This window comes from Mucilaginibacter sp. P1_A3, from assembly GCF_056406855.1.
The window spans coordinates 115,344-173,014 of sequence record NZ_JBFTZJ010000015.1 but is presented as its reverse complement, the minus strand read 5'-3'; the positions used below and the strand labels follow the sequence as shown (position 1 = coordinate 173,014).

Below are 57,671 nucleotides of genomic sequence, written 5' to 3'. Positions count from 1 at the left end.
AAAATGGAGTTCCTGTCATACTTCCGCAAGGAGATGCACTATGGTCTTCTGCCTACGGGATCGCGATAAAAACAACGACATTTACATAATAGGAAATGCAACATCGCATTCCGGAGAAAAGAACGGGGCCAAATATTGGAAAAATGAAGTAATTAATTCTCTCGCAGACACCCTTCAAGGCTCAGGGCCCTTGGGGCTCGCTTTTCATGCGGATGATATTTTTATAGCGGGATACAAACAAATATCCACGGACGTATTTGCCCCAACATATTGGCAAAATGGTGTAGCCAAGACACTAAATTACCCTCTTCCGTACGGAAGCGCTTCAATGGCGACAGGCCTCGCATTTAAAGGGGATGACTTATATGTAATTGGAAATGCTTTGAGTGGAACCGCTGCTTATTGGAAAAATGGCACACCTACACAACTTAAGGGAAATGGAGATAAGGGAGCTTTCGCGCTTGGTATAACCATTAAATAACCTATTATTTGTTAAAGTCTTCCTGCTGTCTTATCTATCTTCTAACCTCTTAACCCAATTCTACGCCCTCGTATCATTCCCGTTATAGATGCTCAGATAACTTTCATAGCGCGATAGTTCAATCTCACCTTCTTCCAACGCCTCCAGCACAGCGCAGCCGGGCTCGTTAATATGCCGGCAGTTATTAAAGCGGCATTGATTCATGCGGGAGCGCATCTCAGGGAAAAAGTGGCTTAGTTCCTGTTTTTCTATGTCGATAACACCCAGTTCGCGAATGCCGGGAGTATCTATAATGAATCCGCCTTGTGGCAGTTCAAACATTTCGGCAAAGGTAGTGGTGTGCATTCCCTTATCGCTCCACTCAGATACCATATTGGTACGCAGGTCGAGACTGGGCAGCAAGGCGTTGATCAGGCTTGATTTTCCTACACCCGAGTGGCCGGAGAACAAGGTCACTTTATCCTTTAACAACTCCTGTACCTGATCAATATTGGTGCCTTCTATGGCCGATACCTCAAAGCATGGGTAACCAATTTTTTCATATACAGCTTTATAGTCGGCCAGTATTTCCAGTCCTTCATCACTAAACAGGTCGAGTTTGTTGAAAATCAATCTTGCAGGAATGTCATAGGCTTCGGCTGTTACCAAAAAGCGATCAATAAACCCTAAAGAAGTACGTGGCGAGGCCAGGGTTACTACCAGCAAAGCCTGATCAAGATTGGCGGCAATGATCTGCGCCTGCTTGCTCAGGTTAATGGCCTTGCGGATAATGTAGTTTTTACGCTGATGCAGTTTGGTGATCACGCCGCTTTGCTGCTCGGGCTCCATTTCAAACTCCACTACATCGCCTACAGCTACTGGGTTGGTGGTGGTGATGCCGTGCATCCTGAACTTTCCTTTTATCCGGCAATCAATCCTTTCCCCGTCGGGTGTTTGCACCTGGTACCAGCTTCCGGTCGATTTTATAAGTAATCCCTGCATATCAGCCTCAAAAGTAACAAATACATCGCTTTAATTTGTCATTGCTTTATTTAGCGCCGCAATGCTTGCCTGTACAGCGCTATTCATCGCTGCAAGATATTTTCTGATCATACCGCGATTGATGTTCATAGAAGTAATTAAACCAATATGCTTTTGCTTATACAGTTTGATCAGGTAATCTGGATCATTTTGGTAACCTATAGCATTAACAACACCATTTTTGGGCCTGAAATGAATATTGAACATTTTGTATGTGTAGCCATTATTTCTGCAATTTATTTGCACAGAAACAACCGCGTAAAACGGAATGCTTATTAACCCCGGCGTAACATTGTACAATAAAATGCCCTGGGCCACAACACTGCCTTTAATATTTTTGCCCTGTATGGTATCGGGCTGGTGATCTGCATAATAGCTGTTGAACCATTTTTTGGCCATACTATCTAACATGATACTATCGCGACCCTGTACAATAATACTATCAGTATAAACCAGCTTGTTGTTAATTGTAGGCAGCTTGTAAATCAGGCTGTCATTTCCCTGTTGAGCAAAGCCCGGTGCAGTTATCAGCAATAGCAATATAACCAGTAAAAGTTTATTCATCATTTTGGGTAATTATAGTTAAAATCATATAGATCAGTACTTGTTTTTTATAAAAAGCAAAATAATGCTTGCTAATTAGAAAACATCTATTAACTTTGTCGACATTAAATATGACAATTAACAACACCATTATTACATCTATTATTACCATCGGCAAAATTACCGGGGGAAGATAATCGTATGGTGTAAAACATAAAAGAAACCAAATGAAAGCCTTCCTCCGCAAAGAGGAAGGCTTTTTTATTAAATATTGATTACTAAACCCAACAATGAAAGTTTTAAAATTCGGTGGCACATCTGTAGGATCAGCGGCAAGCATCCAAACCCTTTTAAACATATTAAAGGATGAAGTTAAAAATGAAGACAAACCGGTAGTTGTATTATCGGCAATGGGCGGGGTAACCAACCTGCTGGCTTCAATGGCCGAAGATGCCGCCAATGGTAAAGAATTTACCGCGTCGCTTGCCGAGCTGGAAAGACGCCACTTTGAAGTGGTGAAAACCCTGCTTGATGTACAAAATCAAAACCCGGCCTTTACCCGCTTAAAAATACATTTTAACCAGTTAGAGGAATTATTGCAGGGCATATTAACCCTAAGGGAGCTTACCCCCAAAACCCGCGACCAGGTGTTAAGTTATGGCGAACGCTGCTCAACCATTATGGTGAGCAAAATTGCCGCCCAGCATTTTAAAGAGGTATTGTATGTTGATGCCGCCGATGTAATTAAAACCGACAGCGCTTTTGGTAACGCTAAGGTGAACACCGACCTTACCGAAATGCTGATCCGTAACCTGCAGCAGGAAAATAAAGATAAAATACTTTTCGTAACCGGCTTTATTGCGGGTAACGATGCCGGGCAAACCACAACCTTAGGTCGTGGAGGCTCAGATTATACCGCCGCTATATTTGGTGCGGCGTTAAATGCCAAAGAGATCCAGATATGGACAGATGTTAACGGGATGATGACCGCCGATCCGCGGATGGTTAAAAAAGCCTTCTCTTTAACCGAACTTACTTATACCGAAGCGATGGAACTTTCGTACTTCGGCGCCAAGGTGATCTATCCGCCAACCATGATCCCGGCTTTTTTAAAGAAGATCCCTATCGTTATAAAAAATACTTTCGAGCCGGAGTTTGAAGGCACCGTGATCCGTCATAACTGCAAGGCATCCAACTTGCCAATCAAAGGCATCTCCTCTATCAACAATATCAGCATCCTTAATTTAGAAGGCAGCGGCATGGTTGGTAAATCAGGCTTTAGTGGTCGTTTATTCTCACTATTGGCAAGGGAGCAAATCAATATCATCCTTATCACCCAATCATCATCAGAGCATAGCATCACCTTCGCGGTACAGCCGCAGGATACCGAGCGCGCCAAACTGGTGATAGAACAGGAGTTTGAACTGGAGCTTTTAGCCAAAAAACTGGAGCACCTGGTTATCGAAAAAAACCTGGCCATATTAGCTGTAGTAGGCGAAAATATGAAACAAACTCCTGGAATGTCGGGCAAGTTGTTTCACTCATTAGGCCGTAATGGCGTTAACGTAAGAGCTATCGCCCAGGGATCATCAGAGTATAATATCTCGGTGATCATCTCGGCACAAGATCTTTCAAAAGCATTAAACGCGGTACACGATGCATTTTTTGTACAGTTAACCAAAACACTACATGCTTTTTGTTTAGGTACCGGTAACATTGGTAAAACCCTGTTTAACCAACTGAAAGCGCATACCGAATATTTAAAAGATAATAACGGCATCCAGGTAAAAATTGCAGGTATCAGCAATACCCGCAAAATGACCTTTAACAGTGATGGCGTGTCGTTGGATACCTGGCAAAATGATCTGGAATCTTCGCCATACCAGGCCGATCTGCAGGAGTTCATCAACAGGATGAAAGAAATGAACCTGCCTAACTGTGTATTTATTGATAACACCGCCAGCCCCGTACCGGTAGGTTTTTACGAGGAAGTTTTTAAAGCAAACATCTCGGTTATTACCTGCAATAAAATAGGTAACTCGGCCAGTTACAAACAATACCGCACATTTAAAGATACCGCTCGTAGCCATGGTGTTGATTTCTTTTATGAAACCAACGTTGGCGCAGGCTTACCTATCATTAACACGCTAAAAAACCTGATGAACAGCGGCGATAGGGTGCAGCGCATCGAGGCTATCCTATCGGGAACCATATCATTCATCTTTAATAACTTTAAAGGTGATGCCAATTTTCACGATGTGGTAAAAGAAGCGCAGGAAAAGGGCTATACAGAACCAGATCCGCGCGATGACCTGAGCGGGAAAGATTTTATGCGCAAAATGCTCATTCTTGCCCGTGATGCCGGTTACGCTATGGAAGAAGCCGATGTGGAGATTGAAAGCGTATTGCCAAAAGCCAGTCTTGAAGCCAAATCGGTTGATGATTTTTACGCCACCCTTAAAACCGAAGACGCCCACTTTACCAGGCTGAAAGAACAGGCCGAAAAAGATGGTAAGGTATTGCGTTATATAGGCAAGCTGGAAGATGGCAAAGTAACCATCACCCTGCAAATGGTTGATGAAAACCATCCATTCTACATGCTATCGGGGAGTGATAACATTATATCGTTCACTACCGATAGGTACAGGGAACGCCCCCTGGTAGTAAAAGGCCCCGGCGCAGGTGCCGAAGTTACCGCTGCCGGTGTATTTGCTGATCTGATAAATTTGGGCGCAAATTAAGAGCCCCCCCCCGGCCCCCTAAAGGGGGAGGAATAGTTTGATATGAAATGGGCATAGCCCCCTAACCCCCTAAAGGGGGAATAAAAGTTTGATAGAAATGGAAAATAAGATAGAAGATTTAACAACAGCCCCATCTTTGGCACCCCCTTCAGGGGGCGGGGGGGGCATTCACGTTTTTGCTCCGGCCACTGTTGCTAATGTGGTATGCGGTTTTGACGTGCTCGGCTTCGCGGTAAATGAACCGGGCGACGAAGTGATTATGCGGATGACCAATAAACCCGGCATCACCATCAGTAAAATTACCGGTGATGATGGGCGTTTACCAATGGATCCGGCTAAAAATACGGTGAGCGTGAGCGTACAACATTATTTGCAAAGCGTTGGCCGTACCGATATTGGGCTGGATATTGAACTGCACAAGAAAATGCCGATAGGCAGCGGACTTGGTTCAAGCTCGGCAAGTACGGTTGCGGGCTTGTTCGCCATCAAAACCTTATTGGGCGATGATAGCGATCCGGCTAAACTATTACCCTTCGCTATGAAGGGCGAAGAAATGGCTTGCGGTCATGGTCACGCAGATAATGTTGCGCCTGCTCTTTTGGGTGGCTTTGTATTGATCCGTAGCTATGAACCCCTGGATGTAGTGCGCCTGCCTCACCCCGCCGGTTTGTATTGCGCCATTGTGTTTCCAGATGTAGATGTACCTACGAGGGAAGCCCGCCAGATTATCCGTAAAAACATCCAGATGAAGGATGCTGTAACCCAGTGGGGTAACATTGCCGGATTGGTAAGCGGTTTATTCATGAACGACATTGACCTGATAGGCCGTAGCATGAAGGACGTTTTGGTTGAACCAGTACGCTCCATGCTAATACCCGATTTTTACAAAATGCGCGAAATGGCCATGGAGCTTGGCGCGGTAAGTTTCGGTATCTCCGGATCGGGCCCCTCTGTTTTCGCTTTTACTAAAGATGAAGACACAGCTAAACGAATTACTGAAAGACTACAAAAGCATTTAACCGGGTTAAAAATTGGCTCCAATGGCTATGTATCAACTATAAATGATGCAGGGCCTAAGGTGCTGGGGTAGCCCCACCCAAACCCTCTCCGCTGGCAAGCGGAAGGGCTTAAAAAAAGCAAAATGACCTAACCCACCGTCATTGCGAGGTACGAAGCAATCCCGAACTACACAGAGAAACGCGCATAGTTGACCTGCACATAGGGGATTGCTTCGTACCTCGCAATGACGGGTGGGAAGAACAGAAATTATAAATCCGAAATCGAAATTCCGAAATCCGAAATCAAAAAAATGAAACTCTACAGTACCAACAACATCCAATCAGAAGTATCTTTTAAAGACGCGGTTTTTAACAGCATGCCGCAGGATAAAGGTTTATATATGCCTATCAGCATCCCGCCTTTAGATGATGATTTTATCAATAACCTGGATAAATATTCTTTACCGGAGATTGCTTACCGCGTAGCTAAAAACCTTTTGGGCGATGCCATGCCTGCTGATGATCTGAAAGCTTTAATAGATGATGCTATCAACTTTGATGCACCGGTTGTAAAGCTGGATGACAACGTACACGTACTGGAACTTTTTCACGGACCATCACTGGCTTTTAAGGATTTTGGCGCCCGTTTCATGAGCCGCGTAATGAGCTATTTTTTAGAGGACGGCGAAAAGCAGCTGGATGTATTGGTAGCCACAAGCGGCGATACAGGTGGTGCGGTTGCATTGGGCTTTTTAGGCGTACCCAACACAAGGGTTACTATCCTGTATCCTAAGGGCAAGGTAAGTGGCGTGCAGGAACAACAGCTTACAACCAACGGTCAAAACATCCGTGCATTGGAAATTGACGGTACTTTTGATGATTGCCAGGCCCTGGTTAAACAAGCCTTCACCGATGCCGAATTGAATGAGGAGTTCCGCTTAACATCAGCCAACTCTATCAATATAGCACGGTTAGTGCCGCAAACTTTTTATTATTTTAACGCTTATGCGCAGCTGTTAAGGCAGGGCGTTAAAAAAGTAATATTTTCTGTACCAAGTGGCAATTTTGGCAATATTGGCGCGGGTTTACTGGCCTGGAAGATGGGCCTGCCTGTTGAAAAATTTATAGCTGCTACTAATGCCAATGATACTGTGCCCGAGTTTTTAAAAACGGGTGTTTATCAGCCAAAGCCATCAGTAGCAACCTTATCAAACGCCATGGACGTGGGCAACCCAAGCAACTGGGTACGTATTGCCGATCTATTTAAGGCTGATATGGACGAGCTGAATAAATTAGTGGTAGGTTTTACCTACAATGATGATGAAACATTAAAAGCCATTAACTGGGTATTTGATACTTATGATTATGTGGTTTGTCCGCATACTGCTATAGCCTGGCAGGCCTTAACCGATTATCAGCACGATCATAGCAGTGCCGATACTGCAGGTGTATTTTTAGCAACCGCGCATCCGTGCAAGTTTCCTGATGTTTTTAGTGAGGAAATAGCCGCTAAAATAGATGTGCCGGAGCAGGTAAAAGAACTGGAATCAAAAACCAAACTGGCAATAGCCCTAAGTAAAGATTTTGAAGATTTTAAGGGGTATTTGCTGAACGCGAAATAAGCCGTTTTTTTTATAACTTTTTCGACTTACGAAGTTTTTGGGTGGGGTAGTTTTCAATGGGGCTATTGAAAAACAAGTATCCCCAATTAAACTTCGTAAGTTTTATTATTCATGGTTATATTTGATCTGTAAAATCTATATCAATGCTCAACAAAAATACCATCGCTCTGCTTTGCTTAATAATCCTGGCAGTTACTGCTTGTAAACGGAACCGAAAATTTGATCGGGATAACTGGAACGAGGGGGATGGATTAACATTTAGCTATCGGGAACTAATGGTGGATGATTTACTAAAAAATTACAAACTTAAAGGTTTAAAGTACCAGGAGGTAGTTCATTTACTGCACCGACCGCAACAAAGCGACACGGCTCAAATGACCTATGAAATAACAGAGATATACAAACCTGGCAAACCACGGTATGTTAAGCAACTTATCCTGTCTATGAAAGATTCTGTGGTAACTGATGTTAAAATTTACGAGCATACTGATAAAAAATGATCAATACCATCATATTCGACCTCGGTGCAGTTTTGATTGACTGGAACCCGCATTATGTATATCGTACCATATTTGATGACGAGCAGGAAATGAAAAACTTTTTGGCTACGGTTTGCACATCCGATTGGAATGAGGAGCAGGATGCCGGTCGTTCCTTACATGAAGGTACCGAACTGCTTATTGCCCAATTCCCGGAGCATGAGGCAAACATCCGGGCTTTTTACGGCCGGTGGGTTGAAATGCTTGGCGAGCCTTTTCACGGCACGGTTGAGGTTTTTAAACAGTTAAAAGAGAGCAAGAAATACAAGATATATGCACTCACCAACTGGTCGGCAGAAACTTTTCCGTTTGCTGTGGCGCGTTTTGATTTTTTAGACTGGTTTGATGGGGTGGTGGTATCTGGTACCGAAAAAATGCGCAAGCCAGCCCCTGAGTTTTACCAGGTACTGCTTGATCGTTATAATGTAAAGCCCGAAGATGCTTTATTTATTGATGATAATTATCGCAATGTTTTAGCTGCAGAAAAAGAAGGGATTAAAAGTATTCACTTTAAATCGGCGGATGAACTGGCAACGGAATTGAAAGAGCTTGGGATTTTGTAATTGATATGGTATTTGTATTGCGCAATTAAGTCGATGTACCCCGTAGGGGTTACCTGTTTGTAGCAAAACAACACGAAATGAGATTTTGCGCCGTAGGTGCAACCTAAATATGGAAGGGTAGCCCATCCCGGGCAAAAGAATTAATAGGGATGATTCTACAAACAGTTAGATCCTAACGGAGCAGAATTTTAGTTCCGTGTAATCTAAAGGTCAATCATACCGTAATCAAACTCCGGACTAAAGGTATACCTGAGTTGAACCAGGCCGGTTGAAAATTGTTCGCTGCCAAGAAACATCAGTTTGGTACGATCTTTAACGATGAACAGCGGTTTGCCTGCACCTAAAATTACCGGATGAACAGACAATATAAACTCATTAATCTGCCGTTGCTCTATAAATGCCGAAATTAATTGAGCGCCGCCAAATAACCAGATGTTACCACCCGGTTGATGTCTGATCTCTTCTACACGTTTTTTAAAATCTGCCCGGCGAATAATTTCTGAATTGCCCGGCACCGTTGTCAGCGTATCCGAAAAAACATACATTTTAAGAGTTCCGAATAACTCTGGCCCCGCGTTCATGAGTATTTCATAACTTTTACGGCCAAGGAAAATGGCATCGGCATTGTTCAGGAAATCCGACATCCCGTAATCCTGATCGGTAAGGCACCAATCATATTCGCCGTTTGGTCCTTCAATAAAACCATCGAGGCTCATGGCCAGATTTAAAACTACTTTCCGCATACTAATAGGTATGATTATTCTTCGCCCTGGTGTTTATCTTTCCATTGTTTGCTGAATGATTTATCGGCAACATCCGGCATTTCTCTTAAATGGCCCCAGGTGCTTTTAAAGAAGAACCGGAGTAAGAAGTTTTTCATTTTGCCGCCAAAAAAATCGGTAAGGTTACGTTTAAGCATACCTTTTTTCCAGATGGCCCAGCCCCAGCGCTCTTTATTAGTAACAAAACCCTGGTTAACGGCATCGCGGCGATTAAGCAACAGCATTTTATGGATATCTATTTTTACCGGGCAAACTTCGGTGCAGCTGCCGCAAAGGCTTGATGCATAGCTAAGGTGTTTAAACTCCTCCATGCCATTGGTATGTGGAGTAATAACGGAGCCAATTGGTCCGCTATAGGTTATATTGTAGGTATGGCCCCCGATATTTTGATAAACCGGGCACACATTAAGGCAAGCCCCGCAACGGATGCAATATAATCCCTGGCGCTGTTCCTTTTGGGCAAGCAGGTTGGTGCGGCCATTATCAATCAACACCACATACATCTCCTCGGGTCCATCGGTTTCATTTGGCTGGCGCGGACCACTTAAAATGGTGTTATATACCGTAAGATTTTGTCCTGTACCGTGGGTAGATAGCATAGGCCAAAATAAATCCAGATCTGTAATTGACGGAATGATTTTTTCAATACCCGCCACCACAATATGTACCCTGGGGAAGGTGGTGCATAAGCGCGCGTTACCCTCATTTTCGCTGATGGCAATACTGCCGGTATCAGCCAGCAAAAAGTTGGCTCCTGTTATACCCACGTCGGCTTGTAAATATTTATCACGAAGCAGCTCCCTGGCTTTTAAAGTAAGCTGCTCTGGTGTTGCATCAAGCGGACTGCCAAAACGCTCATGAAACAGTTTGGCAATATCCTCTTTACTGAGGTGCATAGCCGGCGTAACAATATGGTAAGGAGCCTGCCCTAAAAGCTGAACTATGTATTCACCAAGGTCGGTTTCTAATGATTCGATATGGTTCTCCTTCAAAAATTCATTCAAATGAATTTCCTCGGTAACCATTGATTTTGATTTTACTACGGTTGTGGCTTTTGCCTTCTGGATGATGTTCAGGATTTCGCGATTGGCTTCTTCGGCATCATTAGCCCAGATCACCTTGCCGCCGCGGCGCTGAAAATTGGCTTCAAACTCCGGTAAAAACTTATCCAGGTTTTCCATCACTTTCCACTTGATCACGTGCCCTTTCTTTTTGGCATTATCCAGATTAATGATCCTTGAAAGTCCGCTTGATGCAGCCGCGTTGTATTTATCAATACTGTTATTGATAATACGGCGGTGATCTACATCAAATGCCTTTTCTTCCGAGGCAACCAAAAATTCTTCGGCAGTGCTTCCCATATATGCGAATTTAGGTTTTTTTGTGAGAAGTTGTTTAGTTGAATGGTTGATTAGGTTAGATTAAATTATTGGGGGTTCAAGGTTTGAAATAAAAAGAGGCGCAAATATTGCGCCTCCTGGTAGTATTTATTGCTCTTTAAATTCAATCAACCATTCACCTATTTTGATGGTGGTGTTACGTCTATCACCGGTTTTTTATCGCGGTTAGCTAATTCCCAACCTGTGTAAAATACCAATTGCGTACGTTTTGCCAATAATGGGAAGTTGATCTTGCTCACCTCATCACCTGGCTGGTGATAATCGGCATGCACACCGTTGAAGTAAAATATGATGGGTACACCATGCTTGGCGAAGTTGTAATGATCGCTGCGGTAGTAAAACCTGTTAGGATCATTAGGATCATCATATTTGTAATCCAATTTTAGTTTGGTGTAGGTATCATTCGCTTTTTCGCCAATGTCATGCAGGTCTTTACTCAGCATGGCCGAACCTATAGAGTAAACATAGTTTGCAGAATCGGGTTTGCCAATATATTCTTCACCCACACGGCCTATCATATCAATATTAAGATCGGTAATGGTGTTAGCCAACGGGTAAACCGGATGATCAGTATAGTATTCAGAACCTAACAATCCTTTTTCTTCGCCTACGTTACCTAAAAACAGCACACTGCGGCGCGGGCCATGGCCATCTTTTTTTGCCTGCGAAAATGCACGGGCAATTTCAAGGATGCCTGTTGTACCAGATCCGTCATCATCGGCACCATTGTTTACTTTATCTTTTCCATCGGGGTTTAAGCCAATGTGATCATAGTGTGCAGAAAATACCAATACTTCATCTTTTAAATCGGTACCGGGCATAAATCCAACCACATCAACCGCTTTCACAGCAGTTTGTTCATTGGCGTATGCAGCTACAAAATCTACTTTTGCAGTTACAACCGGAGTTTTAGCAGCAGCCGCCTTTAAATCAGCAAATGTTTTCCCGGTTGATTTAATCAGCTCATCGGCCATAGCAGTGGTGATGTGTAATGCTCCGGCAATCTTAGGCGCTCCGGCTTCCTCCTTAATAGTTAAACGAGGGCTGGCAATACTTTTGCCGTAACGTTTAAGCAAATTTGTTAAATCGCCATTTGCCGCCAAAATAAGCGAAGGGTTTTTGCTTTGCAGATTTTTTAATATTTGCAGGCGCGCTGTACCCATGCGCACAGAGGTATTTGGAGTTTTACCCGCCTCTGGCTTATCTTCATTTATCCACAATACAACCTTATTGGTTAAATCTGTACTGCCTAATTCGCTATCGGTACCAAAGCCAACAAATACAAACCCGGCTGCTTTTATGTTATTATCAGGAATTGTACCATTCGGGAAAAAATCCTGTCCCAACGCAAATGGCTTTCCGTTAATGGTAAGTGTTGTTACTTTTAAAGCGTTTTGCACCAACGGTACATCAAAAAAGTACGATCCTTTTACGGGGGCTTGCAGACCTAATCTTTTAAATTCGGCAGCAATGTAATTGGCTGCTTTTTCGGCACCGGGCTTACCGGTTTCGCGGCCTTCAAATTCGTCAGAGGCTAAAATGCTCAAATGTTTTTTGGCATCCTCGGCGCTGATGAGTTTTGCGTACTTCATCGCCGTGGGGTTTTGTTGCGCGCAGGCATTTGCCGCAACAACAGCAGAGAGCGCAAGTAATGTGATTTTTTTCATTTATGATAATAATTAAGTCAGTTTCTTTTTAGTTCAGGATTGATGGCTTACAGATCATAGCTTTGTGCTTTAAGCCTTTGGCTTTATGCTTTTTCCTTTGTCCAAAAATCTTTTGTCCGCTCTCAGCAAGCCATTTTTCCTACTCTTGTAGCGTGCCTGCCGCCTTCAAAGTCGGTATTGAAAAATGCGTTCACGATTTTTTGAGCTTCATCAATACTGATAAAGCGAGCGGGAATACAAACGATATTGGCATTATTGTGGCTACGGGCCAGTATGGCCAGCTCCTCGTTCCAGCAGATTGCCGCACGGATGCCCTGGTGTTTGTTGGCCGTTATGGCAACCCCATTGGCGCTGCCGCAAACTAGTACGCCAAGATCGCATTCGCCACTTTCAACTGCAGATGCTACAGGATGTGCAAAGTCGGGATAATCAACAGAGGCGCTTGAATAAGTTCCGAAATCTGTTAGCTGATCTGCAGGGATCTCTGCGGATAAAGCCTGTTTATAATCAAAGCCGGCATGATCGGCACCAATGGCAATTTTAAGCCCTTCTTTCATCGTACAAAAATATCTTTTTGCAAATGTGCAAAATTAGGATGATAGATGCACGGATTTCAGGGAAGCAGATTGTAATTATGAGGATTGTTACAATGATGGGGATGAAGTTTAAAAAAACTTTTGTCATCCTGAACGCAGTGAAGGATCTAATCGCAGAATTACAGAGCGAAGAAGCATAGCGAGTAACAGATCCTTCGCTATGCTCAGGATGACAAACATTTTTTGTTCACGTCATCACGATGACGTGAACAAAAAAACTTCTTATACCACCTTATCCTTACACTTCTCAATCACTTCCATGTAGTAGTTTTCGTAAAGCGGCAATATGGTGGCCAAATCAAATTGCTTGGCGCGGGCAAGGGCGTTTTCTTTAAAAGTTTCCAGGCGGGCTTCATCTTCCAGGATATAGATCGCACTTTCGCCCATACCTTCTACATCGCCTACATCTTTCAGGAAACCTGTTTCACCGTCAATATTAAGTTCGGGTAAACCACCCGCATTACTGCTGATTACAGGTACTTTACAAGCCATAGCTTCTAAAGCGGCCAAACCAAAACTTTCTGATTGTGATGGCATCAGGAAAAGGTCGGCTACGGATAATATCTCTTCAATAGCGTCCTGTTTACCTAAAAAGCGTACGTTATCGGTAACACCAAGATCACGGCAAAGTTGCTCACAGCCAGAGCGTTCTGGTCCATCGCCCACCATTAATAGCTTTGACGGGATTTTTTTAACCACTTTGGCAAATATTTTAACCACGTCTTCGGTACGTTTTACCTTACGGAAGTTGGAGGTATGTACCAATATTTTTTCGCCCGAGGGTGCTATTGCTTTTTTGAAGTGATCTTTTGCTTTAAGGCTGAAACGGTTCAGATCGATAAAATTAGGGATCACTTTAATATCGTTCTCTATCTCAAAAAACTTGTAGGTATCTTCTCTAAGATTTTCAGACACGGCGGTTACCCCGTCGGATTTATTGATGGAGAAGGTAACTACCGGTTTAAAGGTATGGTCTTTACCAACCAGTGTAATATCGGTGCCGTGCAGCGTGGTAACCACAGGGATATAAATACCGTAGGTCATCAATATTTGCTTGGCCATAAATGCAGCCGAAGCATGCGGGATAGCGTAATGAACGTGCAATACATCCAGCTTTTCAAAACGCACTACATCTACCAAACGACTTGCCAGTGCAAGCTCATAGGGTGGAAAATCAAACAGGGGATAATTACTTACCGATACCTCGTGATAAAACAGGTTTTCGGAAAAAAGGTCAAGCCTCGCGGGTTGGTTATAGGTAACAAAATGTACCTGGTGACCGCGGTCAGCAAGGCCTTTACCAAGTTCTGTAGCAACAACCCCGCTTCCGCCAAAGGTTGGATAGCAAACGATTCCGATTTTCATTTATGCGTTATAATTCGATGCAAGTTTAACAGCAATTTATTGTAAATGTGTTAACACTGTGTAAAATGATTTAACTTCGTTAAGTTACTTTTAACAATCAATTACCTACAAATAACACCAGTCATGAGCAATGCTATCAATTTAAAAATCAATGCTATACAGCACATAGGCATACCGGTAACTAACCTTGCCGCATCGCAGCTATTTTACGGCCGGCTTGGGTTTAGCAACGTTATGGAAGCTCCGTTTAATGATAACGGCGGCACCGGCACCTGCGTTATGATGCAGCGCGATAATATGATTATGGAGCTATACCAACTGCCCGAAGCCGGGCTTGCGCAGATCAGGTCGAGAAGTAATGGACATATAGATCATGTGGCTTTTGATGTGAGCGATATTGACGAGACTTTTAAGGTAATATCGGATGCCGGTTTTAATGTACTTGAACCGCAGCCCGTTTTTTTGCAGTTCTGGAAAAACGGTTGCAAATACTTTAACATTACCGGGCCGGATGGCGAAAGACTGGAGTTTAACCAGGTGTTATAAGCTTAAGGTTGTTTAAGAATAAATAAACCGACCGTCGAGGTATAAAATCCGGTGCCCTGAAGGGGGGAAATGACATAAAAAATTTGTCATCCTGAGGAACGAAGGATCTTCTTCACCCTGCTCATCGCCGACTTTTATAGCGAAGAAGATCCTTCACTGCGTTCAGGATGACAAACTTTTCAAACGTCATTTTCCTTTCAGTGTCCTTTGAATAACAAAACTCGCAATGACGCGCAAAGATGTTAATGAATCAAATTTAAACAGCCCCTAAGATGCTGTTATGCCTTAACACCTGTTTAACCGCCTACAACACATTGGTAACCCACCACGTATTGCCAAAAGGGTCTTTAACGCCTGCACTCCGGCCGTAGGGCTGATCGGCTGGGGGCATTACACTTTCGGCGCCGTTATCAAGGGCTTTTTGGTAAGTTTCATCACAGCTATCTACATAAATAAATAGCCCGGCATTTTGTAGGGCATAGGTATCGGTACAATCGGCAAACATAATGGTACTGCCTTTAATGTTGATCTCGGCATGCATAATGGTTGTTTCGTCGCGCATGTGTTTGTACTGCTCGGTGGCGTCAAATACATTGTGCGTAAACTCAATAAATTTAGCCGCATCCTTTACAATAAGATAAGGCATAATGCGCTGATAGTTTTCGGGGATGTTTTTTGAAGGTTCCATATTGGTTTGTTTTTAACAAATGTAGCCCGCGCTGATGAAGCAAAATTGTAAAAACCGGACATTCTTTCATTCCGCAAATTTCCTTACCGCTTACTGCAAACCCAGGAACCCTTCTGCATTGCCAGAAAAATAGAAGCCGGGATGATAGCCTGTAAAAGCCTTTACATCATGTATAAAGTGCGATTGATCATAGTATCCGCAATCGAGCGCTATTTGTGTTAATGTTTTGCTGCTGTTATATTGCTGGATAGCATTGTGCAGGCGCACCAGGCGCAGGTAAATTTTTGGACTAAAGCCCGCGTATTCCTTAAACCGCCTGTCAAATTGCCTTACCGATAAGTTAAACGTATCGGCCAGTTGTGGAATTGTTTTGTTTTGCCGGGAGTGAATCACTTGTCTTATAGAAGTAATGATGCGGTCGTCTTTAGGGATGTTGTGTTGTAGCCTGCCTATTAAAAAATCACTTAAAATTGCGGCGCGTTTAAAATTATCGGGGGCAAGCATGATCCGCTCTTCCAGTTCGCGGCCGGGCAAGCCTAAAAAGGTATCATAATCCAGGGCAAGGTTGCTGGTCTCGCTGCTGGGAACGCGGAAAAAGCGGGGCACCGCGAAAGGATAAATATAAGCGCCGAAAATGCCAAAGCTTTGCCGGGTTACAAACCGCCTGTACCCGCTTGATTGAAATTGTATGCAAGACGGACCTGCATTTTGGCCGCTATCCGTTAGTTCATCAAAAGTGGCCTGATAATGAAACACCATTTCGGTACAGCTATCGGCAATGGAACGGTACACGTACTCCGGCTGACCCGGCGCAAGTTCATGCTCCAATACCCAAAAAAACCTCACATAAGGTTTTAATACAGCCGGTGGTTCAATGGTATAATACTTCATTAGGCGATTAAGCTACAGGAACCTGGATTGATTATTTAAATTTAGGATTTTTTTGTTGATGCTGAGTTACTTATTAAATTTAGGGGTATAGCGAAAAAACGCAAAATAGAGCGGTAGCGTTACCTGGTGAAGCAAAACATGGGTTTAAGCTTTTGCGTCGTTATAATATTGTTCCAGCTCTTTTAGTCGCTCAATTTGGGAGGGGCGGGGGTTAACAAAAGGCCGTACTTTTTTAACCAATGCAAATGCATCTTGAAAAGTTAAACCGCTTTTTAAAAGATAGGCAATAGTCATGGTAGGTCCCCGGCCCAAGCCTTGCCTGCAATGAATATATACCTTACCTCCTTTTTTTATTTCTGCGTCGGCAAAGTCTGCGCCCTCTAGCAATACATCCATGGACGGTGGTGTATTATCCGGCGTGGGTAAATGCAGGTAATGAAATCCATTATATTTTGCACCACTATAAATGGAATGCATGCGCATGTTTATAATGGCGGTTACCCCCAATGCCTTAAGTTTACGCAAACCCAATAAGTTATACTGGCTGCCCAAAAACAGGTTAGCGGTTATCTGGCTGCGTTTAAGGGCTGGTACGCCGGCTGATAAGCGGTGCAAATTATCATATACTTTCTGGAAAAATATATGAACTAGTTTTAAATGGCTTTTAGCTTCTCTTAGCATAGACATGTTCAATTGATTTGGGATCCGGGAACTAATATCATGATGGAAGCCGGTACAACTTTAATGAAAAGTTGCTTTGCTGTAACTTCATGGTCATCACAAATAAAACATTGCTCTTTATCCATTCGCACCACTATCTCGCGGGCCTTCCAGTGTTTTACTGCTTCGGTTTCATTTTGCAGCAGGGTGCTGCCTGCAACTTTCAGCATCGTAATAAAGTCATTGTCCTTCAACAATATCACATCCAATAAACCATCTGTTATACTTATACCCGGCTGCAGTGTATAGTCGCTGATACCGATATTACCAGAATTTGTAATGGTTAAGGATACCCCGGTTTCTTCTGTTTTTTTTCCGTCTATTTCCATGTAGTATTTTACGGGTTCGGCATCTGCCAGGGTTTTAATAGCGCTGATACCATAAGCCAGCTGACCAATATTGTCTTTTAACGTCGGGTCGGCCCGTAAAATCATATCGGCCATTATACCAAGGTTAACCCTTAATAAAAAAGGATCTCCATTAACAACACCCATATCCACCGTTTTTATCTGGTAATTATTCCCTGTTAGTACTTCAAGTGCCGCTAAGGTATCTAAAGGTATGGCCAGTTCCTTTGCCATAACATTGGCGGTACCGGCAGGTATTATAGCCATTGGTGTATTGGTACCCTGCAATGCAGCGGCAGTTTCTGTTACGCAACCATCGCCACCATAAATTACTATAAGATCTGTTTGGCCTATAAGTGTCTGTACTACATCGCTAATGCTTTTATCTTTCCGGGTAATAGATACGTCCCATTTAATATCACTATGGGCAAAAGCTTTATTAATGTACGATAGAATAGGTTCTTCTTTACCTGATGCGGGGTTAATGATGAAGTGAATGTGTTTAAATTCCATCTGTACAGTTTAAATTCAAATTTTCAACACAAATGTTATTCAATAGTTTGTTTGAATGAAGGGAAAAGAGGAATATCAATACAGCAGTTTTAAAAACATAGCTAAAATGATCACAAAAAAAACAACGTGCCTGCGAAGCGGCGATCCCCGCCACATAAAATATGGCCTTTAACCCGTGCAGAACCAGGAACCGGTATACCAAATAACACAGCAGAAGACCAATAACCTCCCAATCAATGGAAAAAGAATTTGTAGAAAAAAACGTGATACTACCGGTCAGCGGATGGAGTAGATTAAACTTACGCTGTTTGACTTAAGGTTAAAGAGTAGGGGCAATTGATTAATAAGGCCGCCCCGGATTTAAGGTAGTCACTGCTTGTTTAAAAAGCAAGGTGGTTAAGGAGGGGAGTTAAGACCTACACCTAACTCCCGCACCTATTAACTAAAGCTGATCAAATATGTAATTTAACTTTATAACAGTCAAGATAAATTATGAAACTGTAAACCGTGTACATTTTGGTGTATAATAGTGTATAAAATTGCACAATAGATTTACACCAACGTGCATGCTGTCTCAGGGTTTTGCAATATCTGCCAGGTTTAATATCAGTTTATTCATGCCTGGTTTTATTCTCCAAACAGATCCGTTATCTGCTTTGGAAAAAGTACCCTGTGTGGCTTTTAATTTATAATTTGTTTTTTCAAACCGGCAATCAATTTGTGTAGGCGAGATGTTTTTAAATGGCATTTGGGCACCGGGCGCCGCAGTCAACTCAAAAAACCAATCGCATGGGGTATGGCTTAGCAGGCTTACCTTAACCAGTTTTTCGGTTAAGTCTATTTCCAATGAACCATCTACCGAAGTTAAGGGCCACGATATATGCATGGTGCTCCTGCCGGTATTGGTAAATATGGGATCGTTCCCTTTTAGTAAGATCTCTTTTCCATCAACAACTGCCTTTAAACGCAAACCGGTTATCTGGTTAGGTTTACTCCAGATATAACCATCAACAACCGGGAGCGTGAAAAATGTGCATTCGTTGGATGTAGCTACCTGCGACTCATATACCGACGGGAACTTTTCATCAAACAAATGAATGTCACGGATCCGCAGGCTGCCGTTTTCCCATAACATGTTTATGCGGTAAAAGCGACTGTTATACCAGGCCGTTTTCAGGTCGCTGCCTTCAAGATCTTTATTAACGGTGAAGGATGTAGCCGGCGTAACTTTATAATTCTTTTTAAACCATAAGCCCGATTGTTCCATGGTTTCTACCCTGATCTTGTGCTCGTCCCTCAGCTTTGCCATTAAAGGCATCTGGATCTCGAGGCCCTTTGCCATGGCATCCCAGGTGAAAGAATTTTCCTGGCCCGCCTGCGTATAGTTAAAACCAAGCGAACTATCATCAGTAAAAGATTTAAAGAACCAGTTTACCCAGGTAGAATCGCCGCCGCCAAATTTATATACAGGTTCAAGCGTAACAACGCCCTGCCGGGTAGTCCCCAGTCCGTTATCGTACTGGCGGATAGGATCGCTCCCCAGCATCCGGAAGATAGGGACAGGGATTTGGTCCTGCTCATGTTGGGCCGGCATGTAGGAGTTTATTTTACTTGGATAATAGGCTTGATTCCAGTATCCGCCCCATAGGGTATAACCATCTGTACCGTACTGGTCTTTGCAATTGCTGGAGGCCACAATATGGTACTTTTGGTACATATAGTTTAAACTGTAAGCATCAATAAACCAGGAACCAACAGATTTAGGGTAATAGCCAAAAGCCTTTTTAAAATCTCTGAAATAAACATCTATCAGCTTTTCGCGCTCCTTAGGTGTGTAACCGGTAGAAAAGCCGATGTTTGCCCGCCAATCCCATGGATAACGACCACGCCATTTAAGACCTGCATTTTCAACCATGGGCTGCGGGATCTCCCACCAGGCGCCAATCTCAAAAGTGCCTTTGGGCAGGCCGGCCAATAATTTCTGGTATCTTTTATCAATCAGCGCGTCATACTGTAACAGAAAAGTGCCGCCGAGGTGATATTTCTGCATGATCTCTACCTGTTTTACTACTGTTTGGTACAATACGTCCTGTGTAATCAGCGGATCACGTGGCTCCAGCAGGCGAATAAAATTGACAATGTTGACGATTTTTGGGGTGGTATCGCCTGATGATGTTGTTTTGCTATGAGCGAAAGAATTTGCAGCGATAAGTGTAAACAATGCGCTGAACACGTACATACTGAATTTGCCCGATGCTTTAGTTTTTGTCAAAATCATAAAAATAGGTAATGTTTGGTAACATAGGATATTAACCGACTAACCTAATAAAATAATAATTTGACGGCATCCTTATCTGTCTGATGGGGGAAGTGCGGGAGGGGAGGTGGAGGCTTCGCGGCTGCTCGGGGCACACCACATCACAATGCATACTCGTGCCAAATGGGGGCTGAAGGATTGCGGCTGCTTGGGACGCACCACCCAACAACGCGTCATTGCGAGGCACGAAGCAATCCCCAAGAAGCAGAGTCGCCCCATAAGTATGGATGGGATTGCTCCGTATTCTCTATAAAGTCACGAGTACTCCACGCTTTTGGCCAGGCCTGCATGCTCGCGCCAAATGGGGTCGGAGCAGGAGACGACGAAAGTAAATTTCGTTCGTATCTTTATGGTTACTACCAAGATAACTTAATTAACCATGGTATTCAAACGATTACTAACACTTATCCTTATTTGTATAGTTGCCCGGCAAACCTCCGCACAGCACTCTACAGCTCAAAATGTAACACTTAAAGGAATTGTTTCAGATATAGAAACCAATATGCCCTTAGCTTATGTAAGTGTAGGTATTTTAAATAAGCCCATTGGTACTGTAACCGATACGGCCGGTCATTTTACTTTCAATATAAGTCAGGAGAATTTTACCGACACTATACAAGTAAGTATTGTGGGCTATTTCGCATCGAAAATTTCCGTAAAAGACTTTATGTCAGGTAGCGATAAAACTATTAAGTTATTTGTAAAAGCGGAACAGCTTGCGGAAGTGACCGTTACAAATTCCATCCAAAGAGTAAACACGGAAATCATTGGTAGGGAGGCTGTGAGCAAACTTGTGCAAATATCCGTTCATAACAGAAAGACAGTAGACGAAACTATAGGATCTGAAATGGGTATGCTCTACAAGACAAACAGGAAAAGAACTATTATTAAGGATTTTAACTTTTATATTTCCGCTAACAACTTCAATTTTATAAAATTCAGGATAAATATATACGCTCTAAAGAATGCTATGCCCGATACTCTGATGTATAATAAGCAAATCTTTGCAGCGGTTGACAATTTTAAAATTGGCTGGACAAAAATAGATTTGGAACGATATAATATCAAAGTTAACGGGGAGTTTATTGTGACAGTTCAGTGGATAGAAAGCCGAATGGATAAAAAAGAAAATCCAATAACAATACTCCCGGTGGCGGTGACACCATTTTCTAAAAACTGTTACGCAAGAATAGCCAGTCAGGACAAATGGAAAAGAATGGGTGTGAATTTGAGCAGTTTTGTAACATTAGCTTATTAAGTTCAAGGAGGCAAGGTTACAGCCAGCCTAAGTTCCTCGCTTTTGGCCAGAGCTGCATACTCGCGCCAAAGGTGAGATAAAATAGATTTCTTATCCTGCCTTGTAACTAAATGTTTTTGGGCGGGTCAAAGGTTTAATATAATTAATCGTGGTTCTGAGTTTATCTGGTACCACACAAGATTTATTCGGCGGGACTCCTTTAATTATACCGAGACTTATAATCATATATGAAAAAAATAATTTTCCTCGCCCTGTTACTTCTTCCATACTTTTCCAAAGCGCAAATCAGCCATAAGTATCTCATTAAAACAGGTAAACTGTTTGATAGCGAAACGGGAACATTTAAATTCGGGTTGGATGTGTTGGTTGATGGCAACAGGATAGAAGGCGTTAAGCCCGACAAGGATGTTACCGCCAATGAGAAGCAAGATCATCAGCTCATTGATCTTTCTAAATACACTATTCTGCCCGGCCTTATTGATTCGCATACACACCTGCTTTTTAGGGAAGAGCTGCATGCCGACATGGACTTTTCAACGCTTTCTTTAGAAAAGGTCTTAACTCAGCAGGGCGATGCATACCGTGCCATTTATGGGGCTGTAAGAGCAAAAGCCTATTTAGAGGCGGGCATTACTTCCGTGCAGGATTTGGGCAACTCGGGTAAATTTGCCGATATAGCGTTGCGCAAAGCTATAGAGGATGGTTTAGTTGTTGGGCCACGTATGAGATGTGCCGGACAGGGACTTTCCAGCGAAGGCGGCCAACTGCCCGGACTGATTTACCAGCATCGCGGAATAGCAAATGATGAATACCGCATAGTAACCGGCCCTATTGATGCCATACAGGCCGTACGTGAAAATGTTACTCAGGGGGTAAACGTAATTAAAATTTATTCCAACAATACACCTAACCGTACCGCACTTTCGGTTGACGAGATGCGGGCGATTGTTAACGAGGCGCATCGCTATCACATTAGGGTAACTGCTCATGCCACCGATAATCAGGCAGTTTACAATGCCGTAGTTGCCGGGGTTGATGGCATTGAACATGGTTATGAAGTGGCCGACAGTACACTTATGCTGATGGCCAAAAAGAAAGTTATACTGGTGCCTACTGATGGCGATAGCACCATTTTTGCAAGCTATGTGAAGATTGCCTACCCCGATGACAAAAACGCAGGGACACAAATAAAAAAGATGATAAATGCCCAGGCCAGCCGCCTGCAACGTGCCCTCAAATATGGGGTTATAATAGCTGCTGGCTCTGATGATTACATTGACGTAAAGATGCCTTACGCGGCTTGGTCTAAACACACGCTCATTGGTTATCACGAAGAAGGCGTAAGTATCCCACAAATCCTGCAATTTGCTACCATTAACGCAGCAAAGCAGTTAAATATGTCAAACAAAATAGGGGTTCTCAAAACTGGTTTCCTTGCTGATATTATCGCTGTGGACGATAATATTGATACGGATATACACGCAATTCTGAATATCCATTTTGTAATGAAGGATGGGGTGGTATACGTGAATAAGTAGTATTTCGAAGTCACGAGTACTCCACGCTTTTGGCCATGGCTGCATACTCGCGCCAAATGGGGCGGCAGAGCGATGGCTGACTTGTGCATAAAACCGAGTACTCCACACTTTTGACCAGGGCAGCATATTCGCGCCAAAAGGAGGGGGCAAAGGTAAATTTTGATTTTTTAGCGCCAATTAAGGCGCGAGAAAATCGACAACTATATTCTCCAACAAATCTGATTTTTTTAATTCACACTCCCACAGAATCAGCACTTTCCACCCATCTCGTTCTAGTTTTTTTATAGCCTGTTTATCGCGAGCTTTGTTTTTTTCTATTTTTTGAAGCCAATATTCCGTATTAGTAGAGGGTATTCTGTCGCCCCGTCTACAGCGGTGACCATGCCAAAAACAGCCATGAATAAATATTATTTTTTTCCTTCGTGTAAATATAATATCAGGCTTCCCGGGTAAACTCGCATCATGAAGTCGATACCGATATCCTAGGCTGTAAATAAGTTTTCTGACTAGCATTTCCGGGGCGGTGTTTTTAGATTTGACCGCCCGCATAATCTGACTTCTTTTTTCCGTGGTTTCTTTCACTATTGAATTTCGATGAGCAAGCTCGGGTCGGTTTCAAACTGCATGACCACCTCGTTATACCTGCTTACGAGGTCGCTGACGGCTACCGTTCTTCCTTGTTCATTAAATTTCGCAAATTCATAAAGATTAAGGGCAATAAATTGCTCAATTTCGAAGATGTCGATCCTTGAAGCAAGGTTCACGTTCTCTGCAAGACCCTCAGCTAAGGTTATGCCTCTTTTGGTAGTTACAATTATAGGGCGCTGACCGTTGTCCAGGTTGCCCTTACAACGTAAAATAACTGACTCTGTAGGGGTAGTTGTAACGTGTAAGGCAACGTTGCCGATAAAAAAATCACCGCTCCTGCCTGTCTGGGCATCCGATGTTGAAAAGCTATTGTGGGAGAAATGTCCGACTCCTAAAGCGCAATCTAATTTTGCTCCAACAAGGTGTTGTAAAATAGCGCCTACATAATACACACCCTGTGATTCTTTTTGACGCGATTCTGCCTGTTGGATCAGGTCTCTAATTAAACTTCTCAAACTCTGCGAACTGTCTAGTTTAATTTTAAGCGGTTTGCCTGAAAAAAAGATATTTACTTTTTCAATCCAAAAGAGTTCAATCAGGTCAAGTTCACCGTCTGAAAATGAATTTAGAAACTCCACGTATTCGCGCATGTTGCCGATACTTCCCCGGCTGGTTCTGCCACCCTCCTGCGCCAGTACCTTATCAATGCCGTGTCTTGCTAAGATGTTTTGAACTGCCCCTTTTCCCAAGCCATACACCTGGCCGCCGCCTTCGGTTAAAAGTGATTCAGCTTCTAATGGTAGCCCTCTTTTTTTTGCGTGCTCAGTTACGACCAGGGCGACACTAAGTTTGCCTTTAGAATTAAATTTATGGTCTATATAAAATCGGTCTAACTCATTGTGTAATATTGACATAATTTAAGCCGCTTTTTGTGATTTTTTAAGGTTTGACAAAACAGGTTCTAAAATATATTGACTTATATAACTAACCACCGGCACCACAACACCATCGCCGGTCAAGTGATATGCATCATTGTATTTTTGGGGGAGCTTATAGTCATCCGGTAAACCCATTAACCTTGCTGTTTCCCTTGTCGATATCAATCGAGATCGTACTTCTTCGTTATGAACAAAGATCATGGTCTGACGACTGGAACCACCTGACGGCGTTCTCAGGCATCCTGAAATATCGTCAAACCTAACTTCGGCCCGTTGGACTTTATTTCCATTTTCGTCTTTCCTGGTTCGTTTATATATGGTCCCAACTTTTGGCTTTCCCAGTTTCCTGATCTTTTGCAGTTTCAATAAATTGGTTCGGCTCATTAGGCTAATTAACCGTTGCGTTTCCGCAGGCGAATGCCAGCCCACACTTTCAGGGTTTTCCTCGATACAGTCTAACAGGCTATTATTTCTTTCTACAGGGTGCGGTATGTTCCACCATACCCATGAATTTTTTGCGGCCTTTTCCAGTTTTTTGTGGGCGTTGACCAGCGCTTTCGGATGCCATTTCGAATCCGGATTTGCCTGGGTCAGAAATGAAATGTCCGTCAAATCTTTTTGTATACCGATAAAGAACAATCGCGGCCTTGATTGCGGCAGGAAGTCAACAGCGTCCATTACAACAGCACCAAAAAGATATTCTTCTTTTTGCAAGGCGTTGCATATGGCAGAAAAATCTTTGCCCTCATGGGAAGTTAAGGCTCCACAGACATTTTCTAAAACCACTATTTTTGGCGCTCTGTTCTCTATTCGCAGTTTTTTAACAATATTCCAGAACGGCCAAAATGTTCCTGATCGGGCACCTTCTAGACCCGCACCGGAGCCTGCCGAAGACAAGTCCTGGCAGGGAAAAGAAGCCCACGTAAGGTCAGCCGGGCTTACCAGATTTTCCGTCGTTATGTTGGCTATATCATCAACTTTTATTTCACCTTCACCCCAGTTACGCTTATAACTTTCGGCTTTTTTTACATCAATATCATTCGCAAAGACACATTCCCAGTTCTGCCCCAAACCAGCCCTGGCCATTCCGCCACCGCAGAAAAACTCGTAAAATTTGAAGGGTTGATTCATATATGTGATTAGAATTTGAAGTTTTCGGCCTCTAGTGCCAATATTAAGGATCCCAGATTAAGAACACGGTAAATTTAGACAATTACATTCATTTACTTTATACCAAGTCAGTTTAGATTCAGGATTTGAATCATCTTTCCCTATTGCTTCGCTAATTCCCAAACATGCCATAATGTTTACGATTTATATTTTACCCCTGCTGCCAAAAGGCTCCGACCGTGTGCTGCAAATGCTAAGTATCTTCCTGGAAAATTACTTTCTGAGTACCCGTATAAATATGCGCCAACCTTTCATAAGCAAACAAATCCCCAACCCTTACATCCCTTTCCCAATCGCCTCATAAACCACATCCTGAATCCTCGGGCGTATGTTTAGGCTGCCCAGTTTACTGCTTACGCTGGGGTGTACCCGGTTGCTCAGGAATATATAAACCAGGTTATATTTAGGGTCGACCCAGATACAGGTACCTGTAAAACCGGTATGGCCATAGGCTTGTGGTGAGGCCAGTTTTGAGGGGTAATGCCTGTCGGCAATAGGATCCCAGCGGTCGAAACCCAGTCCGCGACGGCTAATTGGCGATTGTTTGGAGGTGAACAAGTCAACCACTTCTGGTTTAAAGTATTGCACACCGCCGTAGCTGCCGCGGTTCAGTAGCATCTGGTACAATATGGCTACATCATTGGCGCTGGCAAATAAACCGGCATGGCCGGCCACTCCGCCTTTAAGGGCCGCGGTAGGGTCATGCACATAGCCATCCAGCAAACTCTGGCGGTATTCCTGGTCGTTCTCTGTAGGGATGATCTGCGCCGCACTAAACCTGTACAGCGGTAAAAAACCTGCGGTTTGCATGCCCAGCGGATTATAAAACTGCTGCTGCACGTACACGTTTTCGGGGGTGGAAGTAATGTTTTCTACCACCTCCTGCATAAACAGCATACTTACATCACTGTATACATATTGCCCCGGTGTTTTAATGGGGGAGTTAAGCATATCGGGTAGCATTACATCTTTATAGTAATCCTTGCGCAAAAAATAATGGTCAGATACTTTGGTAGGGTAGGCTGCAGATGAATCCGTACTATGATCTGCTGGCTTCACCTTTTCAAACGATTGGATATCGGGGATCAGCCCGGCCTGGTGCAGCAATATATCGCGCACCTTAATGTTGTTTTTATTGCTCCTGCGGGCAAGCGGGATATAATCGCCCAAAGTACCTTCCACGTTCAATTTGCCTTCATCAACCAATTTCATCGTCTCCACTGTGGTAGCCGAAACTTTGGTCATAGATGCCAGGTCGAATATATCGGTCAACTTATCGGGGATAGCATTTTCATAGGTATGGTAACCGTAGGCTTTGTTAAATATCACCTTACCATCCTTAGCCACCAACACCACGCAGCCGGGGGTTGCACGTTGCATCATGGCTTCGCGGGCAATCTTATCTATCTCCTGTAAATTGTCGGCATTAATGCCCACATCCTCGGGGACTGTATATTGCAGCCTTGTTTTATCACTGATAAAACCCATACCCTTGCCGTACACAGGCGAATACGTTTTGGTTAGTTTTTGTGTAAGCGGTACGCCGCCAAATATGGCCTGTGCCGCGTATGATGCCGAAACGGACGATACCCTTTCTGTCCAGATCACCGGAGCAGTAACGTTATCCAGTTTACTTAACAACGGGCCATAGCCAAACGCGGCCACTATTACCGGTTTGATTTTTTGAGTGGTATTGATAAAATCTATCAGCTGCGGGTTGCTCAGGTCAGCATCATTTACTTGTAATATAATGGTATTGTACCATTTAAGGTCGGCAGCTAGGTCATTAAACGTTTTATTGCCGGTATAACCGTTGCCATCAAAAACCTGTACTTTGCTATATTTATTGAGCAGGCTATCAAAGGTTGTAGCGTATTGGTTGGTAAAATGAACGCTGGCAATTTTAAGGTCTTCCAGCTTTTGCAGCGGAATGGTGTATTGGGCGTTGTTGAGTAAAACGGTAGAATTTTGAACCAATCTTTCCTCTGCAACATAAGCTTTACCAGTAAGGGGCGGGTTTTGCGCACAAGCCGTATTAAATAATGCAAATCCAAACAACACTAAAGCAACACTGCCCCATTTATTTTTTATCATATACTTTTACTCCGTTTATATAGGTTTTAATCACTTTAACTGTTGGCAGCTCGGCACCCTTTACTTTCATGATATCCTTATCCAGTATCACAAAGTCGGCATATTTGCCGGGTTCAATGCTGCCTTTTTCCGTTTCTTCAAAATTGGCTTTAGCAGCCCAAATGGTTATGCCCTTTAAAGCTTCTGTCCTGCTTAAAGCATTTTCAGGCTGAAAGCCCCCTGCCGGGAAACCTTTCAGATCCTTGCGCTCCACCGCAGCATAAAACGTATACATGGGGTTAATGTTCTCTACCGGGAAATCTGTACCCAAGGGAATCCAGCCGTTTTGCTTTAATAATGCCTTGTAAGCGTAGGCAGATTTTAATCTTTCGGCACCCAAACGCTTGCCTGCCCAATACATATCGGAGGTGGCATGAGTAGGCTGTACCGATGGGATAATGTTATTATCGCCAAAAAGTTTTACATCCTCCGGGGCTATTACCTGTGCATGTTCAATTCGCCAGCGGCGGTCATTCTTGCCTTTTAAAACCGAGGCATATATTTTCAGCATCACCCGGTTTGCCGAGTCGCCAATGGCATGGGTACACATCTGGAAACCCTTGTCGGCTATTTTTTTTGCCACTTCTTCAAAATGAGCCTGGCTGCTCAGCAAAAAGCCGCTCCAGTTTTTTTGGTCGGCATAAGGCTTGAGCAGGCATGCACCTCTTGAGCCCAAAGCGCCATCGGCATAAACCTTAAACGCTCTTACATTAAGGCCGGGTGTTTTAAAGGCGCCATGCTTAAACAGGTAATCGTAATTCTCGGCCCTATCGGCCAGCATGACGTACATGCGCATTTTTAATGAGCCTTTATGCTGCAGATCGGCAATGGTGTTGATCATGGTATAAGGCAATCCGCAATCATCAACGGTTGTCAACCCCACAGCGAAACAATTTTTTTGTGCCGATAAGAGCGCGTTCTCTACAATAGGGGCAGTGGGCTCGGGTATTTTACGGGTAACAATCCCCATGGCATTATCAACCAATATACCTGTAAGTTTACTATTGATGGTTTCAATTTCGCCGCCATTAATAGTTTGACCGGGTTTTACACCGGCAATATTTAACGCTGCCTGGTTGGCAATTATGGCATGCCCATCAACCCGGCTCAATATTACCGGCCTTACCGGGAACATGCTGTCGAGCCTGGCTTTATCCGGAAATTGTTTTTTTGCCCAGTCGTTTTGGTCCCAGCCGCGGCCTATGATCCAGCCATCGGTATTGCGGGTAGCGTAAGCCCCTACCGAATCAATAACTTCGTTCCAGCTTTTGGTTCCGTCAAGGTTCACTTCCTGTAAGCCAAGGCCATATTCGTAAAAGTGGGCATGGGCGTCAATAAAACCGGGGTATACGGCGGCGCCTTTGGCATCTACCACCTCGTGGGCAAAGTATTGCTGTTCCAGTGAGTCGCTATTGCCAACAGCAATAATTTTACCATGATTTACCACAAAGGCAGTAGCAGTGGTAAAGGAACTATCAACTGTATAAACAACGGCGTTTTTTATTAAAAGATCGGCATTGTACTCTTTTTGCTTGCAGGCTACGGCCAAAAGCAGCAGTGCTGGCAATAATTTCTTCATATGGTGGTGTTTTTAGGATGATGGATTAAAGATCAAAGAACAAGGACAGAAAACCAGTATGGCTCATCATAAACGTTTTATGATCTTTTATCCTTACTCTTTGCTCCTTAATCTATCATCCCAATTATATACAATTATCAAATCATAAAGTTATGCCTTCAAATATTTAATTTAGCATCGAAAACGAAATTGAAGGGAATTTTTTTAAATGTCAGATATAATTCAGCTTTTACCGGATGCCGTTGCCAACCAGATTGCCGCCGGCGAAGTGGTGCAACGACCAGCATCAGCGGTAAAAGAATTAGTGGAAAACGCCATTGATGCCGGAGCCGGCAAAATACAGCTCATTATAAAAGATGCGGGAAAATCATTGATACAGGTTATTGATGATGGCAGCGGCATGAGCCCTACCGATGCCCGCATGTGCTTTGAGCGCCATGCCACTTCAAAAATACGCAAGGCCGAAGATCTGTTTGCCATCCGCACGATGGGTTTCAGGGGCGAGGCTATGGCATCTATTGCCGCTATTGCCCAGGTGGAGTTAAAAACCCGCCGCCACGAGGATGAGCTGGGCACCTGTATTTTTATTGAAGGATCCGAAGTGATAAGCCAGGAGGCATGCTCTGCCAATACGGGTACATCCATATCCATCAAAAACCTGTTTTATAATACACCCGCCCGCCGTAACTTTTTAAAAAGTAACCCGGTTGAGATGCGTCATATTATTGATGAATTTCAACGGGTGGCCTTAGCCAATCCGCAGATATTTTTTACACTGCATCATGATGGGCAGGAGGTTTATCATTTACCGGGCGCAGCGCTTAAACAACGCATAGTTCACCTGTTTGGTAATAATTACAACCAACGCTTAGTACCGGTTGAGGAGGATACCAGTATCATTAACTTACGCGGCTTTGTTGGCAAGCCTGAGTTTGCCCGCAAAACCAGGGGCGAGCAGTTCTTTTTTGTGAACTACCGCTTTATCCGCGATGCATACCTCAATCATGCCGTACTTACCGCCTTTGAGGAGTTGCTGCCCGATGATTGTTTTCCTTTTTATGTGCTGTTTATTGATATTGATCCATCAAAAATTGATATCAACGTACACCCCACTAAAACCGAGATCAAATACCAGGACGAAAAATCTATTTATGCCATCATCCGCTCGGCAGTAAAACGTTCTTTGGGCCGGTATAACATTACGCCAAGTTTGGATTTTGACCAGGAGAACAGCATTGAGCACCTGATTACCCAAAAACCGTTTGAAGATATTGTAGCACCTACCATATCTTTCAACCCAGATTTTAATCCTTTTGCATCTGAGAAAAAAACCGCCCGCGAGGAGCACCCGTTTTTAAGGGATGGCGGCGATTACAAAAGTCGCGCTGTACCCGATAACTGGGATACCCTGTACGAGATCAGCAAAAAGGAAACCAACCCGCAGCAACAGATGCATGAGGAAAAAAGTATTGCTGTTGATGAGCAGGAGGTGAGCAAACCAAGCGAGCGGCAATTGTTCCAGATCCATAACCGGTTCATCCTGTCGCAGATTAAATCGGGCTTTATGCTGATAGGGCAGCAGGCCGCTCATGAACGTGTTTTATACGAGCGCTTTTTACAGCAGCTGCAAAACCATTCGGGCGTAAGTCAGCAGAGTTTATTTCCACAATCGGTAACACTAAACGGCAGCGATTTTGAGTTATTAAGAGAACTTTTGCCGGATATAAAAGCGCTTGGTTTTGACATTCGTGAGTTTGGTAAAAACACCGTTGTTGTTGAAGGCGTACCGGCCGAATTAAACAATGTAGATGAGCATGAACTGCTTGAACATTTACTGGAAGGCTTTAAAAACAATATGGCCATTTTAAAGGTAGATAAGCGGGATAACCTGGCCAGGTCACTAGCCCGCAACGCTGCAATTAAAACAGGCACCAAATTGTCATTAGAGGAAATGAACCAACTGATTGATCAACTTTTTGCCTGCCAAATGCCCAACCAGGCATTGAACGGTAAGCCAGTAATCAGTACCTTTACGTTAGCCGAATTAATGGAACGCTTTGAAAAATAGCCCTGGGCTTTTAATTATACTATGAACCAATACAGTCAATCACCATTTGCAAATATTACACCGGTTGTAAAAAACCTGTTGATCATTAATGTTTTGTTTTTTATAGGAACGTTTGTATTTGCCCGACTGGGGATAGACCTGGTTACCTGGTTATCGGCGTTTTATTTTAATTCGCCCTTATTCCACCCATGGCAAATTGTTACTTATATGTTCATGCATGCCAGTATTGGGCACATTTTTTTCAATATGTTTGCCTTGTTCATTTTTGGGCCAACCCTGGAGTATACCATGGGTTCCAAGCGTTTTTTGCAATACTATTTTATAACGGGTATTGGCGCTTTGGCTTTGCAAATGTTGGTACAGGCTATTGAGGTACACGGAGTAATAGGTGCTTTTACCATTGCCAACGGCGATCTTTCACCCTATGTTAACCTGGAGGGCTTTAACAAGCTGAGAGAAATATACGGCGGGGCTACTTTAGGTGCATCTGGTGCAGTTTTTGGGCTATTACTTGCGTTCGGCTTTTTGTTCCCCAATGTGGAAATGATGATCATGTTTATACCTGTACCGGTTAAAGCAAAGTATTTGGTTACAGGATATATACTATTAGAATTATTTAGCGGTTTTGGGCAGTTTGCAGGGGATTCTGTTGCTCACTTCGCGCATCTTGGCGGGGCTTTATTTGGCTATATTATATTAAAAGTTTGGCGAATGGAAAGGCCCAACAATTTATATTAACAACAAGAGTTATCAATAAATAACGGTTAATTATCATGAGCACCCTTTGGCAAAATATCCACTACAAAATGCTGCGGTCGGGCAATAAGCTCAACCTGCTTATTGGCATCAACGTTATTGTTTTCCTGGCTGTGAACGTAACGGCTATTATTGAGCAGCTTTTTACCGGCTTTGGCAACAGCACGGTACTTCTTTATAGCAATGAATACCTGCTGCTGCCGGCGTATTTCCCAAAACTGCTAACGCATTTTTGGACGCCCTTAACCTACATGTTCATGCATGCCGGCATATTGCACATCCTGTTTAATATGCTGTGGCTATATTGGATGGGCCAGATATTTGAAGAGTACCTGGGCAACAAGCGCACCATAGGTTTATATATTATGGGTGGCCTGGCCGGCGCCCTGGCTTATTTATTATGTTTAAATTATTTGCCCGCTTTTTCCAACGCGCATGCGGCTATAGGCAGTACAATAGTTGGGGCATCGGCCAGCGTTATGGCCATTGTTGTGGCAACTGCTACCTTATTACCTAACTACACTATATCATTAATATTAATAGGCCCCGTAAAATTAAAATGGCTGGTATTTGTAATACTTGTAATTGATTTTTTGGGTATCATAGGCCCCAATGCAGGCGGCGAAATTGCCCATTTGGGTGGCGCTTTATTAGGGTTTATCTATATTAAACAATTGCAAAAAGGGCGCGATTGGATTACTGGTATTGCCAACATCTTCAAATCAAAGTCAAAATTAAAGGTAGTACATCATAATACCGGTAAAAACAGCATCGAGTATCCTCGTCAGGATGAAATTGACCGTATATTAGATAAAATTTCACAATCAGGTGTTGATAGCCTGAGTAGACAGGAAAAGGAAACTTTAGCTCGCGCAAGCAAGAATGAAAAATAAAAAAAGGGGGTTATCTTTCATTAGTAGAATTTTTTTATGGATAAACCTGTTTCTCTGTTTTGCATTAGTTATCAGCTATTTTGCACCTTACGTTAACCCTCAAAAAATCTGGGTAATTGCCTTTTTTGGATTGGCCTATCCACTTCTGCTGTTACTTAATGTTATCATCATGGTTTACTGGCTACTGCGCAGGCGGTGGCAGTTTGCACTTTCGCTGGTAACTATATTAGCAGGCTGGAGTACGCTAAACAATAATATCGGCTTCCGTTCCGCTTCGTCCAATGCCCGCGTAGCCGGCTCAAACTGCGTGCGCATGATGACCTATAACGTTCATAATTTTAAACGCTATGGGGCAAAAAACGATATTTCGACCAAACATGAAATATTGGAGCTCATCAGCAGTCAGCAGCCGGATATTATCGGTTTCCAGGAGTTTTTTACGCGTTACAAAGGCCAGTATGATATGCGGGATTCTATTGTTAAGGTGCTAAAAATGAGTAACTTATATTTTGAACCTTTTAATTTCAATAGCCAGGAAGGTATTGGCATGGCCATTTTTTCAAAATTCCCTATAATAGCTAAGGGAATGATCCAGCTGTCTGATGATAGAGCTTCATCAAACCAATGCTTATATGTTGATGTAAAAAAGGGCGAAAAAATTTTTAGAGTTTATAGCGTTCACCTGCAATCCATAAAATTTAATCCCGACGATTATAAATACATAGATAGTGTATCAAAAAAAGGGAAAACGGATATGCAATCAACCAGGAGACTGGGCGGTAAGCTTAAGATCGCGTTTATAAAACGCAGCGAACAGGTTTTTAAAGTTAAGGCCCATGCCGCAGCCTGCCCTTACCCGTACATTATATCGGGCGATTTTAATGATACCCCAACATCATTCGCGGTAAACCAAATGGCCAGTGGACTCAAAAATGCATTCCGCGAAAAAGGCTCTGGTTTTGGTCGCACTTATAATGGTGATTTTCCTAATTACCAGATAGATTATATTATGGCCAGTCCACAGTTTAATGTGGCATCGTACCAGATCATCGAAAAAAAGCTATCAGATCATTTTCCGCTTCGTAGTGATTTAATGTTGAAGTGATAGAATCAAGAATTAAGAGCCGATAGAGAATCAAGAATTAAGAGTCGAGAATCAAGAGAGCAAAGCAAAATCTAGAAGTTATAGTTTACGAGCGACTTGCCCGCAGGTAATTTTTTGTCTTGATTCTTGACTCTTGGTTCTTGACTCTGTTCCACGACGGATTCTTGCATCTATATGATTAGCTTAAAATCGAAAAAATCGTAAGTTTGCCCTCATGAAACAAAATTTGTTTGTTTACAACACTTTATCCCGTAAAAAAGAAGAATTTAAAGCACTTAATGCCCCACATGTGGGCATGTACGTGTGTGGACCTACCGTGTACAGCGATGTGCATTTGGGAAACTGCCGTACCTATATCTCATTCGATCTGATGTTTCGGTACCTTAACCACCTTGGCTACAAGGTGCGTTATGTACGTAATGTAACCGATGCAGGCCATTTGGAAGGTGATGCCGGAGACGAGGGAGAAGATAAAATATCAAAAAAAGCAAAGCTTGCTCAACTTGAGCCTATGGAAATTGTGCAAAAGTACACCGTAGGTTTTCACGAGGTGATGCAGATACTGAACACGCTGCCGCCAAGTATTGAACCAACCGCCACCGGCCATATTATTGAGCAGATTGAGATGGTTAAGGTGATACTTGAAAAGGGGTATGCCTACGAGGTGGATGGCTCTGTTTATTTCGACGTTGAAAAGTATAACAAAACCAAGGATTACGGTGTATTAAGCGGTCGTAACTTGGAAGACTTGCTGAATAATACCCGCACATTGGGCGGGCAGCAGGAAAAACATGGCAAGCTTGATTTTGCCCTTTGGATAAAAGCAAAGCCGGAGCACCTGATGAAATGGCCATCGCCATGGGGAGTGGGTTTCCCGGGCTGGCATTTGGAATGCTCTGCCATGAGCCAAAAATATTTGGGTAATCAATTTGATATCCATGGCGGCGGACTTGATCTTGTGCCTACTCACCATACCAACGAGATTGCTCAGCATGTAGCCTGCTGCGGTAAAAATCCGGCTGTTTACTGGGTACATACCAATATGCTTACAGTTAACGGCCAAAAAATGTCAAAATCATTAGGCAACAGTTTTTTGCCGCATGAACTTTTTAGCGGCCAAAACTCTATCCTTAATAAAGGCTACAGCCCCATGACGGTTAGGTTTTTTATGTTACAGGCCCATTATCGCAGTACACTTGATTTTGGTAATGACGCTATGGAAGCCTCGGAGAAAGGTTTTAGGCGTTTGATGAATGCCTACGCCCTGCTTAATGGCTTAAAGGTATCAGCCAGCACCGAAATTGAAATTGAACCCCTACTAAACCGCTGCTACGCGGCCATGAATGATGATTTTAACAGCCCGGTATTAATTGCCGAGCTATTTGAGGCATCACGGATCATCAATTCGGTAAATGATGGTAAAATGAAGATAGATGAGGCAAACCTGCAACTGCTTAAAAACCTCATGAATTCCTTTGTACTGGATGTATTGGGCTTAAAAGATGAACAGGCCGATAATGACGATCTGCCAAAGGTATTAAACCTGATAGTAGAGTTAAGGAACGAGGCTAAAGCAAATAAGGATTACGCTACGAGTGATAAGATCCGCGAGGGCTTATCAAAAGTTGGTTTCCAGCTAAAGGATAGTAAAGAGGGGACCCTTTGGAGCAAAAGCTGATATTGAAAATCAGGATATTTACTTTACAATCAAAATAAAATAAAACAGGAGACTCCATTGGGGCCTCCTGTTTTATTTTGTCGGAATATGATCGTATTTATAAAGACTGTTGTTTGAATTTTTATCCCAGAGCTTCTTTAAAATCCGCCATTAAATCGTCCAGGTCTTCAATACCAACCGATAGGCGGATCATGGTTTCAGGGATCCCCATTTCGGCACGTCTTTCGGCCCCAAGCTCAAAAAATATGGTTTGAGCTACCGGGATAGCCAGCGTACGGGTATCGCCAAGGTTGCTTGATTTTACTACCAGCTGCAGCTTGTTTAAAAATGCAAGGCAGTCAATACTTTCATCCAGTTCGATGCTCATTAAACCACCAAATTTGGCGAAAAGCTTACTGGCCCTATCATGCTGCGGGTGGCTTTCTAAACCCGGGTAAAATACTTTTTTAATTTTAGGATGGCTTTCAAAATAGGTAGCCAACGCCAATGCGTTGTTGCAGGCACGCTCCAGTCGTAAGGCCAATGTTTCTGATCCTACTGATATAGAGTGAGCGGCTTCGGGTGATAATGTGCCCCCGGCATCGCGCAAGCCCTTTTTTCGTACCTGGGTCATGCCCAGCGCCGCGGGTTTTACCTGTGCTTTAAAAGCAGGAAAGATATTAGGATATACGCTCCAGTCAAACAAACCGGTATCGGTAACACTGCCGCCCAAAGCATTGCCATGGCCGCCAATGTATTTAGTAAGCGAGTTAATAACCAGGCTGGCTTTTACATCAATAGGGTTAAACAGGTAGGGCGAGGTCATGGTATTATCAACCACGTATAAAATGCCTTTTTGCTGGCATAGCTCGCCAATGCCTTCCAGATCAACTATTTGTGTGGCGGGGTTAGCTATGGTTTCAACAAAAACAAGTTTGGTGCTTTCTTTTATTTCGTTGCGTACATTTTCCGCATCGGTGGCATCAACAAAAGTGATATCCAAACCCATATCAATATAGGTTTGAAATATGCTGCGGCTGTTGCCAAACAGGAATGAGCTGGCAACAATGTGATCTCCATGTTTAATAAGCGCCATGATGGTAGCCGAAATAGCGGCCATGCCGGTAGAGAATGCAATAGAAGACAAACCCTTTTCCATTTGGGTTACTTTTTGCTCAAGCGCGGTTACCGTAGGGTTGCCCTGACGAGAGTATGCGTAACCTTTCTTTTTATTCTGGAAAATATCTACCAGGTCCTGCACATCTTCGTGTCCGTAAGTAACCGAAGTATGGATGGGTTTATGTAAAGAACCATGTTCTGGTTGACCTAAGCGGTCGGAATGTAGCAGGGTAGTTGTAAAGCCTCTTTTTGTCGTCATTGTGAACCTATTAGTAAAATAGAATAATAGCGGTTGCGAACTTAGCAATTATGCACGGATTTCATGGACACGAATTTCACGAATGGTTTCGAATTGACACTAATTTGAAGTGTCAAGGTCTGCGCGGACACAAATTGGCGTCTTTTATTAACTGTTAATCCGCTTGAATTCGTGAAATTCGCAAACATTCGTGAAATTCGTGCCTATATGAGAGCTGTACTACAACGTGTTACTGAGGCAAGCTGCAAAGTGAATGGAGAAATTACCGGGCAAATAGGTGTCGGTTTCCTGGTGATGCTGGGTATTGAAGATGCGGATACTATTGATGACCTTAACTGGCTGGCCAATAAAATTGCAGGAATGCGTGTTTTTGGCGATGAAAATGGTTTGATGAATAAGGCATTGGCAGATATTAGTGGCGATATCTTACTGATATCGCAGTTCACATTATTTGCGCAAACAAAAAAAGGGAACCGACCATCATTTATCCGTGCTGCTAAACCAGATAAGGCCATCCCGATGTATGAGCAGATGATAAAAACGCTGGAAACAATCACCGGTAGAAAAGTAGCCGCGGGAATTTTTGGGGCCGATATGAAGATCAGTTTATTGAATGATGGGCCTGTTACAATTGTGATGGATACCAGGGATAAAGAGAACCATTAATACACACCAATTGCACTGATTTTGTCGAATTACGCTAATTTAATATAAACTATGGCCGATTTGCTTTTCATGGAAGAGTCTTATAAAATAATCGGTGCGTGCTTTGAGGTGCATAAAATTCTTGGTCATGGCTTTAAAGAAGCCGTTTATAAAGATGCTTTGGAATTTGAGCTTGAAAAAATCAAGATTTCCTTTTCAAGAGAAACTCCTTATACAATTGTATACAAAGGGCAGAAGCTCAAACATTTCTTTGTAGCCGACTTTATTGTTTTCGGCAGCATTATACTTGAAATAAAAGCAGCAAGCAATATTGGAGAGCCTCACATTGAGCAAACTTTAAACTACCTTAAAGCCTCTGGCTTAAAGCTGGGAATTGTTATAAACTTTGGCACGCCGTCACTTACCTATCAACGCGTAATAATTTGATCCATCCGATTAATCAACATGATTAGAGGAATTCGATAAAATTTGTGTAATTCGTGTTATGGAAATTAAAGAAGCGCAGCATCTTGTAGATAAGTGGATAAATACCATGGGGATCAGGTATTTTAATGAACTTACCAATACTGCTATTTTGATGGAGGAAGTGGGCGAGGTAGCCCGCATCATGGCAAGGCAGTATGGTGAGCAATCATTTAAAAAATCGGATATGGAAGTTAACCTGGCTGATGAAATGGCGGATGTGCTTTTTGTGCTGATATGCCTTGCTAACCAAACAGGTATCGATCTTACCGATGCGCTTGAGAAAAATATGGAAAAGAAAAGTATCCGCGATGTTGACAGACACAAGAATAATGAGAAACTGAAGTAATAGTTATTAATATTATATATTGATTAAGTTAAATAAACAAAATTAAATTCTGTTTATTTTAATTTTATATAATTTAATAAGGTAGGTTTCGTTTATTATCAATAACTAAATCGCCTTATTATGAAAGTATATCTCATTTTATTTACTTTATTATTAACGTTTTCTGCCTGTGGGCATAAAAATGTAGAAGAGAAAGCGGAGGTGGCCGATATGGCGATGGCTCCCGTTCCGCCAGTAAAGCAAAGTAAAGCAGGTTACGAAAGAGCGTATGATAAAAAAGCGTTTAATGACAAGGAAGCCTCTCCAAAAGAAACGGTTGATACATCTAAAAAAATAATTAAGGAGGGCGAGATCCGTTTCCCGGTGGAGAACCTGAAAGCAACCCGCCAAAAAATAGTTAACTCGCTAAAAAAACTGGGAGGCTATGTTGCCGAAGAAAATGAAACAACCAATAGCGACAATAATCAAAAGGAATATAATCTGAAAATTCGGATCCCTTCTAAAAATTTCGACTCATTCCTCGAAGCATTATCTGCCGATGCAGATCATATCGACACAAAAAATATCCGCCGGAGAGATGTTACTACTGAGTTTATTGACATCGCCACTCAACTTAAAAACAAACAACTGCTGGAGGATCGTTATCTTGAACTGTTAAAAAGAGCTACCAAAACCAGCGATCTTTTGCAGATAGAGGAAAAGCTTGCCCAGATCCGTACCGATATAGAATCAACCCAGGGGCAGTTAAATTATTTAAGCAGGCAGGTTGCCTATAGCTCGCTTGATATTACTTTTTACAATAAGCAAACGGCCCAAATTGTTGACGAGGCATTTAGCTATAAATTTAAAACGGCTGTTTATGATGGCTGGAACTTGTTGCAAAACCTGTTTTTTAGCACTATTATGTTTTGGCCCCTTATAATTATAGCTGTTATTTTTTATTGGATGGTTAAAATATGGAGAAAGAAAAAGGGAAAGAAAGCGGAGTAAGTTTTGCTTTCTTTTATGTTTGATATTGTATGGGGCGGTGATACGCAATTCAAAGCCGTTTGGTCCTGTGTTCGCAATGGTTATATTGTATAAATAAAATGCAATTTACTTATATTAGTAAGTTAACGGTTTGGAACAGGGATTGAAGTAAATAAAAAATTGAACGCATATATCTTCCATATCACCCTCTATGACCTGGCCTTTCTGGGGGCGATATTTATCGGGTTCTCTTTCGTTCTGCAGTTGGGATTCGCCAACAGGAGCAACCGGGCTGCAAATCGCTTTTTGAGTTTGGCCCTGGTTGTGATGGTGCTGTGGCTGCTTTGGGTACTGGGGAGGGATATCGGTCTTGAAACCTATTTTTCTCATTGGAGCTGGCTGCCGCTGCAATTTTCGCTGGCGTTGGGCCCGCTGATCTTTTTTTATGTTCTCAAAATAACCCGGCCTAAGTATCTATTTCGCTTTAATGATCTCGTGCATTTCGGCCCGCTGCTGCTCGAACTGGGCGCCCTGGTATTGGAGATAAAGGAGAGTATCAGCACAGGGGCGGCTACTTATCATACGCAGACCTTTCATACGCTGAATCCAATATTACAATTGCTGGCCTTTATTTCGGTCGGCGCCTACCTGTATGCGTCTCACCGGCAGATAGAGCGTTTTTACCGGGGCCTCAAATTTAACGGGGGCGATCGGTACCGGTACGAATTGCGGTGGCTGCGTAATTTACTAATAGGTTTCGGCCTGTTATGGCTATTGTGGATCCCTTTTACAGCCGTAGACTATTTTTATTACCATTACCAACTAAGTATACATGCTTATTATCCTTTATATCTCCTTTTAGCGGTAATGACTATTTGGATGGCGGCCGTAGCCTTTTTAACTCAGGAGGCTGGCGTACCCGTCGATCCCCCTTCGTTTTTAAAGCCACCGCTTCCTGCAGAAATGAAACAAAGGGGTAGTTGGCTAAAGAAAACCGTGCAAGCCAACCGGTATTACCAGGACCCGGAACTGAACTTAAGCTCGCTTGCTGAAAAGCTTGACCTTGGTCCTCATGAATTATCGAGGATAATCAATACGGTGCTCAAAAAAAGCTTCAATGATTTCATCAATGAATATCGCGTTGCAGACTTCGTTCAGAAAATGCAGGACCCTGCTTATGAACACATAACCCTGTTGGGCATTGCATTTGAATCCGGATTCAATTCCAAAACTACGTTTAACCGCACTTTTAGGCAAATGACCGGGAAAAGCCCCGCAGAATATAAGAACGATCTGAAAAAAGAGCGACCATCTTATAACTTGGAACACTCGACCCGATTTACAGCGGTAAATTCGAATCACGAAACCACGACTCAGTGGTCTGATGAGAAATTAAACCGCAACTATATGTTTAAAAGTTACCTGAAAATAGGATGGCGCAACCTGACGCGCAATAAAAGCTATACTGCCATTAATGTTACTGGTTTGGCTGTTGGTATTACCGTTTGTATGATGATCTTTATCATTATACAATTTCAAACAAGCTTTGATACTTTTCACGCGAAGAAGGATCGTACCTATCGTGTACTGACCGAATTTCATTACGCAGAAGGAGGAAATATTTCTTACAAAGCAGCTGTCCCTTTTCCAATGCCTTTAGGACTGAAAACGTCTTTTCCCCAAATAGAACAGGTAGCCCCGATCTTTGCCAGCCACGATGATCAGCTGTTGATTCTTGATAATAATGGAAATACGGAGAAAGATTTTAAGGAGCAGCACGGTGTATTTTACATGAACCCTTCATTCTTTAAAATATTCGATTTCCCGCTGCTGGCAGGTTCTTATGAATCATTAAAAGATCCGAACAACGTATTACTTACCAAAGAGATCGCTGAAAAGTATTTCGGCGACTGGAAAACAGCAATAGGCAGAACCATTAAACTGCAAATGGGCGGCTATATGTTTGAACATGGCGTCGATGTATTAAAAGTTTCAGGGATTTTGGCCTCCGTACCTGCAAATTCAGATTTTCAGCTAAAGGTTGTTGTAGCCTATGGAACGGGTTTCACCGGGGATTATTTGTCAAAATCCACCGATTGGGACGGGAATGTTGCCGGTTTTGGTTGCTATATTTTGCTGCCGCCGAACACTTCTGCCGATAATTTCAACCAACAATTAAGGGCTTACTCCCACAGGGTAGAGTCGCCTGGCAATACCGACAGGCATTTTATCCAGCCCTTAGGTGCGGTGCATTATGATACGCAAGTGGGTAATTACAGCAACAAAACAATCAGCCATCAATTGCTTAATGTATTGTGGCTTATTGCAGCATTCATTCTGTTAATTGCCTGCGTAAACTTTATCAACCTATCCACTGCGCAAGCCGTTAACCGGGCGAAAGAGGTTGGCGTAAGAAAAGTGTTGGGGAGTAGTAAATCTCAATTGCAGATCCAGTTTATCATCGAAACATTTTTAATAGTTATAAGCGCTGTAATACTCGCGGGCTTTATTACCATACTTGCATTGCCTTATGTGGGGAACCTTTTGGAACTTTCGCTTTCATTCAACATTTTTAGCAATCCTGCAATTATCTTATTTCTTTTGGCGGTAACCATCGTAGTTACAGCACTTGCAGGCTTTTATCCCTCTATTGTTTTATCGCGTTTCAGTCCGGTTAATGCGCTAAAGAGTAAACTCACGTCAAATGCAAACGGAATTTCGTTAAGAAGAGGGTTGGTGGTGTTTCAATTCATCATTGCGCAGGCGCTCATTATCGGAACGCTCATCATTGTAAAGCAAATGGATTATTTTATGAACCAGCCGCTGGGTTTTGATAAAGACGCCATTATCAATGTTCCTTTCCGTGTGGATAGTCTTCGCCTCAGCAAGCTGGGTTATTTAAAGAAAGAATTATTGTCTGTAAACGGCGTGCAGGCGGTTACTTATAGTTCCAACACCCCGGTTGAAAATGGCACCGATCTGTGGAGCATTATCAAATATAATCATGCGGTAAAACAAACAGACTTCCAGGTTATTACCAAATTTGCCGACAACGAATACATATCCACTTACAAATTGCCGCTTATAGCCGGCAGAAATGTGAACCCATCTGATACCACTGGAGAATTTCTGGTAAACGAGTCTTTAGTGAAAACTTTGGGGCTGAAAAAACCAGAGGACATATTGAACAAGCATATGACCACCTGGCATGATCAGATCAAAGGAACTGTTGTTGGCGTATTAAAAGATTTCCATAACCGGTCTTTCCGCAACGACCTTGCACCATTATTGATCACCACCGACATTGCCATGTACAACCAGGTAGGGATAAAGCTGGCGACTACAAATATTTCTTCTACCATGCAATCGGTTAAAAAGGTATTTGATAAAACGTTCCCCGATTTTGTTTATGAGTACAAATTCCTCGATGAAAAAATTGGAAGTTTTTACAAACAGGAAAACCAGTTATCGCAGCTGTATAAAATTTTTGCAGCTATCGCCATATTCCTTAGCTGTCTTGGTTTGTATGGTTTAGCCTCATTTATGGCAGTGCAAAGAATAAAAGAAGTGGGTATTCGTAAAGTGCTTGGTGCTACCGCGGGCAATATCGTTTATTTATTTTCAAAAGAATTTATCATCCTCATTGCAATAGCCTTTGCCATTGCTGCACCCATTGCATGGTATTACATGCACCAATGGTTGCAAGCGTACGTTTATCGCATCAACATTAGTTGGTGGTTATTTGCTGCAGGCGGATTTGCGGCAATAATTATTGCACTTGCAACGATAAGTTTCCAGGCAATAAAGGCAGCAATAGCAAACCCGGTGAAAAGCCTGAGAAGTGAGTAGGCTTTTGCCGCAGTATTAACAGGAGATTTGGGTTAAATGCAATAAGATGCTTTCGGCGTTGAAATGCAGGAGGGCTTCATGTCCAAATAAGGTATAAGTCCGGATGTGTTATCCGGACTTATATCGATTTTAGCTCAATTTTACCAGCCGTTCGCCCTCCAAAACCGGAATGGCGGTGGTGATATCAATTTGCAGGCAAAACTCAATATCTTTTTGGATGCCCAGTTTTTTCAACCTTTCGCCGTGCGATGTTTTTTTAAGGTAGTCGTTAATATCATGCTTGCCTAACTGATAAAGATCATTTGCGGCAATAGCAGCATCATCCAGCTCAAAACCATCTGTTTTTAGCTGGTCTATAACGGCTCCGGCAAACAGCGTATCTTCCAGGTTGAAATTGTTTTTCCAACCGGCACATACTAATAAAATATTTTCATCCTGATTTTTTAGCCAGGTGCTAAGCGCAGTAAGGTTCAGGAATGAGCCTATTACAATTTTTTTGGCCGAGCGTGATAAATGCAGTGCATGGGTACCATTGGTGGTAGTAAGTACAATGGTTTTACCGGCTACTTTTTCTACCGTGTATGAAAATGGCGAATTGCCAAAATCGAAGCCATCAACTACTTTTCCGTCGCGTTCTGCTGCCAAAAGGTAATCCAGCCCTTTCTCTCTATACGCGGAACACTCCTCAACCTGTGATACCGGAATAATAGCCTCAGCACCGTTTTCAATACCATAACATATAGATGACGTTGCCCTGAAAATATCAATAACCACTACAATATAATCCTCCACATTAAAAAGTGGTATTAAAGCCGGAGTAAGACAAACGTGTGCCGCCCGCCCCCCTGAAGGGAGCGTTTGGTTATCGGTATTATTTGACATGATTTTTAAATTAATAACTAAAGGGAAAACTATTGTTTATAGTTCCCCCTTCAGGGGGTTAGGGGGCTTATGCCTTGTAAAATGGTGGCTTTACAATTTTAGCCTTTACCTTGTTATCTCTAATGCTGATGTAAATTTCGGTGCCTTCTTTGGCAAATTCGGTTTTTACATAGCCCAGGCCTATCGCTTTTTGCAGGGAGTGTGATTGTGTACCTGACGTTACTTTTCCTATGTTATTGCCCTCAGCATCAACAATGGGGTAATCATGACGCGGAATACCACGATCTATCATTTCAAAGCCTACCAGCTTTTTGCTTACGCCAGCTTGTTTTTGCTGTTGCAGTGCTTCGGCGTTGGTGAAGTCTTTATTAAATTTGGTAACCCAGCCCAGGCCGGCCTCTAAAGGCGAAGTAGTATCGTCAATATCGTTGCCATAAAGGCAAAAACCCATTTCTAAACGTAAAGTATCACGGGCACCCAGGCCAATTGGTTTAATGCCAAATGGTTCGCCGGCTTTAAATATCGCCTCCCAGATCTGGCTGGCATACTGGTTTTCGAAATAGATCTCGAAACCACCAGCGCCGGTGTAACCTGTAGCCGAGATTACTACATTATCAACACCTGCAAAGGTTCCTTTTTTAAAGGTGTAGTATTCCATCGATACCAGGTCAACATCGGTAAGGCTTTGCAGCGCCTCGGCAGCTTTGGGGCCTTGAATGGCCAGCAGCGAGGTGCGGTCTGATATGTTTTTCATTTCAACGCCGGCAGTGTTAAACTTAGATATCCAGTTCCAGTCTTTATCAATGTTTGATGCATTAACCACCAGCATGTAAGTTTTCTCATCTATACGATAAACCAACAGGTCATCAACAATGCCACCATCTTCATTGGGCAGGCAGGAGTATTGCACTTTGCCATCGTACAGTTTTGAAGCATCGTTACTGGTAACACGTTGTATTAGATCAAGCGCGTTGTCGCCCTTTAAAATAAATTCGCCCATGTGGCTTACATCAAACACACCAACGGCTTTGCGTACGGTTTCGTGTTCGGCGTTAATACCAGCGTATTGTACGGGCATATTATAGCCGGCAAAGGGTACCATTTTGGCACCTGTTTTTATATGGATATCGGTTAAAGCAGTATTCTTCATGCAAACTGTATAATAAGCCGCAAAAGTAATTATTTCTGAGTGGAATTGGGAAGGAGGATGGAAATTAAGAGGTGAGTTATCAGCCGGTCGGATTACTCATCGCGACACCGCTAATAAAAGAAAATTGTCATTTCGAACGAGCGGGGGCGGATTGAGCGTAAGGGCGAGGAGAAATCCTATACAATATGCATTGTTCGTTAGTATGTTGTATAGGATTTCTCCTCGTACCTCGTTTGAAATGACACCGTTTTTACCGAGAAATAGAAGGAGGTTCCACACCAGCAGTTATACATTAGCTGCCTTTTCTAAATTTTTATAAAACTTAACCAGGCCTTTGGTAACCTCATTTACATCATGTTGCTGCTCTATCAGTTTACGGGCGTTTAAACCTACGCGGCGGCAAAATTCTTCGTCGGTAATACAACGCTCAATGGCGTCATAAAATTCCTGCTGATTATTGGCAATCAAAATATCGTCACCATGGGTAAAGTTGATCCCTTCGGCACCTAACGAGGTTGATATAATACATTTTTGCATGGCCATACCTTCCACAATTTTTACCCGCATCCCCCCGCTTGATAAAAGTGGAACTATCATGATGGCCTTACTGTTCACAAACTCAAAAGCATCATCAACTTCGCCCTGTATAAATATTTTGCCCATCACCTCATAGTCGTCATAGCGCTCGGGGATGTTATGGCCTGCCACATAAAACTTCACCCGCAGATCGCCTTCGGTGAGGTCTTTATAAAAATTATCAATAAACCATTCTATTCCTTCGCGGTTGGGCAGCCAATCCAATGATCCCAGGAAAAACAGGCTCGGGAATTCAGTTTTGCTTAGATCAGGGTTATACCTGGTTAAATCAATGCCAACCGGAAATATCTCCACCGGGATTGTAGTCCCATAGGATAGCATCGTGATCTTATCTTCGGATGTGAATACCGCTATAGCATCAAATTTGTTAAGCTGCTCCAATTCATAATCCTTAATGCGTTTGGCCAGCATGCGCAGGTACCACTTTTTAAACAAGTCGCTTTTTTGCTGGGCCAGCCTTTGCCAAACCTGGTGTTCAATATTATGTGAGCGATAAATAAGCCTGGCCTTAGAAAACTTGCGGATAGATGACAGGTAGGGAGTAACAAATAAACCCTCAAACTGCACAACATCATAAGCTGTTTTCTTTAACTCGCGGATAAGCAGTTTTTCAAATTCGGCATTATAAAAGCGATCAACATTGTTTGATTTTTTATTGAACAGGTTTACCACCGCATCAACCATTGATATGTTGATGTTGATCTTATACGAGGTATAATTTATTTTATCCTGCAGCTCATCTTTTCCATGCGAGTTTCCATTGTATTTTTCGGCGTTTAATGATACCAGCGATACATCATGGCCTAAGGCGATCAAGCCTTTTATGGTATTGCACACCACTATGGCATACCCGCCATTTTGCGGAAATGGGACACGATGTGTTAAAATAAGAATCTTCAAATGATTGATGGTTTGTCACAAAAGTACCATCCTGAAAGTGGTAATCAAAGTATCTTTAAAAAATACTTAGCTGAGGATCGCTTACCCTGAAAGTTTTACGATGGTATGGCGTAAAACCTATTTTCATTACCGTTTCGCGGTGTTTTATGGTTGGATAACCCTTATTGGTATGCCAATCGTACTCGGGATGTTCGGCGGCAATTTGCAGCATATAATCGTCGCGGTAGGTTTTGGCCAATATGGATGCTGCCGCTATACTAAAGTATTTTCCATCGCCCTTAATAATGCACTCATGCGGGATGTTTGGATATTTTTTGAAGCGGTTACCGTCAATGATCAAAAATTGGGGGGCTATATGCAGTTTTTCAATGGCGCGGTGCATGGCCAGGAATGATGCATTGAGGATGTTGATCTCATCTATCTCAAAATTATCTACCGATGCTACGGCAAAGGCAATAGCCTTTTCTTCTATCACTGTACGTAACTGGTAGCGTATTTCTTCAGATACCTGTTTCGAATCGTTGAGTAGGTGGTGATCAAAATCATGGGGGAGTATCACGGCGGCGGCAAATACCGGCCCTGCAAGGCATCCGCGACCAGCTTCGTCACATCCTGCTTCAATTAATTCATATTGGTACCTGGCTGCTAACATGTGTACAAATATAAGAAGAAGTATCAGGTAGTTAGTATCAAGACAGGAGAAGTATCAAGTCGTTAGTATCAAGTATCAAGACAGGAGCTATAATTCGTGCAATTCAAAAAAATTAGCGGGAATTAGTGTGCATTAAAAGATCCTTAAAGTAAGCAGGGTGATATCATCTATGGGCTTGCTTTTGTGTACAAGGTTCAGATGATCTAAAAGGGCGTCATTAAAATTATCTGGTGTGAGGCTGCCATGGGATTTTACAAAATCAAGCAGTTTGTCCTCGTTCCAAACCTTGTTGGTGGTTGATTCAAAATCCATCAATCCATCGGTGTAGTTTACAATCAGGCTGCCCGGCTCTATATCAATTTCGCCCTCATTTAAAAAGGGGAGTTCTTCAAAAACGCCTATCATGGTGGTGCCCAGTTTTAATGGTATAGCGCCTCCGTCGGAGTAGAGTATGGTAGGGTTGTGGCCCGCGTTGATATAATTAAGTTTGCGTTTCTTTTGGTTATAACGGGCCAAAAAAAGTGTTATAAAACGCTCGCCTTTGGTGTTGTTGAGTACTATCTTATTCAGGCGGTCGATGATATTGGTCAGGTCGTCTTCCACCGCGGCCCAGGCATGCAGGCTGGCCTGGAAATTGGCCATCAGCAGCGCCGCCGAAATTCCCTTACCAGATACATCGGCAATGCACCACAGAAACTCGTTTTCGTTAAGGCGGATAAAATCAAAATAATCGCCGCCGATGTTTTGATGCGGCAGGTATTTTGCCCCAACTTCCACGTCAGCATCCTTATGGATTTTTAGTGGGATAAGCATGTTTTGTACCTCAACGGCAAGCTCCATTTCGCGCTGAAAACGTTCTGATTGCAGGCGTTCGCGAAACAGTTTTTTATTCTCCAGGGCCACAATGATCACATTCATCAGGGTTTGAATGAAGTTAAGATCGTTGCCCAGCATCTCGCCCGATGTATTAAAATCGCCAATAAGCGCATAAGCTAAGGCCTTGCTTTTATGGTATATCGGGATAAAGTAATTGTAGTTGCGCAGGGTATGGTCTTCATGATCAGCTATCGCTATAGGCGATTTTACCTTGCTTAATTTATTGCAGGCCTTGCTTAAAATCATCGACGATTCTATATCGCCGCCGTATTTGGAGATGCATACAAACTTATTTTCCTTTTCAATAAGAAAACGCAGCTTGCCCACCTGCAGGTAATTTTGCAGGATAACCTCAAGCATTTGAATGAGTATCGGGGTGGCAGTATTCTTATTAATGGCCCTGGTAATCTCCAATAAGGAATTTAATTCTGATTGTCGCTTCAGCAACAGCCTGATTAATTCGTCTTCGCCAGAACTATCGTCTATATATTGCATCTGTTTTTAGTACGCTGACTAAAATAGAAAAAATATTTTCAAATGCGTGTACTTTGTGATTTTATATCGAAGGCATCGCGTAAACCAACGGTAACCAGGTTAAACGCGTACACCAGCAGCATGATAGCAATGCCGGGAATGATGGCCAGGTAAGCCGAGTCCATTACAATATAACCGTAATGTTCTTTAATCATGCCGCCCCAGGTAGGCATAGGCGGTTGCGCGCCAAAACCAAGGAAACTTAAACCGGCTTCAAGTAATATGGCCGATGCAAAATTGGATGACGCCAGTACCAGTATAGGGCCGGTTATATTGGGTAAAATATGTTTGCTGATAATACGGGCATTATTAAAACCCAGGGCACGGGCAGCCTCAATATACTCCACCTGTTTAAGGCTCATCACCTGCCCGCGTACAAGCCTGGCTACCTCAACCCACATGGATAGGCCAACTGCTATAAATATTTGCCACAGCCCTTTGCCAAGGGCAAAAGATATGGCAATAACCAGCAGCAATGCCGGTAAAGACCATAATATGTTCATTACCCAGCTAAGCGCGGCATCTATCCAGCCGCCAAAGTAGCCGGCTATTGCGCCTATAGTTACCCCTAACAACATACTAATGATAACCGACATGAGCCCAACAGCCAGCGAAATGCGGGTACCCAGTAGCAGCCTGCTCAGCATATCGCGGCCATAAATATCAGTACCCAGCCAAAAGGTTTTGGTGATTATTTGTTCGCTTTTAATTTTATCGGCAAAGTGCTGATAGATCTCGGCTGTTTTTTTTGAGGAGATAGCAGGGTTTAGTAGTACCATGCCATAATGATAGCGGGGTTTAATCCCATTCACTCCTTCAAAAATGTTATACGCCTTTTTATCAGGCTTATCCTCATCGCCAATATATTCATTTACGTGAATGGAATCCTGCTTAAAATAGTACCCGGTAATAGGGATCTCCCGGTAAAATGACGATTGCCCAAAAAACATCCTGCTCAAGAAACCAACAGTATCAACCTGTTCGCTTTTGCGTATTCGCAGCATGGTAAACCGGGCTCCCGGCTTTTTTATGCTCAGCTGTATGGTCATGTTATTGGCATGCGGCGTTTGATCAGGCAATACAAGATAACCTAATATGGCTATCAGCAGCGTAGTTGCGATGAAAGCAAGCCCGCCCATGGCAATTTTATTACGCTTAAAGGCGATCCACGTTTGTTTTGAGGGAGTAAGCTGGGCCAATAGTTAATAATTCCTTTTGGCTAAATATCGTTTAAATAGGTACAATAAGCAATTAGCTTTGTACAAATTACATTGATATTAAAAATGAGCGCTATTTTACCTCGCGGCCTTTCCATTGGTACTTTTTATTGCTGCCTACCAGGCCCATCATAATAAGGTAAATTACATGTGCGGGTATGGTTATAATAAGCAGGCTTACCAGGTATCCGCGTTTAAAAAAGTTAGTAACCGGCAGCAGGTAAATAGCTTCAAACAGGTATTTTAATAAAAACTGTGTCAAGAAAAGTTTAAAGAAATATACATCATAAAAACCCAGGCAGGCGTTTAGTAATATGGATACATTAAAAAGCCAGAAACACATACCAATAGCTACTATTTTTTTATCCTTATACTTTGTAAATTTTGAGGCCCAGCGCTTTCTCTGCTGCAAAAACTCTTTTAAGTTGGGCTTTGCATGGGTATAAACAATAGCATCGGTTTGTTTTAAAAAGCCAATTTTGCCGGGGTACCGCACCGCTACTTTTTGCAGCAGTAACTCATCATCGCCAGATGCTACGTCGTCAATTCCGGTAAAGCCACCAACTTCATTAAATACATCTTTACGGTAGGCCAAATTGGCACCATTGCAGGTAGATGCCCGGCCATTGCCAATAAATGCCGCACCTATACCTATAAGAAAAGAAAACTCCAGGGTTTGCATCAACTCAAATATCGATTTCTCTTCAAAAAAAGTTACCGGGGCTGAAACCATTACCAGGTCCTGGCTTTGGTAGTAATTTACTATAGTTGATAACCATTTGCTACCCATGCGGCAATCAGCATCGGTAGCCACCATTAAATCGCCCGATGAGCGTCTAATGGCTTCTGTTATCGCCTTTTTTTTATAGGAGTTAAGCGGCTTATCCTCGTTCAGTTTCATCAGGGTTATGCCCTGGTCTGCATAGCTGGCGATAATTGCAGCAGTATCATCAGTGGAATGATCATCAACAATAATAACCTCTAACAGGTGTTTTGGATATTCCTGGGCTAAAATATCTTCGATAGTTAAATGGATCCGCTCTGCCTCATTTCGTGCGGCAATAAGTATGGTAACCTTTGTGTTAAAATCGGCAATTGTAAAGGGAATTACCTTAATATCAAACCATCCTTTAATTAAATAAATAACAAGTAACAGATATAGGCCTGTTAATAATAACGAAATTATACTAAGCGTTGCGATCAAAGAATTTGAGTTTAAATACAAATAAAGAGCCTAAAATAGCAGGAATAAATAAATTTATGAGCCATATAGAAGATACACCGGCTATTATGGCAAATTTTTGATCTGTGATATAAACAAACAGGTGTGATGCTGTGAAGCCACGTACGCCAATATCAAAAAGATCAAGAGAGGGTACAATGGAGGATATTAAAAAAAATAGCATCAACATCATAATCATAGAAAAAACCGGGATCTGCGGTATCAGCATCTGGAATACCAAATAATACTGCAATGAGAATGTAGCATACCGGGCTACGCTGAACCCCATTGTTTTAATAAGCTCATGGGTTTTATATTGACCCATGATTGCAAAAAAGCGGTGGTATTTTTTTACCAGGGGGATACTATCAAACAGGCTAACCACCCAATTTATATGGAAATAAATGACGAGCTGCAGTATTGCTAAAACAGCACCCAAAGCCATTACGCCTATAAGCAACCAGGAATAATCATGTATATAGCGGCATATAAACCAGATGATAGAAACCGCGCCTAAAACATTGGTTACGGTGCCCTGGCTAAATGAGCCAACACTCATGGCAAAAATACCGGGAATTCGCTTTCGATTGGGTAAAAACATTACCCGGCCACCATATTCGCCCAACCTGTTTGGTGTTGTTACTGCCCAGGTAAGACCGCAAAAAACGGCTTCCACCGCTTCCCAAAGAGTTATATCAATAAGTGTTTTGGTAACATAGCGCCATTTTAAAGCCTCCAAAAACCAGTTAACAAACATGAGCATTACCACAAAAAACATGGTGATAATTACCCGGGTGATACTTAAATGTGATGCTAAAAGCTCAAAGGCTTTTAAGTCGTTGTTTTTTTTGGAAAACTGCCTGTAGATAAACAATGCAGCTACAATTAATATACCGGCCTTAAGTAAATAGGAAACTATTTTTTTGGTAGAACTAGTCAAACAGATAAAAATTTATGCAATGTTACGAAAAATGGGGCGAGGTTTAACCCGCCCCATATAACACAGCATAAATACTTTTGTTTATTTCAATCTCGCTTTTAAAAATGCAATGGTATTGGCATAAGCATCCCTGGTGGCCTCGCTGTTATATGCGGGACTGCTTGGGTTTGCAAAAGCATGATCGGCATCATATTGGTGCAGGTACAGCTTTTTGCCCGCTGCTTTCATATCATCATTAAATTTGGCAACAACTTTGGGGTTTATCCATTGATCTTTATTGGCAAAGTTGCCCAGTACATCGGCATTTAAAGTTTTTAATCGCGCTATGTTTTGCTCGGGCATGCCATAGTACATTACGCTGCCTGCCAGTTTTTTACCCGCCAATAAACCGGTTTGCAAACTCCAGCCGCCACCAAAACACCAGCCTATTGTGGCAATGTGCGCGCCTGCGCCGGTATATGCTATGGCACCGTTAATAATGGCTTTGGCCCTGTCTTCATTTACGGCCTGCATAAATTTACCTGCATCCTGCGGGGTAGTGGCAATTTTGCCATCGTAAAGGTCAAGGTCAATAACGTTCACGTTGCCCAGGTCGTTGTATATCTTTTCAGATTCGCGTTTAACAAAATCATTTAATCCCCACCACTCGTGAATTACCAGGATGTAATTCTTACTGGGCGTTTTAGCTTTCAGCAGGTACGCAGTTGATTCTTTACCATCGGGTGTTTTATAGGTAATATTTGTGCCGATGCTGCTTTGAAAGCGGATGGGCAATGGCTTTAAATGCGCCATTTTAAATTTGGAATCGGAGGCCAGCATGGCAAACCGTTGTGTTGCCGATGGGTTACTGCAGCAAACAACTTTGCGCTGCGCAAATGCACCGCTGCAAAAAATGACGAGTAGGGTAAAAAGAGTAAGCTTTTTCATGGTTGGATGTTTTGTTAAGCTGTTATGGGTTACATAACAAATACGTTGATGAATTAATTTGTGTTGCCTTAAACTTAACCGGTATTAGTAGAGGGGGATCTCTATATTTTTTAATGGAGATCCTCTTCCTCAAAATTACTGTTTAATATACCTTTTCCAATACAATTTTATGCTGCAATTAGAGGAGGGCAGGTCAGGGTTGGGGCAATTCAATTATTCAACCGTCCAGGCACTAATTTCGTATGCAGCTAAATTTACAGCAAGTTTGCCATTAATAATATGAGTAGCATCTTTCCCGATAAAATTACCAATCTTTTTTCCTTGTAAGCCAGTCGCTTCAACAGTTGCCGCCTGTTGCTTATCTGATAAATTAACAACCACTATAACGGCCTTATCCCCATCCTGCCGGATAAATGAAAATACCTGGTCGTTATTATTGATGAGGGTTTTGTACGTTCCGTTAACTATAGCCGGATTGGATTTGCGCAGGCGGATGATCTCCTTGTAATAATTAAAAAGCGAATTTGGGTCTTTTCTTTCCTCTTCAAGGGATATACCATCGTTGGGTTTATCATCATTAAACTGATCTTTATACGGGCCGGTTTGCTTATACCAGTATGCCATGCCTTTGCCTTTACCTGTTGCATACCATTCAAATGCCTGCCTGTCGGGGATTTCATTGGCATCGGTGGCTCCGAAATTGGCGCTGGTACCGGTCATGCCTAATTCCTGGCCGTAGTAAATAGATGGGATGCCGCCCATGAGCAGGTTAAGCGCGCAGCCTACTTTTAGTTTGCCTATATCACCTTTAACAGCTGTACTAAAACGGGGAATATCATGGTTTTCAATAAATACCACCTGCTGCTTGCCTGCCGGGTTCATGGCAAGGGTTGAATCGGCATTGGCCAGCAACAGATCTTTCCTGAACGACCGGATGGCGAAGGCCAGTCTTAAACCAAACACGCGGTCAACGCAGCCTTTTTCCAGGTAGTCCAGCCCTAAACTAAACCAGTTGGCCTGCTCGGCAACTATTTTTATTTTAGGGTTGATGGCTCTTAGTTTACCTAATAAAGGGTTCCAGAAAGTATCAAATAAATGCGGCATTGTGCCTTTATTATCCAGGTTATCCATCATATGGTCCAGCCTGAAGCCATCTACGCCATCATCAAACTTACCATCCTTATTCGGGTCGAGCCAGTAGCTAAACAGTTTTAAATTATATTCCTTTGATTTTTCGCTGTTTAAATTGGCGGTGGTAATTTTATGGGTTACACCATCATAACCTTTTAGGCTGGTTAAATTATATACAATGGTTGATGGTTTTTTATTCTCCTTGTCGTCCCATATAATATAATCGGTGTACTCGGATTTTGGGTTGCCGAACGCATCCTTCCACCATTTGGAATCCTCGGTAACATATTGGGTTTCCATATCCATATAAAATTTCATGCCCCTTTTGTGCAATTCTTTAATGAGCGCCAGGTAATCGTTCAGCGTGCCATATTTGGGGTCGATCTTTTTAAAATCGATAGCAAAGTAATTATGGTAATAAATTGATTCATAAAGCGGGGTGCACAAAATGGAGGTTACCCCAAGCTCCTGCAGGTAATCCAGTTTTTGCCTTATTCCGTTCAAATCGCCGTGACTATCACCATTGCTGTCAAAAAAACTCCGCTGAAAAATATGGTATATGATCTCGTCGTTATTGCTCTGGGGTTTATTGCGCTTCAACCCGGCACTTGAGGATAGTGCAATGCAAAGCAGGCAGGCAATTGCAACAAGTTTTTTTATTTTCATGGAGTTATAATTGGCTGCCAAAACAACTGAAATAAGTACTAATATACAATGAATAAATAGTTTATTTAATAGCCTATCTTATCATTAAAAATAGCCTTTATTACTATGTTTTTGCTTTTGGTAATAATATATGGATTATATACTCCACATATTGGCCAATTTTACTGTGTTTTGACGGCCATAGTAGTATTAATTTTGCACATTATACTTCCTTAATTATTTAGGCAATAAACTACGCGTAATAATAAAACCCTGAAACCTGCTATAACAATAATTCAACATGCCCATTACCTGCAAAGCTGCCATTACGAATGGCGACGGAAGTTTTACTATTGAAGATATTGAAGTTCATGACCCGCAGGCCGATGAAGTACTGGTAAAAATAATGGCCGCCGGCCTTTGCCATACTGATCACGACTCGCTGAGCTGGGGCAAGCAGCTCATTATAGGGCATGAAGGTGCCGGCGTTGTTATTAAAACCGGCAGTAAAGTTACAGGCTTAGCGCCCGGCGATAAAGTGATATTAAACTGGGCTATGCATTGCGGCCATTGTTTTCAATGTTTAGCAGGTAATCAACACCTTTGTGAGGTGGCTTCGCCGGTAGCGGCGGGTGGCAACGGTTATACGCCTGGTCATGCAAATCCATCGGGCACCACACTAAACGGTTTGCCGGTTTTGCGCTCGTTCAATATTGGTACCCTTGCGGGCTACACGCTGGTAAAAGCATCTGCAGTAGTAAAAAACGCATCAACAAATATGTCATTCCCGGCGGCAAGTATCATTAGCTGCGGGGTGATGACGGGCTATGGCTCGGTGCTGAATGCGGCCAAAGTAAAAGTAGGGTCTTCGGTAGTAGTATTGGGCACCGGTGGGGTAGGGCTTAATGTGATCCAGGGCGCAAAAATAGTGGGAGCGGCGATGATCATCGCTATTGATATCAACCAAAATCGTTTAAATATGGCGGTTAAATTTGGAGCCACCCATACACTTTTGGCCTATAAAACGGATACCGGCCTGTTACAGGCAGCCCAAAAGGTAAAAACCATGACCCATAACCGGGGTGCCGATTATGCTTTTGAATGTACTGCCATCCCGGAGTTGGGCGCAGCACCGCTGGCGATGGTGCGCAATGCCGGTACCGCTGTACAGGTAAGCGGTATAGAGCAGGATATCACTATTGATATGCGCCTTTTTGAATGGGATAAAATTTACATCAATCCACTATATGGCAAATGCCGCCCGCAGATAGATTTTCCTGACATTGTACAACATTATGAAGACGGGAACCTGATGCTGGAAGAAATGATTACACGTACCTATAAAATAAATGAACTCGATAAAGCTTTTGATGACATGCTGAAAGGCAGAAACGCCAAAGGAGTTATTGTTTTTGACTAAAAATATGCCATTTAGAACAACTGAGATATCTAACCCGCAGTTTGAAAATAATAATCTACGTTTTATAACGGTAAAAACCCCGAACCTTAAAGGGCGGGGCGATATATGTGTATACGTGCCGCCGGGAACAAAATCAACCCATACCTTGCCTATTGTAATACTGCTGCACGGTGTTTATGGCAGCGCCTGGAGTTGGGCCTACAGTGCAGGGGTACACTTAACGGTGAATGAATTAATAAAGACAGGTGAGTTGCCTCCTATGATATTGGCCATGCCATCAGACGGGCTTTGGGGTGATGGATCTGGTTTTTTGCCGCACAGTACCTGTAATTTCGAAAAATGGATAGCGGAGGATGTGCCAGCCGCTGTAAGGGAGAACGTTGCGGGTGCTAAAGAGGATTCACCCTTATTTATTTCGGGCCTATCAATGGGTGGTTTTGGCGCATTGCGTATCGGTGCCAAATATGGGCGGCAGTTTAGGGCTATATCCGGAATGTCATCAATTACCAGTCTGCCGCAGATTAAGCTTTTTGTGGAGGAGCCTTTAAAATGCTATGCCCAGGATAATAAAATTGATGAAGATGTTTTTGAAACCTTTAAACATTACAGGGAACAATTGCCGCCGCTAAGGTTTGATTGTGGTGAAAGCGATCTGTTATTAACATACAATCGTGATCTGCATAAAAAAATGGAGGAGGAGGGGATTCCGCACGTTTACGAGGAATTTGGCGGCGGGCATGAGTGGTCATACTGGTCAAGACATGTAGTTAAAAGCTTAAAATTTTTTGCCGGGCATCTTTAAAAAAAGAGATAAAATAATTGCAGATATTTTGCGGGTGAATGTCTTTTATTAGTATAATTTTTTGATAATCAATTAATTAAA

At 42.7% G+C, this 57,671-nt stretch carries 50 protein-coding genes (1 of these 50 only partly in view); 22 read left to right on the top strand and 28 right to left on the bottom strand.

All coding sequences use genetic code 11. The features are described 5' to 3' along the window. Together AC1D0K_RS27530 and AC1D0K_RS27525 are read left to right on the top strand one after the other, a co-directional pair. Positions 1–89 carry the final stretch of a hypothetical protein gene (locus tag AC1D0K_RS27530; RefSeq protein ID WP_477397764.1) on the top strand. 568 nt of this gene lie to the left of the window's left edge, so 89 of the gene's 657 nt are visible here — the last part of the coding sequence; its start codon lies off the left edge, out of view; the stop codon is at positions 87–89. Continuing rightward, a complete protein-coding gene (locus tag AC1D0K_RS27525; protein ID WP_477463125.1) occupies positions 41–481 on the top strand; it encodes a hypothetical protein in 441 nt (146 codons plus the stop codon). The genes AC1D0K_RS27530 and AC1D0K_RS27525 overlap by 49 nt, the downstream gene beginning before the upstream one ends. 60 nt (positions 482–541) lie before the next feature. Here the strand turns inward: AC1D0K_RS27525 and rsgA are convergent, their stop codons facing one another. Both rsgA and AC1D0K_RS27515 read right to left on the bottom strand, forming a co-directional pair. After that, positions 542–1,462 (bottom strand): ribosome small subunit-dependent GTPase A, encoded by a 921-nt coding sequence (gene rsgA / locus AC1D0K_RS27520; protein WP_477397766.1) that lies wholly within the window; start codon positions 1,460–1,462, stop codon positions 542–544. Between the two features lie 30 nt (positions 1,463–1,492). Next, complete coding sequence (locus AC1D0K_RS27515; protein WP_477397768.1) at positions 1,493–2,068, bottom strand: hypothetical protein; 576 nt, start codon at positions 2,066–2,068, stop codon at positions 1,493–1,495. A gap of 266 nt (positions 2,069–2,334) precedes the next feature. On the opposite strand from AC1D0K_RS27515, the gene thrA reads away from it, so the two are divergent. The 5 genes from thrA (at position 2,335) to AC1D0K_RS27490 (ending at position 8,507) form a co-directional block, all read left to right on the top strand. After that, entirely contained in the window at positions 2,335–4,785 is a 2,451-nt protein-coding gene (gene thrA / locus AC1D0K_RS27510; protein ID WP_477397770.1) for a bifunctional aspartate kinase/homoserine dehydrogenase I, read from the top strand. A 97-nt stretch (positions 4,786–4,882) separates the two neighbouring features. Then, positions 4,883–5,875 carry a homoserine kinase gene (locus AC1D0K_RS27505; RefSeq protein WP_477441369.1) on the top strand — a complete coding sequence of 331 codons (993 nt, stop codon included), beginning with the start codon at positions 4,883–4,885 and terminating at the stop codon, positions 5,873–5,875. 219 nt (positions 5,876–6,094) lie between these two features. Beyond that, the gene (gene thrC, locus AC1D0K_RS27500; RefSeq protein WP_477392793.1) at positions 6,095–7,405 is read left to right on the top strand and encodes a threonine synthase; all 1,311 of its coding nucleotides are present in this window, start codon (positions 6,095–6,097) and stop codon (positions 7,403–7,405) included. Between the two features lie 143 nt (positions 7,406–7,548). Then, on the top strand, positions 7,549–7,905 hold the full coding sequence (locus tag AC1D0K_RS27495) for a hypothetical protein (protein ID WP_477392791.1): 357 nt from the start codon (positions 7,549–7,551) through the stop codon (positions 7,903–7,905). Next, complete coding sequence (locus tag AC1D0K_RS27490) at positions 7,902–8,507, top strand: HAD family hydrolase (RefSeq protein ID WP_477392789.1); 606 nt, start codon at positions 7,902–7,904, stop codon at positions 8,505–8,507. The genes AC1D0K_RS27495 and AC1D0K_RS27490 overlap by 4 nt, the downstream gene beginning before the upstream one ends. A gap of 203 nt (positions 8,508–8,710) precedes the next feature. Here the strand turns inward: AC1D0K_RS27490 and AC1D0K_RS27485 are convergent, their stop codons facing one another. The 5 genes from AC1D0K_RS27485 to bshA form a co-directional block, all read right to left on the bottom strand. Then, the gene (locus AC1D0K_RS27485; RefSeq protein WP_477392787.1) at positions 8,711–9,250 is read right to left on the bottom strand and encodes a dihydrofolate reductase family protein; all 540 of its coding nucleotides are present in this window, start codon (positions 9,248–9,250) and stop codon (positions 8,711–8,713) included. Positions 9,251–9,264: 14 nt separating this feature from the next. Continuing rightward, positions 9,265–10,650: a LutB/LldF family L-lactate oxidation iron-sulfur protein gene (locus tag AC1D0K_RS27480; protein WP_295711633.1), complete on the bottom strand. Its 1,386-nt coding sequence runs from the start codon at positions 10,648–10,650 to the stop codon at positions 9,265–9,267. Positions 10,651–10,808: 158 nt separating this feature from the next. After that, a complete protein-coding gene (locus AC1D0K_RS27475) occupies positions 10,809–12,356 on the bottom strand; it encodes a M28 family peptidase (RefSeq protein WP_477441367.1) in 1,548 nt (515 codons plus the stop codon). 122 nt (positions 12,357–12,478) lie between these two features. Beyond that, positions 12,479–12,913: a ribose 5-phosphate isomerase B gene (rpiB, locus tag AC1D0K_RS27470; RefSeq protein ID WP_477392782.1), complete on the bottom strand. Its 435-nt coding sequence runs from the start codon at positions 12,911–12,913 to the stop codon at positions 12,479–12,481. A gap of 261 nt (positions 12,914–13,174) precedes the next feature. Beyond that, positions 13,175–14,317: an N-acetyl-alpha-D-glucosaminyl L-malate synthase BshA gene (gene bshA, locus AC1D0K_RS27465; protein ID WP_477392780.1), complete on the bottom strand. Its 1,143-nt coding sequence runs from the start codon at positions 14,315–14,317 to the stop codon at positions 13,175–13,177. 123 nt (positions 14,318–14,440) lie between these two features. Between bshA and AC1D0K_RS27460 the strand changes: the two genes are divergently transcribed. Continuing rightward, positions 14,441–14,863, top strand: coding sequence for a VOC family protein (locus tag AC1D0K_RS27460; protein WP_477441365.1), 423 nt, complete (start codon positions 14,441–14,443; stop codon positions 14,861–14,863). A gap of 304 nt (positions 14,864–15,167) precedes the next feature. On the opposite strand, the gene AC1D0K_RS27455 is transcribed toward AC1D0K_RS27460, so the two are convergent. The 5 genes from AC1D0K_RS27455 to AC1D0K_RS27435 form a co-directional block, all read right to left on the bottom strand. Then, positions 15,168–15,551, bottom strand: a complete 384-nt coding sequence (locus tag AC1D0K_RS27455) for a VOC family protein (protein WP_477392776.1) — start codon at positions 15,549–15,551, stop codon at positions 15,168–15,170. Positions 15,552–15,641: 90 nt separating this feature from the next. Then, the gene (locus AC1D0K_RS27450; protein ID WP_477392774.1) at positions 15,642–16,442 is read right to left on the bottom strand and encodes an AraC family transcriptional regulator; all 801 of its coding nucleotides are present in this window, start codon (positions 16,440–16,442) and stop codon (positions 15,642–15,644) included. A 144-nt stretch (positions 16,443–16,586) separates the two neighbouring features. Continuing rightward, positions 16,587–17,129, bottom strand: a complete 543-nt coding sequence (locus AC1D0K_RS27445; protein WP_295715862.1) for a protein-tyrosine phosphatase family protein — start codon at positions 17,127–17,129, stop codon at positions 16,587–16,589. Positions 17,130–17,131: 2 nt separating this feature from the next. After that, entirely contained in the window at positions 17,132–18,022 is an 891-nt protein-coding gene (locus AC1D0K_RS27440; protein WP_295715865.1) for a diacylglycerol/lipid kinase family protein, read from the bottom strand. Positions 18,023–18,596: 574 nt separating this feature from the next. After that, complete coding sequence (locus tag AC1D0K_RS27435) at positions 18,597–20,300, bottom strand: hypothetical protein (protein WP_477392771.1); 1,704 nt, start codon at positions 20,298–20,300, stop codon at positions 18,597–18,599. 418 nt (positions 20,301–20,718) lie between these two features. On the opposite strand from AC1D0K_RS27435, the gene AC1D0K_RS27430 reads away from it, so the two are divergent. Continuing rightward, positions 20,719–21,597 carry a carboxypeptidase-like regulatory domain-containing protein gene (locus tag AC1D0K_RS27430; RefSeq protein ID WP_477392769.1) on the top strand — a complete coding sequence of 293 codons (879 nt, stop codon included), beginning with the start codon at positions 20,719–20,721 and terminating at the stop codon, positions 21,595–21,597. A gap of 227 nt (positions 21,598–21,824) precedes the next feature. Next, positions 21,825–23,135 (top strand): amidohydrolase family protein, encoded by a 1,311-nt coding sequence (locus AC1D0K_RS27425; protein WP_477392767.1) that lies wholly within the window; start codon positions 21,825–21,827, stop codon positions 23,133–23,135. Between the two features lie 177 nt (positions 23,136–23,312). Here AC1D0K_RS27425 and AC1D0K_RS27420 read toward each other — a convergent pair whose 3' ends face one another. From AC1D0K_RS27420 to AC1D0K_RS27400, 5 genes are all read right to left on the bottom strand, one after another. After that, positions 23,313–23,717 carry a very short patch repair endonuclease gene (locus AC1D0K_RS27420; RefSeq protein WP_477392765.1) on the bottom strand — a complete coding sequence of 135 codons (405 nt, stop codon included), beginning with the start codon at positions 23,715–23,717 and terminating at the stop codon, positions 23,313–23,315. Continuing rightward, positions 23,717–24,637, bottom strand: a complete 921-nt coding sequence (locus AC1D0K_RS27415; RefSeq protein ID WP_477392763.1) for a DUF4928 family protein — start codon at positions 24,635–24,637, stop codon at positions 23,717–23,719. Before AC1D0K_RS27415 ends, AC1D0K_RS27420 begins: the two co-directional genes overlap by 1 nt. A 3-nt stretch (positions 24,638–24,640) precedes the next feature. Continuing rightward, the gene (locus tag AC1D0K_RS27410) at positions 24,641–25,792 is read right to left on the bottom strand and encodes a DNA cytosine methyltransferase (protein WP_477392761.1); all 1,152 of its coding nucleotides are present in this window, start codon (positions 25,790–25,792) and stop codon (positions 24,641–24,643) included. A 315-nt stretch (positions 25,793–26,107) separates the two neighbouring features. Further along, positions 26,108–27,925, bottom strand: a complete 1,818-nt coding sequence (locus AC1D0K_RS27405; RefSeq protein WP_477392759.1) for a serine hydrolase domain-containing protein — start codon at positions 27,923–27,925, stop codon at positions 26,108–26,110. Further along, positions 27,912–29,543, bottom strand: coding sequence for an amidohydrolase (locus AC1D0K_RS27400; protein ID WP_477392757.1), 1,632 nt, complete (start codon positions 29,541–29,543; stop codon positions 27,912–27,914). Before AC1D0K_RS27400 ends, AC1D0K_RS27405 begins: the two co-directional genes overlap by 14 nt. 208 nt (positions 29,544–29,751) lie before the next feature. Here AC1D0K_RS27400 and mutL point away from each other — a divergent pair, with 208 nt between their 5' ends. The 5 genes from mutL (at position 29,752) to cysS (ending at position 36,043) form a co-directional block, all read left to right on the top strand. Next, complete coding sequence (gene mutL, locus AC1D0K_RS27395) at positions 29,752–31,611, top strand: DNA mismatch repair endonuclease MutL (protein WP_477392755.1); 1,860 nt, start codon at positions 29,752–29,754, stop codon at positions 31,609–31,611. 21 nt (positions 31,612–31,632) lie between these two features. After that, complete coding sequence (locus tag AC1D0K_RS27390; RefSeq protein ID WP_477392753.1) at positions 31,633–32,349, top strand: rhomboid family intramembrane serine protease; 717 nt, start codon at positions 31,633–31,635, stop codon at positions 32,347–32,349. Positions 32,350–32,384: 35 nt separating this feature from the next. After that, positions 32,385–33,260: a rhomboid family intramembrane serine protease gene (locus AC1D0K_RS27385; RefSeq protein WP_477392751.1), complete on the top strand. Its 876-nt coding sequence runs from the start codon at positions 32,385–32,387 to the stop codon at positions 33,258–33,260. Continuing rightward, positions 33,250–34,365 (top strand): endonuclease/exonuclease/phosphatase family protein, encoded by a 1,116-nt coding sequence (locus tag AC1D0K_RS27380; protein ID WP_477392749.1) that lies wholly within the window; start codon positions 33,250–33,252, stop codon positions 34,363–34,365. The genes AC1D0K_RS27385 and AC1D0K_RS27380 overlap by 11 nt, the downstream gene beginning before the upstream one ends. Before the next feature lie 214 nt (positions 34,366–34,579). Beyond that, positions 34,580–36,043 carry a cysteine--tRNA ligase gene (gene cysS, locus AC1D0K_RS27375; protein WP_477392747.1) on the top strand — a complete coding sequence of 488 codons (1,464 nt, stop codon included), beginning with the start codon at positions 34,580–34,582 and terminating at the stop codon, positions 36,041–36,043. Between the two features lie 121 nt (positions 36,044–36,164). Here the strand turns inward: cysS and AC1D0K_RS27370 are convergent, their stop codons facing one another. Next, positions 36,165–37,400 (bottom strand): cystathionine gamma-synthase family protein, encoded by a 1,236-nt coding sequence (locus AC1D0K_RS27370; protein ID WP_477392745.1) that lies wholly within the window; start codon positions 37,398–37,400, stop codon positions 36,165–36,167. A gap of 207 nt (positions 37,401–37,607) precedes the next feature. Between AC1D0K_RS27370 and dtd the strand changes: the two genes are divergently transcribed. The 5 genes from dtd (at position 37,608) to AC1D0K_RS27345 (ending at position 43,695) form a co-directional block, all read left to right on the top strand. Continuing rightward, positions 37,608–38,066 (top strand): D-aminoacyl-tRNA deacylase, encoded by a 459-nt coding sequence (gene dtd / locus AC1D0K_RS27365; RefSeq protein WP_477392743.1) that lies wholly within the window; start codon positions 37,608–37,610, stop codon positions 38,064–38,066. A gap of 51 nt (positions 38,067–38,117) precedes the next feature. Further along, complete coding sequence (locus AC1D0K_RS27360; protein ID WP_477392741.1) at positions 38,118–38,492, top strand: GxxExxY protein; 375 nt, start codon at positions 38,118–38,120, stop codon at positions 38,490–38,492. 58 nt (positions 38,493–38,550) lie between these two features. After that, a complete protein-coding gene (locus AC1D0K_RS27355) occupies positions 38,551–38,877 on the top strand; it encodes a nucleotide pyrophosphohydrolase (protein ID WP_295715892.1) in 327 nt (108 codons plus the stop codon). 120 nt (positions 38,878–38,997) lie between these two features. Continuing rightward, entirely contained in the window at positions 38,998–39,867 is an 870-nt protein-coding gene (locus tag AC1D0K_RS27350; protein WP_477392738.1) for a DUF4349 domain-containing protein, read from the top strand. Positions 39,868–40,026: 159 nt separating this feature from the next. Then, on the top strand, positions 40,027–43,695 hold the full coding sequence (locus AC1D0K_RS27345) for an ABC transporter permease (protein WP_477392736.1): 3,669 nt from the start codon (positions 40,027–40,029) through the stop codon (positions 43,693–43,695). A 129-nt stretch (positions 43,696–43,824) separates the two neighbouring features. Here AC1D0K_RS27345 and AC1D0K_RS27340 read toward each other — a convergent pair whose 3' ends face one another. The 10 genes from AC1D0K_RS27340 to AC1D0K_RS27295 form a co-directional block, all read right to left on the bottom strand. Further along, positions 43,825–44,577: a 2-phosphosulfolactate phosphatase gene (locus tag AC1D0K_RS27340; RefSeq protein ID WP_477392734.1), complete on the bottom strand. Its 753-nt coding sequence runs from the start codon at positions 44,575–44,577 to the stop codon at positions 43,825–43,827. Between the two features lie 67 nt (positions 44,578–44,644). Continuing rightward, a complete protein-coding gene (gene gcvT / locus AC1D0K_RS27335; protein ID WP_477392732.1) occupies positions 44,645–45,727 on the bottom strand; it encodes a glycine cleavage system aminomethyltransferase GcvT in 1,083 nt (360 codons plus the stop codon). Between the two features lie 285 nt (positions 45,728–46,012). Continuing rightward, complete coding sequence (locus AC1D0K_RS27330) at positions 46,013–47,224, bottom strand: glycosyltransferase family 4 protein (protein WP_477392730.1); 1,212 nt, start codon at positions 47,222–47,224, stop codon at positions 46,013–46,015. A gap of 55 nt (positions 47,225–47,279) precedes the next feature. Beyond that, positions 47,280–47,876: a ribonuclease HII gene (locus tag AC1D0K_RS27325; RefSeq protein WP_477392728.1), complete on the bottom strand. Its 597-nt coding sequence runs from the start codon at positions 47,874–47,876 to the stop codon at positions 47,280–47,282. A 132-nt stretch (positions 47,877–48,008) separates the two neighbouring features. Next, positions 48,009–49,247 (bottom strand): PP2C family protein-serine/threonine phosphatase, encoded by a 1,239-nt coding sequence (locus tag AC1D0K_RS27320; protein ID WP_477392726.1) that lies wholly within the window; start codon positions 49,245–49,247, stop codon positions 48,009–48,011. Positions 49,248–49,285: 38 nt separating this feature from the next. Next, entirely contained in the window at positions 49,286–50,485 is a 1,200-nt protein-coding gene (locus tag AC1D0K_RS27315; protein WP_477392724.1) for an ABC transporter permease, read from the bottom strand. A gap of 91 nt (positions 50,486–50,576) precedes the next feature. Next, complete coding sequence (locus AC1D0K_RS27310; RefSeq protein ID WP_477392722.1) at positions 50,577–51,707, bottom strand: glycosyltransferase family 2 protein; 1,131 nt, start codon at positions 51,705–51,707, stop codon at positions 50,577–50,579. Continuing rightward, positions 51,691–52,665: a hypothetical protein gene (locus AC1D0K_RS27305; RefSeq protein WP_477392720.1), complete on the bottom strand. Its 975-nt coding sequence runs from the start codon at positions 52,663–52,665 to the stop codon at positions 51,691–51,693. Before AC1D0K_RS27305 ends, AC1D0K_RS27310 begins: the two co-directional genes overlap by 17 nt. 81 nt (positions 52,666–52,746) lie before the next feature. Beyond that, on the bottom strand, positions 52,747–53,592 hold the full coding sequence (locus tag AC1D0K_RS27300; protein WP_477392718.1) for a dienelactone hydrolase family protein: 846 nt from the start codon (positions 53,590–53,592) through the stop codon (positions 52,747–52,749). 213 nt (positions 53,593–53,805) lie between these two features. Next, a complete protein-coding gene (locus AC1D0K_RS27295) occupies positions 53,806–55,389 on the bottom strand; it encodes an alpha-amylase family glycosyl hydrolase (protein WP_477392716.1) in 1,584 nt (527 codons plus the stop codon). Between the two features lie 280 nt (positions 55,390–55,669). On the opposite strand from AC1D0K_RS27295, the gene AC1D0K_RS27290 reads away from it, so the two are divergent. Both AC1D0K_RS27290 and AC1D0K_RS27285 read left to right on the top strand, forming a co-directional pair. Then, the gene (locus AC1D0K_RS27290) at positions 55,670–56,788 is read left to right on the top strand and encodes an alcohol dehydrogenase catalytic domain-containing protein (protein WP_477392714.1); all 1,119 of its coding nucleotides are present in this window, start codon (positions 55,670–55,672) and stop codon (positions 56,786–56,788) included. Positions 56,789–56,792: 4 nt separating this feature from the next. Continuing rightward, positions 56,793–57,590: an alpha/beta hydrolase gene (locus AC1D0K_RS27285; protein WP_477441353.1), complete on the top strand. Its 798-nt coding sequence runs from the start codon at positions 56,793–56,795 to the stop codon at positions 57,588–57,590. Positions 57,591–57,671: the final 81 nt, after the last annotated feature.

Coding starts and splice junctions, on each gene's coding strand:
- AC1D0K_RS27430 (WP_477392769.1), top strand. CDS start 20,719: ATGGTATTCAAACGATTACTAACACTTATCCTTATTTGTATAGTTGCC.
- AC1D0K_RS27480 (WP_295711633.1), bottom strand. CDS start 10,650: ATGGGAAGCACTGCCGAAGAATTTTTGGTTGCCTCGGAAGAAAAGGCA.
- AC1D0K_RS27515 (WP_477397768.1), bottom strand. CDS start 2,068: ATGATGAATAAACTTTTACTGGTTATATTGCTATTGCTGATAACTGCA.
- AC1D0K_RS27495 (WP_477392791.1), top strand. CDS start 7,549: ATGCTCAACAAAAATACCATCGCTCTGCTTTGCTTAATAATCCTGGCA.
- AC1D0K_RS27360 (WP_477392741.1), top strand. CDS start 38,118: ATGGCCGATTTGCTTTTCATGGAAGAGTCTTATAAAATAATCGGTGCG.
- AC1D0K_RS27525 (WP_477463125.1), top strand. CDS start 41: ATGGTCTTCTGCCTACGGGATCGCGATAAAAACAACGACATTTACATA.
- AC1D0K_RS27485 (WP_477392787.1), bottom strand. CDS start 9,250: ATGCGGAAAGTAGTTTTAAATCTGGCCATGAGCCTCGATGGTTTTATT.
- cysS (WP_477392747.1), top strand. CDS start 34,580: ATGAAACAAAATTTGTTTGTTTACAACACTTTATCCCGTAAAAAAGAA.
- AC1D0K_RS27445 (WP_295715862.1), bottom strand. CDS start 17,129: ATGTCTATGCTAAGAGAAGCTAAAAGCCATTTAAAACTAGTTCATATA.
- AC1D0K_RS27405 (WP_477392759.1), bottom strand. CDS start 27,925: ATGATAAAAAATAAATGGGGCAGTGTTGCTTTAGTGTTGTTTGGATTT.
- AC1D0K_RS27450 (WP_477392774.1), bottom strand. CDS start 16,442: ATGAAGTATTATACCATTGAACCACCGGCTGTATTAAAACCTTATGTG.
- AC1D0K_RS27380 (WP_477392749.1), top strand. CDS start 33,250: ATGAAAAATAAAAAAAGGGGGTTATCTTTCATTAGTAGAATTTTTTTA.
- AC1D0K_RS27320 (WP_477392726.1), bottom strand. CDS start 49,247: ATGCAATATATAGACGATAGTTCTGGCGAAGACGAATTAATCAGGCTG.
- bshA (WP_477392780.1), bottom strand. CDS start 14,317: ATGAAAATCGGAATCGTTTGCTATCCAACCTTTGGCGGAAGCGGGGTT.
- AC1D0K_RS27505 (WP_477441369.1), top strand. CDS start 4,883: ATGGAAAATAAGATAGAAGATTTAACAACAGCCCCATCTTTGGCACCC.
- AC1D0K_RS27290 (WP_477392714.1), top strand. CDS start 55,670: ATGCCCATTACCTGCAAAGCTGCCATTACGAATGGCGACGGAAGTTTT.
- thrC (WP_477392793.1), top strand. CDS start 6,095: ATGAAACTCTACAGTACCAACAACATCCAATCAGAAGTATCTTTTAAA.
- rpiB (WP_477392782.1), bottom strand. CDS start 12,913: ATGAAAGAAGGGCTTAAAATTGCCATTGGTGCCGATCATGCCGGCTTT.
- AC1D0K_RS27475 (WP_477441367.1), bottom strand. CDS start 12,356: ATGAAAAAAATCACATTACTTGCGCTCTCTGCTGTTGTTGCGGCAAAT.
- rsgA (WP_477397766.1), bottom strand. CDS start 1,462: ATGCAGGGATTACTTATAAAATCGACCGGAAGCTGGTACCAGGTGCAA.
- thrA (WP_477397770.1), top strand. CDS start 2,335: ATGAAAGTTTTAAAATTCGGTGGCACATCTGTAGGATCAGCGGCAAGC.
- AC1D0K_RS27400 (WP_477392757.1), bottom strand. CDS start 29,543: ATGAAGAAATTATTGCCAGCACTGCTGCTTTTGGCCGTAGCCTGCAAG.
- AC1D0K_RS27370 (WP_477392745.1), bottom strand. CDS start 37,400: ATGACGACAAAAAGAGGCTTTACAACTACCCTGCTACATTCCGACCGC.
- dtd (WP_477392743.1), top strand. CDS start 37,608: ATGAGAGCTGTACTACAACGTGTTACTGAGGCAAGCTGCAAAGTGAAT.
- AC1D0K_RS27490 (WP_477392789.1), top strand. CDS start 7,902: ATGATCAATACCATCATATTCGACCTCGGTGCAGTTTTGATTGACTGG.
- AC1D0K_RS27410 (WP_477392761.1), bottom strand. CDS start 25,792: ATGAATCAACCCTTCAAATTTTACGAGTTTTTCTGCGGTGGCGGAATG.
- AC1D0K_RS27300 (WP_477392718.1), bottom strand. CDS start 53,592: ATGAAAAAGCTTACTCTTTTTACCCTACTCGTCATTTTTTGCAGCGGT.
- AC1D0K_RS27340 (WP_477392734.1), bottom strand. CDS start 44,577: ATGTCAAATAATACCGATAACCAAACGCTCCCTTCAGGGGGGCGGGCG.
- AC1D0K_RS27295 (WP_477392716.1), bottom strand. CDS start 55,389: ATGAAAATAAAAAAACTTGTTGCAATTGCCTGCCTGCTTTGCATTGCA.
- AC1D0K_RS27425 (WP_477392767.1), top strand. CDS start 21,825: ATGAAAAAAATAATTTTCCTCGCCCTGTTACTTCTTCCATACTTTTCC.
- AC1D0K_RS27285 (WP_477441353.1), top strand. CDS start 56,793: ATGCCATTTAGAACAACTGAGATATCTAACCCGCAGTTTGAAAATAAT.
- AC1D0K_RS27390 (WP_477392753.1), top strand. CDS start 31,633: ATGAACCAATACAGTCAATCACCATTTGCAAATATTACACCGGTTGTA.
- mutL (WP_477392755.1), top strand. CDS start 29,752: ATGTCAGATATAATTCAGCTTTTACCGGATGCCGTTGCCAACCAGATT.
- AC1D0K_RS27435 (WP_477392771.1), bottom strand. CDS start 20,300: ATGATTTTGACAAAAACTAAAGCATCGGGCAAATTCAGTATGTACGTG.
- AC1D0K_RS27385 (WP_477392751.1), top strand. CDS start 32,385: ATGAGCACCCTTTGGCAAAATATCCACTACAAAATGCTGCGGTCGGGC.
- AC1D0K_RS27460 (WP_477441365.1), top strand. CDS start 14,441: ATGAGCAATGCTATCAATTTAAAAATCAATGCTATACAGCACATAGGC.
- AC1D0K_RS27350 (WP_477392738.1), top strand. CDS start 38,998: ATGAAAGTATATCTCATTTTATTTACTTTATTATTAACGTTTTCTGCC.
- AC1D0K_RS27415 (WP_477392763.1), bottom strand. CDS start 24,637: ATGTCAATATTACACAATGAGTTAGACCGATTTTATATAGACCATAAA.
- AC1D0K_RS27355 (WP_295715892.1), top strand. CDS start 38,551: ATGGAAATTAAAGAAGCGCAGCATCTTGTAGATAAGTGGATAAATACC.
- AC1D0K_RS27325 (WP_477392728.1), bottom strand. CDS start 47,876: ATGTTAGCAGCCAGGTACCAATATGAATTAATTGAAGCAGGATGTGAC.
- AC1D0K_RS27440 (WP_295715865.1), bottom strand. CDS start 18,022: ATGGAATTTAAACACATTCACTTCATCATTAACCCCGCATCAGGTAAA.
- gcvT (WP_477392732.1), bottom strand. CDS start 45,727: ATGAAGAATACTGCTTTAACCGATATCCATATAAAAACAGGTGCCAAA.
- AC1D0K_RS27455 (WP_477392776.1), bottom strand. CDS start 15,551: ATGGAACCTTCAAAAAACATCCCCGAAAACTATCAGCGCATTATGCCT.